Genomic DNA, 57671 nt, shown 5'->3' with positions numbered 1-57671 from the left:
ACGCGCCAGATTCGCTTTCACGCCCTGCAGCCACTCTTTGGTTTCTGCTTCACCGTGGTGAGCGATCATGGACGCGATCAAGGATAGGGTGTAAGGGTGCTTACCGCTGCGGGTACAGATTCGGCCCTTCCACTTGGGATCAACCAGTTCTTCGTAGCGAGTGATTTCACCGGGCTTAACGCGGTCTTTGGAGGCGTAGATTAAACGCGCTCGGGTGGTCAGGCCGAACCAGTTGCCGGCCTCATCACGGAATTGTGTAGGGATATTTTGCTCCAACACCTCGCTCTTCACCGGCTGGGTCAACTGCTTGTTCAGCAGGTCCATCAGGCTGCTGGTGTTGGAAGTGAGCACCAAATCTGCCGGGCTGTTACGCCCCTCGCGCTGCAGGCGCTCGTTGAGCCCCTTGCTGGCATACACCACCTTTGTCTCAATACCGGTTTTCTCCGTGAATTCCTCCAGTATCGGCTCAATTAGGAAGGGCTGGCGGTAGGAGTAAATATTCACTTGCTCCGCGGCATTGGCCCCAATGGCACCAAGCAAACCAACAGTTGCAATCGCTTTTTGAAATAGAGACCTGGTAAACATGAGATTCTTATCACCCCCGGGTTGATTTGAGAAGCATTCTCATTTGAGTGAAAGATAATGTCAACCTGAAACCTCTGTACTCAGCAAAGTCGCAAAATTCCTCCTATGCTTAGATTCAAGCTAGTCACCTGCAGAGGCTCTATGCATTACCTTATTCTGCCACTCGCTCTGGTTGTTGCCCTATCCGGCTGCGACCGCAAGGGTGAGCCACATAAGGCCCAGTCATCGGATAGTGAAGCAACCGCTGGCCAAACAGCCAGCGAGGCAATGAAGCAGCCGATTAAACAAAACGCAAACAGCACGGCGGAGGTCCCCTCCGGTCAGCTACAGGAGACCGCTTCGGGCAGTGAAACCATTTGTACACCGGGTTGGTTTACCTGGGTACAGCGACAAGTAATGGCCCAACAAGATGGAGACCTGAAAGAGATGTACCCATCAGGCCTCCCCCCCGTTGGCAGCGCGGAGTGGTTTGATGCAATCACCAAGCTAACGGGCGGTAACCTGGCCAGTGTGAAGCCCGGCAGCCCGGAGTGGTGCCTGGCAATTCAGAAACGTCTTAGTCACCCCGGTGACCAAGGCCTGTAAGGCAAGCAATAGGCCAAGCATCTTGCTAAGCAAAAGCGAGATGTAAACCTTCTATTACCCGGTCAATTTTTCAACCGGGCCCGAAAGCGAGGTAGTGAAAATGAAGTTCTTCAGCAGAATGTTGCTGGCACTAATCGCCGCAACCACGCTACAAACCGCCATCGCCGGCGAAAAACCCCCTCCTGGCGCCATGGCACTCTCTATGGTGCTCACAAAGTTAGAGCAACAGGGTTATACCCCAATTGTTGAGGTAGACCTGGAAAGAGGACAATGGAAAGTGGAGGCTTACAAGGGCGATCAAAAATACGACCTGATTGTGGATCCCAATTCGGCAGAGGTCCAATCCGAAAAACCCGATAACAGCTAATGTGTGTAACCCAGGGCTACTCCCCTTAGCCTTTATTGCCCCGGAGTAGGGACACGCCGGGGTGGGCCAGAACACTTCACAGTTTTAACAAGTGTGGTTGCAACTCACGTAACCGCAGTGATTATGTCTATCTGCTGACGTAATTGGTCAATCACCGCTGAGATGAATGAGTTAGTCTGGGGTAAGACAAACGCCCAAGGATAATAATATGACCATCCAGACCCTCACCCGGCAGGATGCAGACAAGGCGCTTCTCCATACTCAGCTAGACAGCCAGCGCCGAGCCCATCACGCCAACCCCGTTCCAAGCTATCAGCAGCGAGTACAAGACCTCAAAACCCTCGCGCGAATGCTACGTGAACAGCAGGAGGCCATTGTAGAAGCCATATGCTGCGACTACGGCAATCGCTCACGGGAGGAAACTCTGCTACTGGAGATATACCCTGCCCTTGCCGGTATTAAGGATGCGATCAAGAACGTCAAGAAGTGGATGAAACCCCGCCGGCGCCATATCGACTTCAAGGCCTATCCCCTGTCAAAAAATACGGTGGTTCCCCAACCCCTGGGGGTAGTCGGAGTAATCGTGCCTTGGAACTTCCCGATTAACCTGAGTATTTCCCCGCTGACCAATATCTTTGCCGCCGGCAATCACGCGATGGTCAAAATGTCGACCAACTCCAGCCGGCTGGCCGAGTTATTAAAAGAGATCAGCCCCAAGTATTTTCCTGAAGAAAAGCTTTCTTTTATTCCTGACTACGGCGAAATAGGCCCACTGTTTTCTAGCCTGAAATTTGACCACCTGATTTTCACCGGCTCCAGCACCACAGGTCGAGCCGTGATGCGCTCCTGTGCAGAAAATCTCACTCCAGTCACATTGGAGTTGGGTGGAAAGTCACCGGCTATCATCGCCCCAGATTTTCCTATCGAAAAAGCGGCGGAGCGTCTTATCCATTGGAAAATGGTCAATGCGGGCCAGATATGTGTCAATGTCGATTACCTATTCGTACCGGAAAACCAGCTGGACAATTTTATCGAACATGCAGGCCGGCTGATTAAAAAACACTTCCCAAACTGGCAGAGCCCTGACTATACCTCCATTATCGACAGTGCCGCCTACCAGCGCCTGTGGAAAACTCTGGATGATGCCGTCGACAAAGGGGCCAAGGTTTACGATCTAAGCGAGGGGGAGCTCAAGCGGAACGATAGCCTGCGAAAATTCCCCCCTCATCTGTTAGTCAATGTAAACAAAGATATGCTGGTGATGCAGCGGGAAATTTTTGGGCCTCTCCTACCGATTATGACCTATTCCAGGCCCGAAGAGGTTATAGACTATATCAATGCCCAGCCAAGACCGCTGGCAATCTATCCCTATACCAACGATAAGGATCTGCAAAATCGCTATATTGAGCAGATTATGTCTGGCGGTGTGTCGATAAATAACTGCGTGTTACATGTTGGCCAGCACGATATTCCATTTGGCGGCGTTGGGGAGAGTGGTATGGGACACTACCACGGCTACGAAGGGTTCCTCACCTTCTCCAAACTGAGGCCAATTTATCAACAGGGACCTATCGATCTACTGAGGTTAATGCGCCCACCCTATGGAAAGTTTTCCAATAGACTATTAAATTTTATGCTCAAGATGACTCAATAAAACTGGGCACTAACTGGGTGCGAGTAGTCAAAACCCTTTCCTGAAAAAACGATAACCCGGCGAGCCTTCTCGCCGGGTTAATTTTTAGTTTTTCCTGATATTCCGTTGAAATCACTGGCGTAATGATCATCCTCTGTCCACACTAAAAACATGGCTTGGTTGTAGTGTTGGAGCCTTGTGTGAGTTTTATCGTAACGATCATGCTCGTTAGTAATTTGACAAACCCTATTCCCCCAGGACTGGACCCCAACAAGCCAGCCCCCATCTACGATAGTCCAGACCTCTATGAGGCCACCCCTTCGGTGATCGCACTCGACCCCTCCACTATTCGCTCAAAACTCTACCATTTGGGATTTAAACCAATTACCAGCATGCGCTTTGTTGGTGGACGCTGGAAAATTCAAGCGGTTTACCTGGGAGAACTCAGAGCCCTGGAGGTGAACCCAGACAATGGAATTATTATTGCGGATCGCCCAGCTAAATAGGCAATATGAGCACGCCAATGGAGCCGATGCAAAAAGGAAAGATACTAATACTCGGGGCCGGCTCCATTGGATCTTACTTAGCCGCAAAATTTTTTCATACAAATTATCATGTAGATGTCATAGGAAGAAAGGCTGACAGGATTGGGGATCGACTTTACATCAACAACCAGACATTTGACTTTCCACTGACCTCAAGTGAGGTCAATATACAGTTAACCTATGATTTCATTTTCTTGACATGCAAGGTCTTTGATCTTAAAAAAAATCTGCATAAATTAAAGGAAAGAAGCCCAAAATCAAAAGTTATAATATTACTACAAAACTGCCTCTTTGACATTTCCGAACTTGAACGCACCTATAACCAGGACTTAACGAGCCTTCTGGTGTATGACGGCTTCAATTTAAGCGAGAACAGATTAAAGCATACTCAAGGTTCTGGATTTCTCATTGGGAGCGACAAACACACAGAAAGCTTACTTCACCTATTTAAAGACTCACACATAGAAATTAAAAAAACTGAAAATATCCAGCAGCATCGAATTGAAAAAGCCATTTATAACTGTGTGATAAATATATTCTCTGCCACCCACTCAAAAACCATCAAGGAACTATTTGCCGACGCAGAAATAATTGAACACATGCAAAATATACTCTATGAATCTCATGAAGTTCTGTCACAAGAAATGGAGATTGCACAAACTAAAGAGATAATGTGGGATAACCTAAGTCGACTCGCCAGTAATCTGGACCACCATACTTCAACCTACCAGGACGTCAGAGAAAACAAAGTTACAGAGCTTGCCTTTTTAAATGGCTTTATTATTGATTTGGGGCGCAAAGTAGGTGTAGCTACCCCCCTAAATATTGAGGCCGTGGATAAATTTAAGAGAAAATATCCCAATCTATATTGACTTTTCATGGCATCATGAAGAATCGGACAAAGCTAAGCCACATACTATAAAAAAAGATCACAGACCTTCCCTGCTATTTTTCCAACCATCTAACAGCTGACTTTAAAGTTACCCAGTATCCAGATACCCATTTGGCTATGGATATAGCTCAATCAGGCAGTTATGGAAGTCAACAGGAGACCGATTAATAGTGGATCGGGCACTGTAATTCATACAAAGAGTAGCTTAAATAGGTGATAACCTCGGCCGCCCCATATCACCTTGACGATTTATAGCAGTTACTAGAAAAAATCTAAGGATCACGCCATATTTATCAAAACGCCTGAAGTCTTCTCGGAATCCTTTGCCGTGAGCGGGTAAATCACGCTCACCCAATATAGATATTGACTACAGCACCCATGCTACAAGAGCCAACCCAAATCTGCATTGAATGCTGCTAAGAATATTCAAAGTTTAGCCCCCCTGACAGCCCTAAATCAGCTGAAGAGTTCAATGACGCTAACTGATAAAATTCATTTGCAGACAGCTGTTCATAATGGGAAAATACCGGTATCAGAATCATTAAAGTAGAAAATAGATCCAATAAAATAGATAATATGTGGAAATTTTTACTTAATTATGGCGACCTAACATTATACCTAGTATCCAATGTATCTAAATTTTGTAAATAGACTCAAACAATACTCAATGTTAGCTGTCTATCATAGGCGATAGACATTGAAACCCAGCCCCTTGTCAACAACATTATTTTGTTTTTTAGCTGAATAAGCTTACGAGAAGCAGTCCACCCCCTCAAGTTAGGCAATTTAACTCTTATTGATTTATGCGTATCTGTATCATAGAAGACGATATAAAGTTAAGCCATTACCTTTTGAAAAGCCTCACCCAAGAAGGGCATAGTGTTGAGCTTTGCCATGATGGAAAAACAGGGTTGATTCAAGCCAGCACAGAATCGTTTGATGCCATTGTACTTGATCGGATGCTTCCCGGTTTAAACGGGTTGAATTTACTAAAAGCTTTGCGAGAAATGAAAATATATACCCCAGTTTTGATGCTAAGCAATCTGGGGGAAGTAGATCATCGCGTTGAAGGATTACGTAATGGGTGTGATGATTACCTAGCCAAGCCGTTTTCATTCGCTGAGCTTCTAGCCAGAATAGAAGTAATTGGTAAGCGTCGCCCTCTGTCCAGCGCTCAAAAGTCCCTCATTGTTTCAGACCTTGAGTTAAACCTGTTAAGCAGACAAGCCCAACGCAAAGATCGAAGTATCGATTTATTAACTAGAGAGTTCAAGCTTCTAGAGTACTTGATGCTACATGAGGGGCAGGTCGTCACAAAAACTATGCTACTGGAGCAAGTCTGGGATCTACACTTCGATCCAAAAACCAACGTAGTTGAAGTGCATATTAGCAGGCTCAGAAAAAAAATTGACCACCCACTCGAAACCCCACTTATTCATACGATTAGGGGGGCTGGATATGTCCTTCACAAAAAAGATTAAACTTCTGAAGAGTTCAAACTTCAAATTAGCGACTATTACATTCAGCCTTGTCTGCCTTAGCTCTACTATATCTCTAATAGCAACTTATTTTTTAACAAAAAAATCATTGGTTGAACCTGCGCTTTCTCTAATTGAGGAAACCGCCAAAGAGTCCATCACAGAGATCGACGAGCTTGGATTTTTTCACCCTAGAATATATCCTAAATTCCAAGAAATAAAACCTAAAAACTTTATCAATAACGAAGCGTCACCGTCAAAATTCACAAAGAGCTATATAGAGTTTTTTACTAACCTTATTTCCCAAGAAAATTTAGATCAACAAGAAAAACTTGCCGCTCAGGGGCGACTATTTGCACTCGGTGAAGATATAAACCCACCACTAAAATATATACCCTCTATTCTGATTTGGCACTTGTTGAATAGCGAGTTCCCTGAAGACTTCCACGACTATATAGATAACATAACGGACGAGCGATTTAACGATTGGCCTAAATACCATAAAAAGATACAAAGTGATCAAACTTTACTTGCAAAGCACTATATCGAAGCCGAATATTTTTTAGACACCGAAGAGCTCTGTGTACAAATTTTAGACAGCAATCATAATTCTATCCTTAGCAATATCGAAAGACCTACGCCTGGAAATCTAAAATATAAGTCTGCGTACACAGTTATTTCTAACTCAGACTTCACATTTGACCAAGAAAAAAACCAAAAGGTTTGCCTTGTAAAAGCTTATCCTCTATCCGATGGAGGTTCATTATTACTGGGAAGGGAATTCACTAGGGAATACGAATTACTGGAATTGCTTAAAACTATTATTTTTATAGGATTTTTAATTACCGTACTCATAAGCCTGTTATGTGGATATCTTGTATCCCGACATGCCGTAAAAAGAATCAGTGAAATCAACCAAGTATGCCGTCAAATTATGATAGGAGATCTTAGCAAACGCGTACCAGTTAACAACACTGGCAGCGACTGTGATCAACTAGCTCTTCATATCAACTCAATGTTAGACAAAATCCAGCAGCTAATGTCTGGAGTGAAGCAAGTTTCCGACAATATTGCCCATGATCTAAAATCTCCTCTTACGCGTCTCCGAGGCCAATTAGAATTATTACTTTCTATGGAAAAACTGGAGAGAGGGACTATTGAGGCTATCATAGACGAAAACGACAGGATCATTGATTGCTTTAATGCCTTACTAAGAATTTCACAAATTGAGCAAGGCGCACGTAGATCAGCGTTTAAGAGCTTTTCATTACATCATGTCATTGACACACTCGTCGATGTCTATGAACCAACATTCCAAGATCTGGGAATACAATTATGCCTTAATTTAAATAATGAACAGCATTTTATCTATGGGGATAAAGAGCAATGGTCACAAGCTATTGCCAACCTATTGGACAATGTAATTAAGTATGCCCCCCACAGTGGAAATCTAGATATAAGCCTAACTACTTCTTTTCATAAAGATGGGAACTACCTTCATTTAGAATTGCATGATAGAGGACCTGGAATTCCAGAGGACGACCTTCAAAAGGTCTTTGAAAGGTTTTATAGACTGGAATCACACAGGCATACGAGAGGTAATGGGCTAGGGCTGAGTCTTGTAATGGCTGTTTGTAATTTACATAATGCCAAAATCAAACTCAACAATTGCAAAGGGTTACTTGTTCAGATAGATATTCCAATAAGGAAGAAATCACACTTCCAAGACTCATCTAGCTCCAAGAATATTGAAACGGCTCAACTATAATGATCTTTCAAGTAATATAGATGTAATAGGACACGTTTATACCTTAACGTTGAAGAAAAGTTAGCTGTTCCAAAGGCAGCTATCCTGAAGGATAGCTGCCTTTCTAATTACTCACTCAATTTAAACTAAGAATTACTAGGATTAACCGTTTACATCAAGATTTGGTTTAACATCAATAGTTACGTCTGAAGTTGCTGCCACAGGTAGCCATATGATTAAACTTTGAGTGCCATCTGTATCCCTGATAATACCTTTTTTTACTTCAGTTAAAATTTGACCATTATATTTTACCTGTGGGAGTTCATTTGATCCCCATTGGCGAACAACTAATGTCGGGTTCTGTAAAGGATTTGTATCACTGGCCTTTACCATCAGGGATATTTCATTTGCTGCTTTTGAAGCTGTCAGCCTATAAGCTCGCTCGTCAGTAATATAAGTGACCGTATTACTGTCAGCGCCCTTGATAGCATTCATTTTAGGCGGAGAGATCCATGATTTTGCCAAACCTTGTAGATCTGTTGGCGTACCCTGGGTAAAACCATACATCATAGATCCCGTACCATACTCAAAAGCTTCAAGATTCCCGACTGCAAAGTGAGACACTCGATCGTTGGTAACAGAAAATCGACCATCTGAAGGGATTTGTGCCACCGGCCAATGATTCCACGGCCCCGCAAAGGGGAAAACACTGCCCAAGAAGTCAATATACTCTGAGCTTTCCTCATTAGAGGAGGGGAAGAAACCTCCGCCCTGACTTACTCCGAAGACCTTCCAATTAGTTTGGCTATTCAGAACAGCAATATTACCAGGCAAAGGCGTCTGATCATTATCTGGCCTAGGATATAGGACATCAAAACTTTCACCTGTAAGACCTGAAATTGAAACCGCATTGTAATTCAAAAAGTCTTCAGCTTTTTGATCCGGACCCAGCAGCCATTGAAAGTCCTGATAAAATTCAATCCCCCCTTCATCAGCCGCAGGATGATAAAACACATCCCGGATTGCCACACCATCGGGATAAATTGTATGCACCTCATCAATATAAGCAGTATTCATTACAGGCAAATCAAATACATCTGCCGCAGCATAACGCCAGTGAACTTTAACCCGCGCCGATGTATTTTCAATCATACGAACATGGGTACGTAAGGCCGCTTTATCAGACATATGCTCGGCCAAAGAGACGATTGGATTGAAAACTGAGGCTGGTGTTTCAGGATCATCCGGGTCTGGTATTATCAGTTCAACACTCTGGTCAGACATCCACCGATTATCTGTTACGAGGTTCATACCATGAGAAGTTCCTCGCCAATAAACATAGCTAATTGGCTTATCATCGAATCGGACAACAATATCCTCGCTCTCTGTCACTCTCCACATATTATCCCAAGCATCATTAAATTCTAATTTTGTATAGATGCCACCAAATTTTTGCGGGTATTTTTCCAGATCAGGCAGTTGCCGCTTTTTGTAGCTTGAATCAGGATCACTTTTTAATGCAGATTTAAAGCCATTATAGGTATCGGTAAACTCCTTAGCGGTTAGTGCTCGATTATAAAGAGCAATTTCATCAACTGCCCCTTCAATACCAAATAGACTCGAGAAATGATTGAACTCATCAACTTCACCTTCCCGCACCCCATCGGTGGCAGGTAATGCTGATTGATTCATACCAATTATTAATGGCATATCAGGAGTTGATAGATCTATATTTAAGGCTTGACTTTTATCTTCTATCCCGTTGATAAACAGGGATACATTATTTCCCGCTGAAACGCCAACCTGAACCCATTGATTCCTTGGAATGACACTTTGAGAGACTAGTGTTTTACCATTCGCAGTAAACAACAGCTTTCCACTGGAGTTTACTCCAAAATAGAAGCCCTCTTTTCCTACTTCCTTCGACTGGTGAAGGATAGGTGCATTGTTCCAAGGATATGCCGCTAGATTGATCCAAGCTTCAATAGAAAGAGAGTTACTTAGTTTAGGAATTTCATCCTGCGCCACAACCACAGCAGACCTGTAACCATCTAAAAAAAGCGCCGAACCAGATACACCACCAATCCAATCATCACCATGACTGTCAATATATCCTGTAGCTGAGTTCAGACTATCGGTAGTACTAGTGCCCTCCCCTTCATCAAACTTCCAGTAAGCTATAGGTTGATCTGGTAGTGAACGGTTAACAATCGCTCTCTTATTAATATCTGCAGCATCTAACACCAAGGAACCAGGCTCTTCATGCACATCAACAATACCGCTTTCCGTGAGGCGCATAGTTTGAAATACAGACCCTTTACCCGCTTTCCAATCTGTAATGCTATCAGTGCCCGGGCGATATAAACGCGTGACACTGCCATCGTGAGTGATGGTAAATATCTCGTGAACCACCCCTTCGGGATCTCTTCCTTTCAATGCATCGGCTTCAGGAAAGTAGCGCCAATGAATGACAATTTTTTTATCTGTTTGCTCTAAAATACGAACAAAGGAAAAGTCATTTGATTTATCAAACCGTACATTTACTTCAGCAGGAATATCAGCCAAATGGCCAACAGGTGTCGAACCACCCGTAAAATGCCAAACAGGTCTATAACTATGTTCGCGTGAAAAAACAAATTTGCCTTTTCCATCGATGTTGACAATGACATCGGCATAGGGGCCTGAGGTTTTTTCTGGAATATCTGGTGAATTAATACGAGTATAATACGCAAAAAAACCTTTCTCTATTTGAGTGAGGCCATCTTGTGGCGCTTTTGATTCTGATGCCACACCCTGATTAGAGTTAGTCGAATCTTTACAGCCTAGCACGGCAAGACATATAGCCAGTACAAGGTTACCTTTTGGCGTTAACATATCTACTCTTCCCTCTCATTTAATGAGAGAGAGTTTAAATGAGCAGCTTAACGTCAGGCTGGATTGAACATTAAATATATTTAATATACATATATAAATAGCAATGATTACTTCAACGGGGTTATTCAGAGGCCCCTTAGTGTGTTTTTATTCCTAAAAAGCACCCTAGCAATCTCATCAGGGATTGTACCTATAGGGCTTACCAGCACATCAGTCAACTTTTCAAATTCAGCTATCGACCTATACACCCCCGATGGTTGCCACTTCCAATCTCAACAGTGTATAGCTGCACTCAGCGATCTTTGTTCCCTGCCTATTAAATTAATTACAGCTAAAACTTCACCTATCAATGACACACTCAAGAGAACAGTTGAACTTCTTACTGAACATGCTGAAGTCATAGGATTTAAGGCACAGCCAAAAATTTTAAGTGAAAATCCTTGGCCTGTTACTGAATTCATACTGCTTTGTACTGCGCACCACAATAAAAACTGGCCCTATCTTTTGCTCATATTTTTATTATTCAAAAAAAAGCCCCGCTTTTGCGGGGCTTTTTAGATAGGCTAAATGGCCGGCTTACATCATGCCGCCCATACCGCCCATACCACCCATGCCGCTCATGTCAGGAGCAGCCGGCTTGTCTTCCGGGATTTCTGCAACCATGGCTTCAGTGGTGATCATCAGGCCAGCGATAGAAGCTGCCGCTTGCAGAGCAGAGCGGGTTACTTTAGCTGGGTCCAGGATACCCATTTCCAGCATATCGCCGTACTCGCCAGTAGCTGCGTTGTAACCGAAGTTACCTTCACCTTGCTTCACTTTATCAACAACTACAGACGCTTCGTCACCGGCGTTGGCAACGATCTGACGCAGAGGCATTTCCATAGCGCGCAGGGCTGCAGCGATGCCGTGGTTCTGGTCTTCGTTGTCACCAGTTACAGTGATAGCCTGGGTAGCGCGAACCAGAGCGGTACCACCGCCAGGTACTACACCTTCCTCAACTGCAGCGCGGGTAGCGTGCAGTGCGTCTTCAACGCGGGCTTTCTTCTCTTTCATTTCTACTTCAGTAGCGGCGCCTACTTTGATTACTGCAACACCGCCAGCCAGCTTGGCTACGCGCTCTTGCAGCTTCTCTTTGTCGTAGTCGGAAGAAGACTCTTCGATCTGCGCACGGATCTGGCCAACGCGAGCTTCGATGTCTTTAACATCGCCAGCACCGTCAACGATTACAGTGTTCTCTTTGGACAGGGTTACGCGCTTAGCAGTACCCAGGTGCTCCAGAGTAGTACCTTCCAGCTCCAGACCAACTTCTTCAGAAATCACGGTGCCGCCAGTCAGGATAGCGATGTCCTGCAGCATGGCTTTACGACGGTCGCCGAAGCCAGGCGCTTTAACAGCGGCTACTTTAACGATGCCGCGCATGCTGTTTACAACCAGAGTAGCCAGTGCTTCGCCTTCTACGTCTTCAGCGATGATCAGCAGCGGCTTGGAAGCTTTAGCTACTTGCTCCAGCAGGGGCAGCAGGTCACGGATGTTGGAGATTTTCTTGTCTACCAGCAGGATGAACGGATTGTCCAGCTCGGCAGTCATGTTCTCTTGGTTGGTGATGAAGTAAGGAGACAGGTAGCCGCGGTCGAACTGCATACCTTCTACTACGTCCAGCTCGTTTTCCAGGCCGGAACCTTCTTCAACGGTGATAACACCTTCTTTGCCAACTTTTTCCATGGCTTCAGCAATGATGGTACCAACGCTCTCGTCGCTGTTAGCGGAGATAGTACCTACCTGAGCAATAGACTTGGTGTCGGCGCAAGGAGTGGACAGGCTCGCAATGTGCTCAACAGCAGCAACTACGGCTTTGTCGATACCGCGCTTCAGGTCCATTGGGTTGAAGCCAGCAGCTACGGACTTCAGGCCTTCGGTTACGATAGCCTGAGCCAGAACGGTAGCAGTGGTGGTGCCGTCACCAGCAGTGTCGGAAGCTTTGGAAGCAACTTCCTTCACCATTTGCGCACCCATGTTTTCGAACTTGTCTTTCAGTTCGATTTCTTTGGCTACGGAAACACCGTCTTTAGTTACGGTAGGAGCACCGAAGGATTTGTCCAGAACTACGTTGCGGCCTTTAGGGCCCAGGGTAGTTTTAACGGCGTCTGCCAGGATGTTTACGCCTTTCAGCATTTTCTGACGAGCGTCGTCAGCGAAAATTACGTCTTTAGCTGCCATGATTCTTATTCCTCAAATTCTTTGTGCGAGTAACGTTGGGGGCTTAAATTAGCCTTCCAACACGCCGTAGATGTCACCTTCGTTCATGATGATCAGCTCTTCGCCGTCCACCTTGAGGGTATTGCTGTCGGCGTAGCGACCGAAAACAACAGTGTCACCTACCTTGACTGACAGTGCGCGAACATCGCCATTGTCCAGCAGTTTGCCCTCACCCACGGCTACCACTTCGCCTTGGTTCGGCTTTTCCTTGGCAGCGCCCGGCAGTACGATACCGCCAGCTGACATCGCTTCTTCTTCCTTACGGCGTACTACGACGCGGTCGTGTAAAGGACGAATTTTCATGGATAAGTTCTCCATTGAGTCGTTTTTTAAGGTTTTTCAACATCGGCGGTACCAGCCCTAGGGGCCAGTAACCTCACCCCTCCCTGGTTATCAGGGGCGGGGTTTAATTCAGAGTTGCTCCCTATCTATGGGCGCGAGAATAGATTTCAACACTCTTCTGTGAAAAAACTACAAAAGTACCGGGTGAAGAGTAAAAATGTGCACTATTTAACCAAATCAGTCTTTATCGTGCTTGTGATCCACCCGCTCTCTAGACTTTCTCTCGTCTCGTGAGAACTCTCCCTCGATGATGTCTGGACCACGCTGACTGGAGTCGGATCTGTGGGGGCCACCGGGGCGGACTATGGTGACATGACGCAGCAGTCTTCCCAGTAGCAGTTGGCGCAACCCCGGTATCAGGCAGGCAAACCCGATGGCATCGGTGATAAATCCAGGGGTCAGCAGCAGCGCGCCGCCCACAGCGAGAAAAATCCCTTCGACCATCTCTTTGGCGGGAATATCACCAGTGCGCATCTTCTCCTGAGCCCGCATCAGGGTCGACAACCCCTGGCGACGCAGGAGGGTCACACCAACGATGGCTGTCAAAAATACCAGCCCAATGGTAGGCAAGGCGCCGATTTCTCTCCCTACGGTGATTAACACCCACATTTCAAGTACAGGTAGGACTATAAATAGAAGCAGCAAGGGACGCATAGAGAGAATTCCTGATCTAAAAGCCCATCCCAACTATAAGGGCGAGAAGGAGCTTGAGGTGTTGTCGATATGCTGAAGTAAATGGAGTGGCGAGGCAAATTATTCAAGGGCGCCATATTCAACCCCACAATAACCGGGAGAGAGGGAGGCTTAGATGGCAAGCGAACAGCAGGATGCCTTGGAGGCACCGACCATTGGTCGCAGCCGACATTTAGTCGATGATATTTTGGCCGAGGCCGATGTTCGAATTAATGGTGACAGACCCTGGGACATCCAGCTGCACCGGGAAGAAGCGCTGGACGAGATTGTCGCTCGTCAAAGTTTGGGGTTGGGCGAGACCTATATGCGTGGCGATTGGGATGTTCCAGCTTTAGATCAGTTTATGACCCGTGTGATCAAGGCAGACCTAGATCGTCATATGAAAACCTGGCGCAATACCTGGCGTTATCTGCGTAGCTATTGCATCAACCTGCAAAGTCGCAATCGGGCCTTCGAAGTGGGTGAACACCACTACGATCTCGGCAATGAATTTTACGCCGCCATGCTCGACAGCCGCCTTACTTACAGTTGCGGTTACTGGAAAGACGCGCAAACCCTGGATGAGGCCCAGGAGGCCAAACTGGACCTCATTTGCCGTAAACTGCAATTAGAGCCCGGTATGAAGCTGCTGGATATCGGCTGTGGCTGGGGAAGCCTGATTGGCTATGCCGCGCAAAAATACCAGGTAGAGTGTGTTGGTATCACCATATCCCGCGAACAGCGGGCTTATGCCTCGGAGCGCTATGCCAATCTGCCTATTAAGGTACACCTACAGGATTATCGTGCTCTTAATGAGCGCTTTGACCGTATTGCAAGTGTTGGCATGTTCGAGCATGTGGGCCATAAAAATCATAAAGCCTTTATGGAAGTCGGTAAGCGCTGCTTGAAGAAAGACGGTATTTTGCTCCTGCACACCATCGGTAAATCCAAGCCCACCAATACAGACCCCTGGTTCGAAAAATATATTTTCCCAAATGGCGAAATACCAACAGCAGTGCGAATATCCCAAGCTGCGCAGGGAATTTTCACCAGTGAAGATTTACACAATTTCGGGCCGGACTACGACAAAACACTCCTGGCCTGGCATGAAAATTTTGAACGCAATTGGCCCCGCTTTGCAGATCGTTACGGAAGAAAGTTTTCTCGCATGTGGCGATTTTATTTATTAACCAGCGCTGCAACATTTAGATCACGAAGGCTGCAGTTGTGGCAATGGATGTTTTCCAATAATCGCACCGGTGGGGTGGAACGTATTTGCTGAGCAAATACAACGCCTATCCATGCGAATATAAACACATTTAAAATTGAGCACGGGTGACTGGCCAAAAGACAGCCACCCAGCTCTTGCCCTCTTCATCAAGCGCCCTACCTATCCTACAGGCCAGCCTCACTGGTTAAGGATTTCCTGCAATGCATTTCTTATTTGAAACTACTAATGGCCTAAAGCTGCTGATACAAATTCACACCTTCACAGCGATTGTCCTCACCGTTCTCGCTATCCCGCTGACCATATTGATGAAGAAAGGGAGCATCTACCACCGCGCCTGCGGTATAACTTCATTGTTACTAGCCGTTATATTTTCTGGTAGCGCAATATTAATGCTTTTTAACCCATTCATTGTCCCACACCTGAAAGCAGACATTCCCAGGTATCAGATAGATACCGCCTATGTGTATAACACGCATCCGGATCTTTTATTACTAGGGCTAATTTCTATATTCTGCTATGCGATATTTTCCGCTTATCGCATCTGGCCTAGAACCAAACACTCAAAAGATGACCGTATTACTTCCAACCTTTTCGATTGGCTATTGACCCTGGTGGCTGCCTGGGTAGCCACTTTTTATTTCCAGGTGTTCTTGTATGACATTGGCCATCACCCTAGCTATGCCAATATCTTTCTTGTCCCATCAGCAATCATGTTGATTTTTGCCGCCTTCGACGTTTATACCTTTACTTTTCGCCCTCATATTTCCGGCAGGCCCTGGTGGGCTTTACATATGAGCAAGATGCTTCTCGCCTGGATCACACTGATAAAAGGTTTTTTATTCAGAGACTTTCATTTATCGCTCAACAAGACTGTTTTCCACGAAGTCATGTCCACTATTGTATGGATTGTTGTCTGCTTAATAATCTATCTAATCTTTCGCAAGAGGTTTAGCCAACTGAGTAAACAGGGAAGCCAAAAAAATAAGCCATAAGTCGGCTGTTAAATGGACTGAATTAGGCTTAGGCCAGGGAGAAATATCAGGATTGGGGAAGGAATAGGTAGAAAGGGTGAACAGTGTTCACCCTTTTAACTAGAGCTCTGGGCTACTAGATACTAGAGACGCGCGCCACCATCAACATCTAGAACACGACCAGTGATATAGTCATTTTCCAGGATAAAGGAAACGGTGGAGGCAATCTCATCCTGATCCCCGAGACGGCGCAGCGGCACCTGTTTTACCAGGCTCTCCAGGATCTCTGGACGCATCTGCGCAACCATATCGGTGCCGATAAAACCCGGGGCAATTGCGGCCACCCGTACGCCGTAGCGGGCTAGTTCGCGAGCCCAGGTTACCGTCATTGCGGCAACCCCCGCCTTACTGGCAGAGTAATTGGTTTGCCCCATATTGCCGGCACGGGAAAGACTGGAGATATTAATCATTACCCCGCCTTTGCCACTCTCCGCCATAATCCCCGCAGCCGCTCGACCACAGAGGAAAACGCCGGTCAGGTTCACATCAATTACCGATTGCCACTGAGCTAGAGACATTCGGTCGGTCACTTTGCCTTCTTTACATTTCAGCAACATGCCATCGCGCATAATACCGGCATTATTGATCAGCACCTGCAGGCCACCGAAGTCCTCGGCAATTTGCAAAAAGCCCTTGTCCACCTCTTCTTCATTGGCGACATTGATCACATAGCTACACGCCTCGGCGCCGTGCTGCTCACAGGCGGCGACACTCTGCTTGAGACCGTCCTCATTGACATCAATCAATGCCAACCGGGCTCCGCGCGCAGCCAGGTATTCCGCCATTGCACGCCCCAAACCTTGGCCCGCGCCAGTAATCGCCACTATGCTGCCGGCAATCTGCATGATGAACTCCTTATTTTTTAATATTTTATTGCGGTTGTGCCCTGGCACCTTCCCTAACAGATGGCGCCAGCAAAATCTTACCATTCATAACCGACACCCACGGTTACCTTGGTATCTTCTTTTTCGCTCTCCAGTGACGGGGTATTGTCGTATTGCCACTGATAGCCAATTTCCATTAAAACACCTTCCACCAATGGGGTACGCACCCCGACTTTGGCATTCGCCTGATAGTCATCACCGTGATCAAAGGATTGCAGTGTTTCCTGGTCGAAGTAAATTTCCGGGCCTAGGGAAAACTTATAGCGATAATTCATCGCTATGCGACCCGCAACATACTGGTCATCCTGGCCTTCGCTCAGATCCGCATCGATAAAGTCTTCCTGCAGGCTACTGACACCGCCTTCCAGGGAAAATGCTGTTTTGTCGGTATCGTAAAACAAGTAACCCAGACCGAGACCCATCGTGGTGCCCAAGTCTAAGTTTCGTGCTTCTTCGTGTTCGAGCGCTGTATTCGCCGCGGCAAACCATTTTTCCGCAAAGATCCAACGGAGGTCATAAGTAAACTGATATTTTTCCAGGTCACCGTCGGCTTCACTGTCCTGATTCTGATATAGGGCACTGAGCAAGTGATGGAAGTCTCCGTGACGCACATCCAGATTAATATTTGCATCTAGATCTTCGCGCTCACGGTTACCGGATTCAAAGACTCCGCCCGCACTGACATTGCCATGGAATACCACCGGGTTACTGACAAAGTGGGGATAGGGTTCGGCGCGCTCAACACCGGGAAAATCAATCAGCCAACCATCCCCCTCGGCGCAATAAACTTCCCATTGTTCCTGGTGATGCCCCGCCAGGGTACAAGGCTCATCGCGCCCGGCAATTTTCAAGTCGGTATCGACATCCATAGAGACGACTTTGGACTTATCGACTTTGACCTGGCCAAAAGTTTCGGACTTCCAAATTACCTGCTCGCTATCAACCAGAACCAGCTCTCCCTGGATACGATCACCATTCTCAAGGGTGAGCACACCGGCATGGAGTGACAAAGGGGCCAGGCAGAGAAGAGTTTGCGTGAAAAACTTAGACAAGCGTGTCGATAGAACCACAGGAGGACCTTAAAGTTTCTGGGTGAACCAACAGTGAAAACCGTTCTAAAAAAAACGAAACAAGCTGCAATAATGCCATAACTGTCAATAATCTGGCACGCCGTTACTACTCAACAAGCAAAAGGAAAAAACGGGCACGGCAGCTTTAGATACGCATTTATAGCCTATTCGGCACCAATTGCGGCAAACTGAGGCAAACTTCCGATAAGTGGTTAAGCAGAGAGATTTAGTGAGCGAAGAACAAACTAGCAGTGCACTTGCCAGAATATGTCGCGTTTTGGCCTCAATCCCAAGTGGCTATGTAGTCACTTATGGGGATTTGGCAGAAATGGCCGGCTTTCCCAAAGCTGCTCGACTCGCCGGCCAACAACTGAGGAAGTTACCCAAAGACACAAATCTCCCTTGGCACAGAGTCATCAACGCCCAGGGACGTATCTCCCTGCCCGAGCCCGGGGCCTCGCGCCAGCGGGAGCGACTACAGAAGGAGGGGGTTAGCTTTCTCAAAGGGCGAGTGGATATGGCTAGATATCGGTGGAAGCCCTAGGGAGCCTCTGAATAAGTCCGACGAACAAGCTAAAGAGCGATATGGCCCGCAATATCAGGCTTCTTCGCCCTCCCCCTTCCACGGGGCCACGGCAAAGAGTAACAACATCCCTGGAACCGCAAGAGCGGCGCACAGCAAGAAGAAGTTGATCCATCCCATAGACTCCACCAAATACCCCGTAGAGGCATTGGCAAAAGTCCTGGGCAGGGAGGTCAGCGCCGTAAAGAGCGCTAATTGTGTCGCGGTATGCAATTTACTCGTGGTGCGAGCAATAAAGGCAATAAACACTGCGGTTCCAAGCCCCACCCCCAAGTATTCAAAAGCAATAACCACTGCCAGTAACCAGAGGCTGGGCTTGAACCCGGGAGTACCCACCAAGCCCTCATTGGCCTGGGCCAGAATCATAAAACCAAAGATCGAAACAAGCTGAATAACCCCGAAAATCCACAGGCATTTATTAATGCCGATGCGCACGATTAACAGCCCACCGAGAAAGCCGCCAATTACTGCCGGCCAAAGCCCGGCATTTTTAGCGACAATACCAATATCCGTATTGGAGTAACCCATATCCAGGTAGTAAGGCGTCGCCAGGGCAGTAGCCATGCTATCGCCCAACTTGTACAGAAACATAAAGGCCAATACCAAAACGGCATGCCTGACGCCATTGCGACTAAAAAACTCCACAAAAGGCAAAACGATGGCCTCACGTAGTGATCTTGGTCGCGCGGCAGGGTGCTGCGGTTCGGAAACCATTAAGGTCATAAATACCGCAATCAGCATAAAGGCTGCCGTCACCCAAAACACCTGCCCCCAGGCCAGGTGATCAGAGAGAATTAAGCTGAGAGACCCCGGCACTAAGCCGGAAATGCGGTAGGCGTTGGCGTGAAAAGAGTTGCCGAGTCCCAACTCCCAGTCCGGTAGGATTTCCCGGCGAAAGGCATCCAAGACAATATCCTGGCTGGCGCTAAAAAAGGCGACACCGAAGCACAGGGCTGCGATCGTCCAAATATTAAATTGGGGATTGAACATCCCCAGTGCGCCAATAAAGACGATCAGCAGGAGCTGCATCACCAGCATCCACCCCCGCCGCCTCCCTAATACCGGGAAAGCGTAGCGCTCCATAAGCGGCGCCCAGAGAAACTTCCAGGTATAGGGCAATCCCAGTAGGGAGAAAATACCAATCGTCGCCAGGTCCACTCCCTCGGTTCTCAGCCAAGCGGGCACCAACTGTATCAATACAAACAACGGCATTCCCGAGGAAAAGCCGGTGCCGATACAGATCAGCATTCTCCGGTTAAATATCGCTTCCCTGACTGTTTCGTGGGACATAGTTTGTCGTGTTTATTCGTTAACTCTGCATTGAAAAGTGCCAATTACCGTAAACAAATCCGGTAGTCCTCATGGGGGAGGCAGCAATGACTATGCGCAGGAAAAGGAGTGGGTTTCCCCTCCATCAACATAGACACAAGCAGACGAAAATGCTCGGTGACTACCGTCACCCAATGCACAAATAGCTGGTAACCAAAAACGCTAAAGGCCACATTCAGTGGCCAAAAGGAAAATCGATAAGAGTTCGATAGGAAAAACGGAAAGTGAGGGGCACCCTATGGCCGCGATAAGCCCTTAACCCGGCTGGGGCTGTTCTTCACTCCAGCCGCGTCTCTCCCGCCGCCAAAAATAGATAGAAAGGAATATGGCCGGCAGCCCCATTAATGCCGCGTAGATAAAGAAGTGGGCGTAGCCCTGAGCATCCACCACGATACCGGAGAAGCCACTGATAAATTTACCCGGCAGTGTCATGAGTGAACTGAACAGTGCATATTGGGTGGCTGTATAGGCCTTATTGGCCAGGCTGGAAAGGTAGGCAACGAGCACAGCATTAGCCATACCACCACTGATATTGTCAGCACTAATCACCAGCGCAAGCCACGCCTTGTCCGGTCCTATCAGTGCAAGCTGAGCAAACAAGAGATTGGTACACGCTACCATCACTGCACCGAGTATTAATGGGCGCAGCACACCATAGCGAACAACTAAAACCCCGCCGAGAAAGGAACCGATAATGGTACAGAAAAACCCAAATAGTTTACTGATTTCCGCGATTTCAGTCTTGGTGAACCCCAAATCCAGATAAAACGGATTCGCCATGATGCCCATGGCAATATCGCTGAGACGGAAAATACCGATAAAAACCAATAAAACAAGGGCAAAGCGACCATTGCGCTGAAAGAATTCAACAAAAGGGCACACTACGGCTCGAATAAACCACTGTTTCAGGCGGCTGTGCTCGCCCTTCCCCAACAGGCGTTCTTCCCACTCACCTTGCAGCTTATCTGCCTCTTTGTTCACCTTGCTGTGATCAGGCTCGGAGACCACCAAGCATGTAATCACCCCCACCCCCATGAGGGCTGCCATCACAAGATAAGCACCTGACCAGCTGAAAGCATCCGCAATAAATAACGCCCCGGCTCCTGCAATCAGCATTGCGACTCGATAACCAAATACGTAATTAGCCGCCATAGCACCCTGGTAATCTTCATCCATGGCTTCTATTCGGTAGGCGTCAATTGCCACATCCTGCGAAGCTGAGCAGAAGGCAACCCATAAAGCGAGCAGGGCAACTTCCATCAGTGATTGCTGCGGGTTAACGCTGGCCATACCTACTAGCCCGATAGCAATCCCCACTTGAGATACCAACATCCAGCCACGGCGTTTACCCAACTTATCAGTGAAAAAAGGCAATCGTAGTTGGTCAATAATTGGGGCCCAAAGCACTTTTATCGAAAAGGTAATTCCCACCCAAGCGAAGAAACCAATAGCTGTACGGCTTACACCAAAATCTCTCAGCCAGGCGGTCAGGGTAGAGAACACCAATAAGAGCGGAAGGCCGGCAGAAAAGCCAAGAAAAAACATGGTGAGTACACGAGGCTTAAGGTAAGCACCGAGGGCTTGCCCCCATGTCAGTTGCTGCTGCGACATATTCAACCTTTCCCCTTAAACCCCATAATTGGCCTTGGTAAAATAGTGCGGGCAACCAGCCCGCACTTGGCCATCAATTTAGAACTGATGCGCTCAGTGGCCCCACAGAACCTCAAGTTCGGCCTCCGCCAATTTATTGGCGTTTACATTGAAGCCCACCTTGGCCGGGGAGGAATTCTCATCCAGCGGCAAAGAATCCACTTTCAGGGCATAGACCCGGAATCGATAGCGGTGATCGCCGTGACCTTTTGGAGGACAGGCACCCCCATAACCGGGGTTGCCATAATCATTGCGCCCCTGAACCGCCTCAGGTATCAAGCCGTTTTTAAGGTCACCCGCGCCCTCCGGCAAGCTGGTTACATCAGCGGGGATATTAAACATCACCCAGTGCCACCAACCGCTGCCAGTAGGCGCATCGGGATCATAGACCATCACCGCATAGCTTTTAGTTCCCTCCGGCGCGCCACTCCAGCTCAACTGGGGGGAGAGGTTCTCCCCACCACATCCGCTATACACATGGGCCAGTGGCATCTTCCCACCGGGTTTCAGTGAGCTGGAAGAGAGGGTCAGCTGCCCTGCTTGCGCAGACATTGTCGCCAGGAAAAGTGCTGATGCCAGCAGGCCTTTACTGAGTTTGCGGTAACTAAAACGGCGAAATCCTAAATTCATTTCCAATGCTCCCATGTTTATTCTTCAACACCGTCATTCTTCTACACCGGCCAACAGGTTCGAGGCCCTATCCAGGTCCATATTGCCGCCGGTGAGGACTATCGCAACATTCTTATTGCGAAAGCGCGCACCGTGCTCAAGCACCGCCGCCAGGCCAACCGCCGCAGAGGGTTCCACCAATTGCTTGGTGCGCGTCCACAACAGTTCCATTGCCCGCACGATACCATTTTCAGAAACTGTCACAATATCCCGCACCGTGCGACGAATCACGGGGTAATTCCTGCGTCCCAGTGTGGTACGCAGACCATCGGCAATGGTATTGGGCTGCTGGGTAGTGATATGCACCCCACCGCGTAAAGATCTTTGGGCATCATCAGCACCTGCAGGTTCAGCGCCAATCACCAAGACATCCGGTGCAAGAGCCGTCATGGCCAGGCCGATACCTGCCAGCAACCCCCCACCCCCTACCGGAGCCAGGATCACATCAGGAGTAAAACCCCTATCGCGACACTGCTGCATCATCTCCAACGCAACAGTGCCCTGCCCCGCGATAATGCGGCTGTCATCAAAAGGCGGAACCACATGGGCACCAGTCTCCTCTACTACCGCTTGCAATGCGGCTTCACGCTCGGTTTGACTGGAACCACAACTGATAATTTTGGCACCGTAACTCTGCACAGCCACTCGCTTGGCCTTGGGCGCCGTCTCTGGCATCACAACTATACAGGGCAGGCCGCGCTCAGCTGCCGCCCAGGCCAGGGCCGCGCCGTGATTTCCCGAGGAGTGGGTTGCCACCAGTTGTACCCCATCGGGCAGATTAGCAAGGGCGTTGGTGGCACCGCGGGCCTTGAAAGCACCCACTTTCTGCAGGTGCTCGCATTTGAACCAGAGGTTAGCGCCCCCTAATTGGTCGAGTAATTGGGAGCGAATGAGTGGTGTTCTATGAACAGAGCCAGAAATAGTTTGAGCAGCGCAAAAAACATCCGCGCTGGTGGGCAGGTCGTTACGGTCCGATGGCATGGCTTTCTTGTCTAAATAATTTTTGCTGAATGTACCAATTCACTCCCCTAAAAAACCAGTAAATTTCCCTCTTCCAGCCATAAGCTCCGGCGGCCCTACTTCTGCAACATTCTCAACAAGCTGAATTTTCGTTTATTGAAAGGGGCATAGCGCAGATTGAAATCCAAAATATTCTTGCGCTTCATTACGGCCTTGTAGTGACTGAAGGTTTTAAAACCATGCTCTCCGTGATAGCAGCCCATCCCGCTGGCTCCCACCCCGCCAAACGGCAGATCCTGAGCCAACATAAACATCATGCAGTCATTCACACAGGCGTTACCGGAGCTACAGTTTGAGACTATACGATCGGCCAAGTCATCGCTTTTGGTAAAGACATACAAAGCCAGCGGTTTTTCCCGTTGATTGACAAATGCCTCCACCTTACCGAACTCATCCAGCTCGACCACCGGCAGAATTGGCCCGAATATCTCCTCCTGCATCACAGGCGCCTCAAGATTGACACAGCGCATCAGAGTCGGTGCCATATAACACTCTTCAACATCCACATCGCCGCCATAGATAACATCTCCACCACTGAGAAGATCCGCCAGGCGCAGCGTATGCCGACTATTGACGATACGCCCATAATCAGGACTCTTCTGTGGGTTCTCGCCGAACATTACTATCAACGCCTGTTGAATAGCCGGTACCAATAAATCGGCGGTATGCTGAGTGCACACTACATAATCCGGTGCGATACAGGTCTGCCCCGCGTTGGTGAATTTACCCCAAGCGATGCGACGGGCAGCGAGCTCAATATCGGCATCGTCCGCAACGATACAGGGGCTCTTTCCCCCGAGCTCCAAAGTGACCGGCGTCAGGTGTTTGGCTGCGGCGGCCATAACAATTCTCCCGACCCTACCACCGCCGGTGTACATAATATGGTCCCAGCGCTGCTCCAGCAGCTCAGTGGTCTCGGCTACAGCGCCCTCAACACAGGCAAATGCATCGCGGTCGAGATAGCTCGGCAACAGTTCTGCGATCAATTGAGAGGTAGTGGGTGCCAGCTCTGATGGCTTAACCACGGCGCAATTTCCCGCAGCGATTGCGGGAACCAATGGCGATAGCAGCAACTGCAAAGGATAGTTCCAGGCGCCAATTATCAGAGCCACTCCGAGAGGTTCCGGACGGATATAGCTAGTTGCGGGCTGGGTCAGTAGTGGTGAGGACACTTTGCGCGGGCGAACCCAACGCTTTAAGCGCTTGAGGGTATGATCGATATCACTGTAGAGGAAAGCGATCTCAGTCAGATAGGCTTCCTGCGGAGCCTTGTGTAAGTCTTCTCCCAGGGCATGAATAAAGCGGGCTTCATTTTCGCTGAGCATTTTGCGCAACTGACTCAACTGCCGACGCCTCCAGCCCAGTTCTGCAGTGACTCCACTGCGAAAATAAGCCCTCAGGCCGGCAACCAAGGCTGCGGCATTGCCACCACTTCCCACACCGAGATCTGACAGCATTTGCGCTTCCAGTAATGAAACCTTCAACCCTATATCCTCCAATGAGTATATGTCGCCCGCAGCCAGGCCTCGGACCGGGACTCTGCAGCGGGCGCAATCTTCTTGGAAGGAGGTTATAAGTCAAGCAACTGGTAGCAATTTTTCCCTTTATAGAGAAAAAGGGGAGAATTTTGATCCAGAAAGGTGTGCATATTCACACTCAGAAAAACAGGACTACCAACGCCAGCACGGTAATCCAAAGCAACAGGGATCTGGATAGCAACGCCTGTAAGCCCTCAATTTCCGCACCACTTTGACGCTGGATATGGGAGAGGTCTGCAGTGGCACTGCACTCATTGGCGTCAATGCCGCCCAACGCGCCCTCGAGATAAGCTTCAAGCACTTGGGCAGTATCCCGCTCCCGACACATCAGGCACTGTCTCCAGGCCCGATAACAACCGGCAAAATTTCCGACAATCGCAAAGCTGAGTCCCATCACCCGCACAGGTACCCACTCCAACAGCCACAGCCAGCGCGCAGCTGTCGCCTCTCTTTCGGTTCCCCGAGCCCGTTCTGCATACAGGGCACTTAGACGAAACAACAGCGCCCCGGGAATCCCCAGTAAAATAAACCAAAACAATACGGCAAAAAGCCGCTCAAAAGCACAGTATGCCGCACCGCGAAAAACCTGTTCATGCAGGCGTCCACCCTCGGCAGCATCCTCATGAATGTCCTGTAACAGGGGGCGCGCTGCTTCAGCGGCACCTTTAAAATCACCCCGATACCAACTGCGCAGATAAGCGCTCAAAATGTCATTAAAATTTCCACGTCCCAGACAGTAGAGCAACAGGGGAACTCCCAGCAACAGCACCCCCAGAGCGCCGAAGGAAGATTCTATTAGAACCATTACCAGCGCCACTGCCAGAACCGGTAGCAGGATGCTGAACCCAAGCTGCAAACCCTCTTTTTCACGCAGCTGGGCAAGCCCCCCAACATAGGCACTCCAGCGATCGAACCAACGATCGCGGTGCAAAGGCGCACCCGATCCCCAAATTTGCACTAGGGCCAATGTAAATAAAATAATCAGCAAGGTCATAACGTTGCCGCAATAATCTGTAGAGAAATTAAATTACCGACACAATAGTGCCGAAACTCGATTGTAATGCTGCCTAAATACCACTCATGATTACCCAGAAATTTTCTGCACTTCCTCCAGGTAACGCGCCCAGTCAAAACCCGGTCCCGGATCTAACTTGCGCCCAGGAGCGATATCGGAGTGCCCGGTAATTTTATCGATCCCTATATCTGGATAGGCCTGCATAATGGCGCGTGTCACCTCTGCCAGCGCCAAATACTGGGCATCGGTATAACTATCCGTATCCAACCCCTCCAGCTCGATGCCAATAGAGAAGTCATTGCAATTACTGCGCCCCCTAAATTCCGATTTGCCCGCATGCCAGGCGCGTCGATCCAGCGGCACATATTGGGTAACGATGCCATCGCGATCGATAAGTAGGTGCGCAGAAACCTGCAAAGCGGCAATTTCCGCAAAATAAGGGTGGGCATCGATATCCAGCTGCCCCAGAAAAAACGTATCGATATAGGGGCCGCCGTACTGGCCAGGGGGGAGGCTGATACTGTGAATCACCAGCAGGTCCACAGGGCAGTCTTCTGGCCGGCTGTTGCAGTGAGGACTGGGAACCCGACGCGCTCCGGATAACCAGCCGGAATCCACTTGATATTTCAATCTGCGATCTCCGCTCCAAAAAACTACCACCCCGAATAGCTCGGGATTTCAGCAGTAACCATTTTATGGAAGCGTTGATCGATATGCCAACCTGTTTGGAGATGTCACGCGACAGAAGTAGAAACCCGGCAGCAGACCACCGGGCATAATAAATTGGCTCTTTATTCCTTAACGCTGTTCACTGCGCTTCTTGCGCACATTGCCGATTACCGACTGCAGAGCGCGCTCGAACAACATACCATCGTCTAAGGGCAACAACTGTGCCGAGCGCAAGGCATGGGCCAATTCCAAGCGCGCAAATTCCGCCACCTTGGCGCCATTGCGGTTTACAAAAATAAACTGGTCGATATCCCGGATCACCGCCGCCAAACGGCAGCGGAACTGCTCGTCTTCGGAGCGTTTCAACTCGAACCAGCTTCCCTGGGCCAAGCGGAAAGTCATCTGCCAGTGGGGATCGTCCTCAGCGAGTTGTGCCAGCCCCTGCTCCTCAGTGGCGGGAGCAACCTCTGCCTGGGCAACGGCCTGCTCTATCTCTTCCATTGGCGGTACCGCAACTTCCGCCTGGGCTTCGATGCTCTCGACCTCTACCGGATCATCAATCCGCAAGACTTCGGCTGTTTGTGACTCAACAGTAGCGATTTCATCGGGGGTTTCAGTGGGATCTTCTACAGCCGCCTCCACAGCAGTGGCTGCCTGGACTTCCCGGGCTACCTGCTCCTTAACCTGGCGCTCGCGCTCTTCCGTTAAACGTTGCGCCAGGGCAAAGCGTTCGCGGTAAATTTCCTTAAGGCCGGCAAACAGGCTGCGCGCCTCAAATGCGTTGTAGGAAAGTGCCTCAATGCCTTCGCGCAGGCGCTCCTGTAGAGAAGGCAGCAGGCTCAAAAGTTGTTTGCGTGCCTCCGGCATCGGTGCCTGCACACTCCAGACCAGATCCCGAGCCGTGCGCACATCGTGACTCCAGGCCTCGCTGTCGGTACCTTCTTTAACGCAGGTGAGGAACAATACGTTATTCCACACCTTGTTGAGCCAGTCCTGCACAACCGGCGGCAGATCCCGCTCCGCCACCAACGCATCCATCACAGCGGCAACCCGTGCCCGCGCAGCCTGGGTTTTTGCGCGACCATCGGCCTCGTCCACTACCCGGCGTTCGAGCATCTCCGCGCGCTTGCGCTCGCGGGCAATAAATTCACGTAGGGATTCCAACAGTGCGGAAAAGATATGGATATCCTGATCAAATTCATTCAGGGCGCGCTCAACAATCTGTGAAATCTCCCGGTAGAGCGGGTCGGATTCATAATTTTCAGGAGCCTGCCAACCTGTCGCCGCATCGGCGAGCTCGTTGAGCAGCTTGCGCGCGGGATGGCCTCCTTTGCTAAAGAAGGATTTGTCGGCGATAGCCACCTTCAGCAAAGGCAATTGCAGCCGACCCAACAGAGTTTTTATTGGAGTGGCGAGGCTACGGTCTTCCAAAATGAAGGAGAACAGCATCTCCACCAGTTTGATGACATCGCTATCCACTTTTGCCAACGATGCTGCCTGGTTGGCCTCCACTAAACGCTGCTGCAATAGCTCCCCCACGTTGAGAAGCTGAGCTGCACCGCCGCCTTGATAATGAACGCCGTTTTGCAGGGCCCCCAGGTGACTGAGCAGATCCCCTGCCGGCATAGGCGCCATACCCGCGGTAGCTGGTATAAGGCCCGGCGCAAAGTGGCCACTGACTGGAACCCCCTGGGCAATCTGGCCCTGACCTTCACCCGCAACTGTGCTGGCATCCGCTCGAGCCTGGGTGCCACTTGGACCGGGCGCACGGTAAACAGAACGCTGGCGCGCAGCGCGCTGCTGCTCCCTCAGGGAGGGCAATACCCCCTGCTCCACCAGCAACTGGTTGCAAAATTCGTAAAAACCCCGCAGCTGCTGCATCACAAGCTGCTCAAACTTCTTTAACAGGGTGAGGCGGGCGCGGATATGCAGGTCAAGGGGCTGGATAGCCTCCACAAAGGCATCGCAGATCACATCTGGACCCAGCGGGTTGTTCTTGTCGTAGACCTTTACCGCATAGAGAGTGTCCAGGCGCAGGCACAACTCGGTGAGAGATTCTGCAAAGTCGCGTTTGGCATTGGCCACCATGGTATCCGCGGCCACCAATTGCTCGAGGTCATCGTTGTGGACCAGCGATAGGTTATCCGAAGCGAAGCTGGCCTCGGCCTGAGCTTCCTGGCGAATCTGAAAAGCCTGTTGCACACTGTCGATAAAGCGCTCGGCGATATTGCGCCGCTCAACCCGTAGCAGGCGTAAAGCCTGGAACAAGCCATCCTGCTCCTCTTGGCCATGGGCCCGCTCAGCCATAGCGAAAAGTGAGTCATCTACTTTGCCAAATAGTGACTTAACCCGCTCAAACAGCTCAGCGCAGGCCTTCTCTTTCAACATTGAAACAGCCGACGGCAGTACCGCGGGCTTGCCTGTAAGCCCTGCCGAGCGCTCTGCACTTTTTTCTGAGAGAGAAACTACCTTGCTGGATTCACTCATTTCCAAGAGGTCCTTCAAATACCATCCGGCTTTTCAATATTCGCTGGCTTAAATCTTGTTGGCCGTGGGAGTCGCGGTAAATAACCAAGCCTTACTTTTTACCCGCACCACTTCTATCAAAGGATGACCACGGGCAGAGCAACACCTCGCCACTCTAATTAAATTTTGTCGGCATTCTGTTCGAATAAAACCAATAACTTCTTGATTTTGCTCAGATTTCGAGCTTTTTAATGCAAGCGAGTTGAATAGTGGGGACAAGGTTAGCACGCGCTTGCATCGACACCGATTCAGCGAGAATTTTACCCATGATAACCGCCCTATTGACACAGTTTGGCGACACATTTGAGACACTTGTCACAGCGAAATGTTGGGGCAGCTGCTAACAAGAAAATTGTGCGAAGTGCGGCGGCATTCGGCTTCAGGCAATCCAAATCCTATGGCTTTTGGTAAACTGCCCGCGCGTTTATTTCGAGGTTTGCCAATGCACCCTAAAGACTCCACCATCCCGAACATCATGACCGACCTGCAAAGGGCTGTGCGAACGGCACTGGAGGAGGATATTGGCAGTGGTGATATCACAGCCCAGCTGATCCCAGCCGATCGCAGTGCCCGCGCCCGCGTGATCACCCGTGAAGACTGCACTCTGAGCGGACGTGCCTGGGTTGAGGAGATCTTTCGACAGCTAGATTCCGATCTACAACTCACCTGGCATTTTGCCGATGGCGACAAAGTCGCCGCCAATAGTGTGATTTTTGAACTCGAGGGCAATGCCCGCACAATCCTCACCGGCGAGCGCACCGCACTTAACTTTCTGCAAACCCTATCGGGCACCGCCACTACCGCCGCGGAATTTGCCGCCCGCGCTGCCGGTACTGAGGTAAAAATCCTCGACACCCGCAAAACCATTCCCGGCCTGCGCAGCGCGCAAAAATATGCCGTTTTATGTGGTGGCTGCCACAATCACCGCATCGGCCTCTACGACGCTTTTCTTATCAAGGAAAACCACATCGCCGCGGCCGGCGGTATCGACAAGGCTGTAGCCCAAGCGAGAACCATCAAACCGGATGCGCTGGTAGAGGTTGAGGTGGAAACCCTCGAGGAACTGCAGCAGGCGCTCGATAGCGGTGCCGATGTGATTATGCTCGACGAATTCAACGATGCAGATACCCGCAGCGCTCTGGCATTGGCCAAAGGGCGCGCGAAAATTGAAATTTCCGGCAGTGTCGATCGGGAGCGAATCGCGCAACTGGCAGAGCTGGAAGTCGATTACATCTCCTCTGGCAGCTTGACCAAGCACCTGCGCGCTATCGACCTCTCCCTGCGTATCGACTTTTAAGCATGCACTGAAAGGGGCACGTTTAAAACGGGGCACGGCGCTATATTGTGATTGCGGTGCCCCATAAACTGCCAGGGCCATCAGTGATGATGGTGGTGACTTTCTTCCTCGGATTTCTCTTCGACAGACTCCACAGTATTCATAGCGCCGTGATTGCTGTGATCCCCGTGACCACCATGGCCGAGAGCACCCCACAAAGTCCAAAAGCCAAACAGCATAATTGCCGCGGCAAACCCCAGGCGAACCCCTGGCTTCTGCACAATATTGCGCACCTGCACGGCGGCGGCACCGGTCGCCAACATGGCCGGCAAGGTACCCAGACCAAAGGCAAGCATTGCCAAGGCCGAGCGCTCGGCACTGCCTTGGGCCAATGCGAAAGTCAGGGCGCTGTAGACTAAACCGCAGGGCAGCCAGCCCCACAGAGATCCCAAGGCAACCGCCTGACCGGCGGAGCGCACCGGCAGCAATTTAGCCGAAAGCGGCTGGACATAACGCCAGAGATAACTGCCACCCTTCTCCAGCCACACCAGGCCGCGCCAGATACCGGCTACATAGAGTGCCATTACGATCAACATAATGCCCGCGGCAAAGCGCAGGGGTGTCAGTGCCGGAATGACAGCCGCCCCCAAGGCACCGGCCAGGCCCCCCATCAATGTGTAACTGGCAATGCGCCCCAACTGATAGGAACCCAACTGCACCCAGGCGGTCTGCCTGCCGGGTACGGCCATGCCTAGCGCGCCGGAGATACCTCCACACATACCGATACAGTGACTACTGCCGAGAAAACCGATGGCGAGCGCCGCCGCCAAGAACCCCCAATCCCCCACGAGTTACCGCTCCTTCTCCCCGTTTTCTGAGGATGATTCCTGCAGATCATCCTCAAACAAAATACGTCGCCCCTCTGTTTCAAGGTCGTCGTACTGACCGTTGTTGACCGCCCAGAAGAATACTTTGATAGCGAGAGCGACAAACACCACCGCAATGGGAATCAGAAAGTAGAGGCTTTCCACACTTCACTCCTCTGTTAGTGAGCTAAACCGGGCTGTTGGGCCATTTCCCGTTCGGAAACGCCCCCTGCGGGCTTGGCTCGCGATAAACGCAGTGCGTTAATTACCACCACCAGCGAACTCAACGACATACCGATCGCGGCCGCCCAGGGGGGCACCAGACCGCATACCGCCAAGGGCAGCGCTATGACGTTATAACCCAGCGCCCAGGCCAGGTTTTGGCGCACCACCCGGCGACATTTACGCGCCAGGGCGACAGACTGCGCCAACACCCTCAGGTCGCCATTCAGCAGGATCGCATCGGCGCGGGATTGGGCCAGATCGGCGGCAGACATCATCGCTACCGAGGCGTCCGCACCTGACAGTACCGGCACATCATTGAGGCCATCGCCCACCATCAGGACTTTCTCACCCGCTTCCTGCAACTGCTTCATATGGGAGAGTTTGTCCTCCGGCGAGGCCCCCGCTTGGAAACGATCAATTCCAGCCTGGGCAGCCAGCCGCTTCACTTCGGCGGACTGGTCGCCGCTCAACAATTCAACCGACAGCCCCATGCGGCCCAGCTGTCCGACCGCCTCTTCGGCGGAGTCCCGCAATTTATCGCCAAGCGCAATCCAGGCGATGGCGCCGCGATCATCCGCCAGCAGCAGCCACTGCCCCTCCCCCTGTGGAGCCTCGACAGATTGCGTGATGGCAAAATCCGCACGCCCCAGGCGATAGCCATTTCCTTCGACCTGCCCTTCCAGGCCACGGCCAGTATGTACTTTGAGCTGACTGGCACTTAGGTTGCCGCGCCAGGCGCGAAATGCGCGCGCTAAAGGGTGATGGGTTTGCGACTCAAGGGCCGCCGCCACATCCTTAACCCGTTGCTCACTCCAGCCATCACGAAGCAATTCAATACGCAGGATGCGCGGTTCACCGCGCGTTAAAGTGCCGGTTTTATCAAACACCACCCGGCTGATACGGGGAAGAGTTTCCAAAAGACTGCCACCGGCCACCAATAACCCCAACTCCTGCAGACGCAGAGTCGCCGAGGCCAGTGCTGCAGGTGTCGCCAAAGATAAAGCGCAGGGACAGGTCACCACCAATACCGACAGAGCCACCCAAAAAGCGCGGCTCGGGTCCAACTGCCACCAGACCGCGAAAGCGCTCACAGCCGCAATCAAAACCACTCCAACAAAAATGCCGGCAACCCGATCCGCCAGCGCCACCTGCGCGGGTTTATCCAGCTGGGCGCGCTCCACAAGGCGCTCGATCGCCGACAATCGTGTAGATTTCCCCGCGGCGGTGACGCGCACGGTCAGGCTGGAATCGCCGTTGACGCTGCCCGCATACACCTGGCTGCCCAGGGTCTTTTGCTGTAGCGCGGATTCACCACTGAGCAGCGATTCATCAACGCCGCTCTCACCTTCGAGTACCTCACCATCAGCGGGAATCGTATCGCCGGGCCGCAGTAAAATCCGGTCACCGGCCGCCAGGGCTGCTACCGGTACGTGTACTAACTCATTACCGTCATAGCGGGCTGCGGTCATCGGCAACAGCTGCGCGAGTCCACCGCTAGCGAGTCCGGCGCGATGGCGCGCACGCATTTCCACCGTGCGCCCCAGCAGCAAAAAGAAGGTGAACATGGAGATGGATTCAAAATACACCTCACCGGTGCCGAATACGGTGGCATAAAAACTGGCACCGTAGGCCAGGCCAATGGCCAGGGAAACCGGTACATCCATACTCAGATGGCGGGCGCGCAGACTGCGCAGGGCGGCGCTGAAGAATGGTCGCGCGGCATAGAACACCACAGGGGTGGCCACCAACAGGGAGACCCAGCGGAAGTAGCGTTCGAACTCGCCCACATCACCGCTGCCGGCCCCAAAATAGAGGGCGATGGCGAACATCATCACCTGCATGGTGCCGAGACCGGCAACCCCGAGACGACGCAGGGCGGCGCGATGCTCGCTCTGAATCACACTTTCCCGATTGGCAGCAGTGGCCGGTGCCGGGCGGTAGCCGATGCGCTCCAGGGCCTCGAACAGGGCGCTGGGCTGAATCTGATCGGGGTTAAAGACAATTTGCGCGCGCTGGGTACTGGCGTTGACCGAGACCTTCTCGATACCCGCCAGCTGCCCCAGATGTTTCTCGATCAACCACACACAGGCGGCGCAGGTAATGCCACCGATCAGCAGGGCCGCCATTTGGCGGCCGCCGTCCCAATCGTGCACAAACTGCTGCTGCACCTCGGGAAGGTCGTAGGCTTTCCAGCGCTCTTGCGGCTGGTTCTGCTCCGGGCGGTCGCTCTGTTTTTCCCGGTAGCGGTAAAAACCGTCCAAGCCCCCGGAAACAATCGCACTCGCCACAGCCTCACAGCCCGGGCAACACATACTGCGCGGGGCACCTTCGATCACAACCGAGTGATTACTGCCCGCGGGCACCGGTAGCCCGCAGTGATAACAAGAAGAGGTCATTGACTGCCGGGATTCATGGGGGCGGCATTGCCCAGCTCAAAGTTGATTTCGCCCTTGAGACGCCATTCCGCATCCTGGTGCGCACTCGGGTCGAGTTCCGGCATCAAGCGCAGGTACCAGCGACTTTTTAAGGCGCCCGGCACTTCACCGGAATAGCGCCCCACAGAGAGCTGCGACAATACGACATGCTGATCCAGATCCTCTTCCACTGGATGGCTCAGGGTGAGCAGCAATTTTTCCGGGTAGTCGGTATTGCCATTCAACTCGACGGTAACACCGCCTTCAGCAGGCTGGAATTGCACCAGGGCAGCCAGGCCCAACGCTTTGGCACGCTGGTCCTGCTCGGCAGAGAAGTGATACATGCGACTGTCTTTGTAGTAGGTATCGCTGACCTGATCGTCGGCGAAGCGCACGGCTATGGAGACCGTAATAGAGGAGACTACAACCACCGCAATCAGCGGTGCCAGGACCATCCAGGCCCAGAATTCCCGATACCAGGGTTTCGACGTTGGTTCATTCATCGCGTTACCAAATTACCGTTTTGTGCAGAAAAGTAGAGCCCGCCAGGACGGGCCCGTACTTTGCAACGGGAACGGTGTCCCGTCTACTGCTTAGGACCAATAAATACCGTTCGATGCTTAGTGACCAACTCCTGGTCGTCGACAGCCTGAACCACGATATCGATATCGTGCTTGGTATCCTTCAGCTGAGTTTTGGGCACACTCACCCGAATCGGTACCGGATAGATTTCACCGGCCTTCAGGTAAATGCTGCGCGGCTTGCGCACCGAATAGTCATAATTCGGGTTGCCCTCAACACGAATCGTGAACTCATGGGCCGCCTGATCCATATTGTTGATCTTCACGGTGTAGACATTCTGCACCACCCCGCGGGATACCCGGAACATGCGGGCGCCACGGTCACGGGTGATCTCCGCCTCGATGGGGCTGCGAGTTGCCACCTGATGCGAAAACAATCCTACCATGGCTAGCAAAACGACTGCGTAGCCAAACAACCGCGGACGCAAAAAGTTGGTCTTGCCAGTTTGCAGCTCGTCCTCAGAGGTAAAGCGAATCAGACCGCGCTCATAACCCATCTTGTCCATCACGCTGTTGCAGGCATCGACACAGAGGCCGCAATTGATACATTCAAACTGAAGACCATCGCGAATATCGATATCTACCGGACACACCTGCACACACCAGTAGCAATCGATACAGTCGCCCATACCCTCGGCTTTATAATCCACGTTTTTCTTTCGCGGACCGCGAGTCTCACCACGCTTGGCGTCGTAGTAAACCGCCAGCGTATCCTCGTCGTACATCACCGACTGGAAGCGCGCGTAGGGGCACATGTACTTGCACACCTGCTCGCGCAGGAAGCCTGCGTTCATGTAAGTGGCGAAAGTAAAGAAGGCAACCCAGAAGACACCCTGCGGATGGGCATTGAAGGTGGCCAGGTCCACTACCAGATCGCGAATACCGTAAAAGTAACCGACAAAGGCCAGGGCCGTGGCCAGCGAGATCAACAGCCAGATAGCATGGGTACCGCCCTTACGCAGAACCTTTTCTACGCCCCAGGGCGCTTTGTCCAGCTTCATACGCTTATTGCGGTCGCCTTCGCAAACCCGCTCGGCCCACATAAACATCATGGTCCACACGGTCTGGGGGCAGGTAAAGCCACACCACACCCTTCCCATCCAGGTGGTGACAGCAAACAGGGCGAAGGCGGCAATAATCAGCAACCAGGCGAGCAGGAAGCCGTCTTGGGGGCCAAAGGTTGTCCAAAGGATATGGAATTGGCGGGTGGGGAGATCAAAAAAGACCGACTGGCGCCCGTCGATATTGATCCAGGGGATAAAAAAGAAAGCCAGTAACAGCGGCAGGCCTGTGTACTTGCGAATTCGGGTATAGATACCGCGAATATGGCGAATATAAATCTTGTCGTCCGACTCATAGAGCATGCGGTAGCGGACTTCGCCATTACCTTCCTGCTCTTCGCGGGTGGGGATCAAGTCACTCACAAAAACCTCACTCTCACACGGGCAAAATCTGCACGCGGGCACAGGTAGCCACTTATGTTGAGGCTTTTATCTCCGTCCCTGCAGCACCCGGAGTTCCTTGTATAAAAATAAGGCCCGACTAATTAGGCGGGCCTTATTCGATTACTGCTGTTCTTCGTCCTGCTTGGACAGGCTGTAGACATAGGCCGCCACCAGGCGGATCTTGTCTTCACGCAGTTTGTCCTTCTGCGCGGGCATCATATTGGAGCGCCCACCACGAATGGTGTGCTGAATCTGCTCGCGGCTGCTGCCGTAGAGCCACAGATCATCGGTCAGGTTTGGCGCACCGATAGCCTGATTGCCCTTGGCATCCATTCCGTGACAGGCCATACATACGGTGTTGAACACCTTCTGACCCTCGGCGGCCATCGCCTTGTCGTGCTCTAAGCCATTGAGAGAGAGCACGTACTCGGCGGTGTTGCGCACACCTTCTTCACCGATAACCGGCCCCTGCGGAGGCATCATGCCCTGACGACCGTTGTTCAGGGTCTCCAGGATTTTCTCCGGGGTACCGCCGTAGAGCCAGGCGTTATCGGTCAGGTTGGGGAAGCCAAAGTTACCACCGGCATCCGCACCGTGACACACAGCGCAGTTGTTGGCGAAGATTCGTCCACCCATTTTCAGGGCTTCTGGACTCTGGGCAATCTGCTCAATAGGCATTTCAAGGTATTTGCCGAAGTGCTCATCGAACTTCTCCTGGGCCTTGGCTTGGGAAGCCTCCAGTGCGCCGACAGAAGACCAGCCGCTCAGGCCCTTGAAGTTACCCATACCCGGGTAAATCACCAGGTACCCAACGGAGAACACCAGCGTGGCGATAAACAGCATGAACCACCACTTGGGCAGCGGGTTGTCATACTCCTCGATGCCATCGTATACGTGGCCGGTGGTTTTGTTTTCCGGTTCAGCCTGGTCGTCCACTGCCACTTTTCGGTTGGCGAACAGCACCCAGGTAATCAACGCCAGATTGGCGAGGGTGAGTACAATAACCCACACACTCCAGAATGTACTCATTACTTATCCTGCCCCTGTTTTCGTTCAGTCCCGGGCTTTTCCCCGGATTTGGATTCGTCCTTCTGAGCGGCTGACGCATCCTTGTCGGCTTGTTGCTCATCATCGGCAAATGGCAAATTGGCATCTTCTTCGAAGCGCTTCTTGCGCTTCGGAGAGAAAGCCCACCAGCAAATAGCCAGGAAGGCCAGTGATCCCAGAACCAGTCCGATTTCCCGCAATGTTTCGATAGTCACGAGTTTCCTTCCTCGCTATTAGCGTTTTTGGGTGACCAGAGTACCCAGCTGTTGCAAGTAAGCGACCAGAGCGTCAATTTCTTTCACCTTGCCACCTTTGAAAGGCTCAGCCGCATTGGCGATATCTTCATCGGTGTAAGGGACGCCCACCAGACGCAGTGCTTCCATCTTGCGCGCGGTGTAGTTACCGGTAACCACGTTGTCGAACAACCAGGGGTAGGCCGGCATGATGGATTCAGGTACTACGCTGCGCGGGTTGTACAGGTGAGCGCGCTGCCATTCATCGGAGTAGCGGCCGCCCACGCGGGCCAGGTCGGGACCGGTACGCTTGGAGCCCCACAGGAAGGGATGCTCGTACACGGATTCCTGCGCCATGGAGTAATGGCCGTAACGCTCCACCTCGGCGCGCAGCGGGCGCACCATCTGGGTATGGCAAACGTGGCAGCCTTCGCGAATATAGATATCGCGGCCTTCCAGCTGTAGTGCGGTCAGCGGCTTCTGACCCGGCAGCGGAGTGTAGTTCGCCTTGGTAAAGAACTGCGGGACAATCTCCACCAGGGCACCAAAGCTGATGGCGATAATGGTGAAAAAGATCATCCAGCCGATATTTTTTTCTACGATGTCATGATTCTTCACGATCTAAACTCCTATGCCGCTGGCACTGCACGAACGGTGTTATCGGCTTCGGCATCGTTTACTTTCTCAGTAATCGTGCGGTAGACGTTGTAAGCCATCAGCAGCATACCGACCAGGAACATGGCACCGCCCAACCAGCGCACCACATAGCCAGGGTGGCTCGCAACAACACTTTCTACGAAGCTGTAAGTCAGGGTGCCGTCGGCGTTGAAAGCGCGCCACATCAGACCCTGGGTAATACCGTTAACCCACATGGCAGCGATGTACAGAACGGTGCCTACAGTAGCCAGCCAGAAGTGCGCGTTGATCAGCTTGGTGCTGTACATTTCGCGACGCTTCCACAGAACCGGAACCAGGTGATACAGGGCGCCGATAGAGATCATTGCAACCCAGCCCAATGCGCCGGAGTGTACGTGGCCCACAGTCCAGTCGGTGTTGTGAGACAGAGCGTTCACAGTTTTGATGGACATCATCGGGCCTTCGAAGGTGGACATGCCGTAGAAGGACAGGGATACCACCAGGAAGCGCAGGGTCGGATCGGTGCGCAGCTTATGCCAGGCGCCAGAAAGGGTCATGATGCCGTTGATCATACCGCCCCAGGAAGGTGCCAGCAGAATCAGGGACATTACCATCGCCAGGCTCTGCGCCCAGTCGGGCAGCGCTGAGTAGTGCAGGTGGTGACCACCGGCCCATACGTACAGGGAGATCAGGGCCCAGAAGTGCACGATAGACAGCTGGTAGGAGTAAACCGGACGACCAGCCTGCTTGGGTACGAAGTAGTACATGATGCCGAGGAAGGCCGCAGTCAGGAAGAAGCCTACCGCGTTGTGGCCGTACCACCACTGGATCATCGCATCCTTGGTACCGGAGTAAATGGAGTAAGACTTGAACGGAGCAACCGGAATTTCCAAATTATTAATAATATGGAGTACGGCAATGGTGATGATGTAAGCACCGAAGAACCAGTTGGCAACGTAGATATGGGAGGTCTTACGCTTCATGATGGTGCCGAAGAACACCAGCGCGTAAGCAACCCAAACGATGGCGATCAGGATATCGATCGGCCACTCCAGCTCAGCGTATTCCTTGGTAGAGGTGAAGCCCATCGGCAGAGTAATTGCCGCGGCCACGATCACCACCTGCCATCCCCAGAAGGTGAATGGAATTAGCCAGCCACCCCAGAGACGTACCTGACAGGTGCGCTGCACCACATAGTAGGAGGTGGCAAACAGAACACTACCACCGAATGCGAAGATAACCGCATTGGTGTGCAGTGGCCGCAATCGCCCGAAGTGGGAGAAGGGCTGCCAGAAATCATTGAGCTCGGGCCAGGCCAGCTGAGCCGCGATCAATACGCCCATGCCCATACCAAAGATGCCCCAGACCACGGACATGATGGTGAACTGGCGCACGATTTTGTAGTCATAGTCCGGCACATGGCCGGTCTTTGCCACCGTTGTCGTCATGTTTTTACTTCCGTTGCTTTTAAAATTCGGATCCACTGAGCGGGCCTGGCCCACCACTGGGTCTGCGGCAGTTATGTATGAACCCGCTTATAACGTCGAAGGCATACACATAACTGTCACTGTTGGCCGGATAAGGATTTAAGCGCATCCGTCACCGGCCTTGGCTGATCTAAATCAACTAAGTCGACTAAATCAACTTTCTTCCTTTACCGGCGGCAATGCGCAGGCGCAGGGCGTTGAGCTTGATAAAGCCCTCCGCATCTTTCTGGTTGTAAGCCCCGGCATCGTCCTCGAAGGTGGCGATGCGCTCATCGAAGAGGCTGTCCGCAGAGCGGCGCCCAACAGCGCTCACACTACCCTTGTAGAGTTTCAGACGTACTTCACCATTGACCACTGCCTGAGATTCATCGATTGCGGCCTGCAACATACGGCGCTCCGGAGACCACCAGTAGCCGTTGTAAATCAAATCGGCATAGCGCGGCATCAGGGAATCTTTCATATGCGCCACTTCGCGGTCCAGGGTGATGGACTCAATAGCGCGGTGCGCTTTCATTAAAATGGTGCCGCCGGGAGTTTCGTAACAACCGCGGGACTTCATTCCCACATAGCGGTTTTCCACGATATCGAGGCGACCAATGCCGTTGGCTCCGCCCAGCTTATTCAGTTTTTCCAGCAGGGTAGCCGGGCTCAGACGCTCGCCGTCGATAGAGACCGGATCACCATTCTCAAAACCGATAGTGATATAAGTTGGCTCTTCCGGCGCAGCCTCAGGGCTCACACTCCAGCGCCACATATCTTCCTCGGCTTCCGCCCAGGGATCTTCGAGAATGCCGCCCTCGTAAGAGATATGCAGCAGGTTGGCATCCATCGAATAAGGGGACTTTTTCTTCTTGGAAGAGAAGTCCACGGGAATTTTGTGCTGCTCGCAGTACTGCATCAGCTTTTCGCGGGAATTTAGATCCCACTCACGCCAGGGCGCAATAACCTGAATCCCAGGCTTTAGCGCATAGGCACCCAGCTCGAAGCGTACCTGGTCGTTGCCTTTACCTGTGGCGCCATGGGAGATGGCATCGGCACCGGTCTCGTTGGCGATCTCAATCAGACGCTTGGCGATCAGCGGGCGCGCGATAGAAGTGCCCAGCAGGTACTCGCCCTCGTAGATGGCGTTAGCACGGAACATTGGGAAAACGAAGTCCCGCACATATTCCTCGCGCAGGTCATCGATATAAATCTCTTTAACCCCGAGCGCCTCAGCCTTGGCTCGTGCCGGCTCAACTTCTTCGCCCTGGCCAATATCCGCGGTGAAGGTCACTACTTCACAGTCGTAGGTATCCTGCAACCAGCGCACGATCACTGAAGTATCCAGTCCGCCGGAATATGCCAGTACCACCTTCTCGATTTTGCTCATTGCTGTCCTCTGCTGCCGGATTTCGCCACCACGACTTAAGTGCGGCGACCTGGATCACCTTCTGTGAAATTTGTGTTGTTCTGGGGGAGGTTATTTTTGGAGGTATGCCCAGCATCGGTATTTATGGGCACAATAAATACCCACATACTTTATCGGGGCGCGATTGTAGCGCCTCTGCTCGCAATCGACTAGCGCCAAGGTGTGAGTCTACGCAATTGATTAACTTTTAACCGGCTCGCACATCGCATTTTTACCCCGCATCGGGTAGCATGCGCGCCGCACAGAGACTCTTCAACAGCAATTGATATCCTGGAGTACCATGACGGAGCAAATCACTCTTCGCGCCCCCGACGACTGGCATATTCACCTGCGTGATGGCACCGCCCTGGAACGCACCGTTGGCGATGCCGCCCGACAATTTCGCCGCGCAATTGTGATGCCAAACCTAGTGCCACCCGTCACCACTGGTGAAGGCGCGGCCGCTTACCGCGAACGCATACTCGCGCATGTTCCGGCCGGCCTTACATTTGAGCCGCTGATGGTCATCTATCTGACCGATAAGACCGATGCCGAAGTCATCCGCCAGGCCCACGCCGCCGGCGTGATCGCGGCGAAGCTCTACCCCGCCGGTGCCACCACCAACTCCGACTCCGGCGTAACTGACATCGCCAATATTTACCCGGCTTTGGAAGAGATGCAGTCCTGCGGCATGAAGCTACTGGTGCACGGTGAAGTCACCACCAATGATATCGATATCTTCGATCGCGAACACGCTTTTATCGAGAAGACTCTGTCCCGCCTGGTTGATGATTTCCCCACGTTGAAAGTGGTATTCGAACACATCACCACTGCCCAAGCCGTCGAGTTCGTGCAGGGCGCCCGCGAAGGAGTTGCCGCAACCATTACCGCGCACCATCTGCTGTACAACCGCAACCATATGCTGGTGGGCGGTATTCGCCCGCACTTCTATTGCCTGCCAATCCTCAAGCGCGGCGACCACCAGTCCGCACTGATTGAAGCGGCTACCAGCGGCAGCCCGAAGTTTTTCCTCGGCACCGACTCGGCCCCCCACGCGCACCACAAGAAAGAGCAGGAGTGCGGCTGTGCCGGTTGCTACACCGCCTACTCCGCCATCGAGCTGTACGCCGAAGCCTTTGAGCGCGCCGGCAAGCTGGATAAGCTCGAGGGCTTCGCCAGTAATTTCGGCCCGGATTTTTACGGTCTGCCGCGCAACCAGGGCACCATTACTCTGGCGAAGCAGTCCTGGCCACTACCGGAAGAATTGGATATGGGCGGCGAAAAGCTGATCCCCCTGGCCGCCGGTGAAACCCTGAACTGGAAACTCGTATAATTCCAGCCCAAAACTTCGCGGGCCCCGGGTCCGCGAATCCCCTACCCCGCCGGGCAAAAACATCCCGGCACAACTGAGATTTACAAGGACTCAAAGTGACCCCCGCGGAAGAACCCACAGGACCCAAGAGCTCCCTCGCCCAGAGATTTCGCGGCTTCCTGCCAGTTGTGATCGACCTGGAAACCGGCGGCTTTAACGCGCGTACCGATGCCCTGCTGGAAATTTCGGCGGTAATCCTGGATATGGATGAAGAGGGGAAACTTTTCCCGCTGGAGACCCACAGCTTTCACCTGGAACCGTTCGAGGGCGCCAATGTAGAGCAATCGGCCCTGGACTTTATCGGCATCGACCTGGAGTCCCCCGAGCGCGAAGCCTGGCCCGAGGAAATCGCCCTACCGGAAATGTTCCGCAAGATCCGCAGTGCTGTGAAGAAACACAGCTGCACCCGCGCCATTATGGTCGCCCACAATGCCCACTTCGATCTGGGCTTTGTCAATGCAGCGGTGGAGCGGACCGGCATCAAGCGCAACCCCTTCCATCCGTTCTCCTGCTTTGATACCGCCACCCTCGCCGGGCTCGCCTACGGTCAAACCGTGTTGGCCAAAGCCTGCCAGGTCGCCGGTATCGAGTTCGACAACAGCTGCGCCCACTCCGCCGAATACGATGCAGAGAAAACGGCAACCCTGTTTTGCGGAATCGTCAACAAGTGGCGGGAACTGGGCGGCTGGCCGGTGGCCAGCACGGAATTCGAGGAACAGGAGGCTAACTAGCCTCCTGCGAGCACTCCCCTGTCAGTGGCCGGAACAGTCTGTTCCGCCACCCCTCTGCGCCCTTCCCCTTTAGCCACACTCGTGGCGGCAAACTGCGCACTATGGATGCCGCTTAGACAATTGGGTGCTTTTTTATGCAGTTTGCTGTATGATGACTCGCTAACCCAAAATACCGGACAGTCAACGTGGCCAAAAAAGCATCCTCCTCTTCCAGCAGTCGCAAGCAGAACACACCTCTAGAGACCAGTGAGAGTATTGAGGCGCAAGTGCAGGCCTTTTTGGCGAAGGGTGGCGAGATCGAGCAGGTCCCCAAGGGTGTCAGCGGCCAGACCAACACCTCCGGCCCCAAACATATTACCTTGGGCAAAAAGCCTCGCAGCTAACTGTTCGCAACCAGCCCGGTAATTACCTCACAGTCAAAAGCCCCGATTTCAGTATTTGCTTGTCAGCGACTGAAAAAACCGGGGGCATAAAAAAGGCCGCTAATCAGCGGCCTTTTCAATTTAGAGACTATCCCAAATTAGGGCACCTCTTCTTCCAGCTCCGCACCCTCTTTCACTGGCGGCATCAGATCCTCTTTGCTGATCTTCAATGCCATCAGCACGTTCGCGGCAACATATACAGAGGAGTAAGTACCCACAACCACGCCGACAATAAGAGCCAGGGAGAAGTTATGAATCAGCTCGCCACCAAAGAACTGCAGCGCCCACAACACTAACAAAGTAGTGAACGAGGTCATAAAGGTACGGCCGAGCGTTTGGCTGATGGAGATATTGATAATCTCCTCCGGTTCTGCCTTGCGCACTTTACGGAAATTCTCGCGGATACGGTCGGATACCACGATGGTATCGTTCAACGAGTAACCGATCACCGCCAGCACCGCCGCCAACACGGTCAGATCAAAGTCCAGCCCCATCAGAGCAAAGAAGCCCAGCACAATAATGACGTCGTGCCCTAGTGCTGCTACCGCGCCAATCGAGAACTTGTACTGGAAGCGCAAAGCAACGTACATCATCACCAGAGCCAGTGCTACCAGCATACCCAGGCCACCGTCGTCGCGCAGCTCGGCACCCACTTGCGGGCCGACCAGTTCGACACGGCGCAGGGTAACGGTGCCCTCACTGCCAGCACGCAGAACCTCAACCACCTTGTCACCAATAGGCGTGGTGGTCTCCTGATCGGTGGCACTGATACGGGTCTCTGCTTCGGCGACCTCTGGGGGCAGCTTGATCATCAGCTCGTTATCGGAACCGTAATTAACAACCGTCGCGCCCTCAAAGCCAGCATCTTGCAGCTGGGTGCGAACGTCATTAATAAACGGAGTAACTTCGTAACCCACTTCTACCTGGGTACCACCGGTAAAATCCAGACCGAATTTCAGGCCCTTAGCCGCCAGTATCCCGATCGAAGCCAGCACCAGTACAACGGATAGCACAGTGGCAAACTTGCGCCAGCGCATAAAGTCGTACACGCGCTTACCCATGTACTCGGTAATCTTTCCGCTTTCCACTTTGGTCTCACTCATGGCCAGCCTCCTTAAATCCAGAGTTTCTGTACACGGCGACCGCCGTAGAACAAGTTGATGATTGCGCGCGTGCCCATGATGGCACTAAACATGGAGGTGAGAATACCGATAGACAGAGTCACCGCGAAGCCCTGCACCGGACCGGAGCCAATCGCGTAGAGAATTACCGCCACGATCAGGGTAGTGATATTCGCATCCACAATGGTGCTGTAGGCGTTGTCGAAGCCCGCACTAATCGCCGACTGGGGTGGCATCCCATTCCTGAGCTCCTCCCGTATTCGCGAGAAGATCAGCACGTTGGCATCCACCGCCATACCCACGGTCAATACGATACCGGCGATACCCGGTAGCGTCAGGGTGGCGCCGAGAATCGACATCACCGCCACCAGCAGAATCATATTGACCGCCAGGGCAATATTGGCGGCGAGACCGAAGACCCGGTAAGAAATCAGCATACAAATAATGACTGCGAGCAGACCGATCTGTACCGATTGCACACCCACCTTGATGTTATCCGCACCCAAGGATGGACCAATCACGCGCTCTTCCACAAAGTACATGGGAGCGGCCAGCGCACCGGCGCGCAGCAGCAGGGCCAGTTCCTGGGCTTCTGCCGGGCTGTCCAGTCCGGTTACACGGAACTGTTTGCCCAGAGCGCTCTGCACGGTGGCCAAGCTGATAATCTTTTTATCTTCGGTTCTAACCTGCTCGACAATCTGATTGCCCTCGGCATCCATTTTGGTCTGCGGGGTAAAGCGAGTCTCGATAAACAGGGTGCCCATACGGCGGCCGACATTCTTCCAGGTAGCGCGGTGCATCAACTCTCCACCACGGGAATCCAAGGTGATATTCACCTGGGGAAGACCGCTCTCATCGTAGCCGACACGCGCATTGGTTACGCTGTCACCCTTGATGATGATCTTGCGCTCCAGCCAGGCGCCGCCGTACATCTGCTGTTGGCGCTCGCTGCGGTACTCGAAGTACTCCTTGTTGGTGACCAGCTCATCGGGGCGGGCCTCCATACGGTATTCCAGGTTGGCGGTCTTACCGATAATCCGCTTGGCTTCGGCAGTGTCTTGAACACCGGGCAGCTCCACCACAATACGGTTGCGCCCCTGGCGCTGTACGATCGGCTCGGCCACGCCCAGCTCATTCACCCTGTTGCGCAGGGTGGTGAGGTTCTGGGAAACCGCGTAGTCCTCAAGCTGTTTGATCTCTTGCTCGGACAAGGTGGCCCGGATTTCCAGGTTCTCGCCACTGCCGGTCTCGCGCAGTTGCAACTGCGGGAATTCCTTACGCATGGTGGAAAGGGCCAGACTGCGCAGCTCCTCGTTGCGGAAACGCGCCACAATCTCGCGATCGTCGACCAGGTTAACGCTACGGTAACGGGCCTTGGCCGCGCGCAGTTTGGTTTTCACATCCTGCACATAGCCTTCCATATTGGTTTTTACGATGGTGTTGGTATCCACCTCCATCAGGAAGTGCACACCACCGGCCAGGTCGAGACCCAGCTTCATGGGGCTGGCGCCGATATCACTGAGCCACTGGGGGGTAGTAGACGCCAGGTTTAGAGCAACCACGTAATCGCTGTGTCCCAGTGCCTCTTGAATCGCGCGCTTGGCAGGCAGCTGCTGATCGATGGATTCGAGGCGGATCAAAATCGCCTTATCACCCACCTCGCCACCGAAGTGGGCGATACCCGCGTCATCCAGGGCTTTGCGCGCCTTGGTGAGGACGTTCTCGTCCATCTCCATGGCACTGGACTGCCCGGAAATCTGCACCGCAGGGTCCGGCTTGTAGAGGTTGGGCGCGGCGTAGATCAGGCCGAAGGCCACAACCGCGAGAATCAGAAAGTACTTCCAGATCGGGTAGCGATTCATGCTGTTCTCATTGTTCTAGTGTGACCCCGAGGGCCGGTAAATCTTGGCAATCTGCCACGATATGTGGGCGCAGTACACAGATTGCAAGGTGCACAGCCGCCGACAAAAGTGGAAGCGATTATACGGGGATCGAATGAACGGACAAATGACAGGGGCACAATCGTGCGATCGACTATGCCCCAGATAGGATAAAAGTGCGACAGGATTAGGCCTGCAGTGGCGGAACCTCACGGCCCAGGCCGCGGTAGAACTCCGCGACATACGCCTCCAGCTCATTGGCGGCAATAGCATCGCGCAGCTTTTGCATCAGACGCTGGTAGTGGCGCAGATTATGAATGGTATTCAGCTGCGCACCGAGAATTTCACCACAGCGATCCAGGTGATGCAGGTAAGCGCGGGAGAAATTCTCACAGGTATAGCAATCGCACTCTTCCTCCAAGGGACCCGTATCGTGACGGTGCTTGGCGTTGCGGATTTTCACCACACCTTCGAAGGTAAACAGGTGGCCGTTGCGCGCATTGCGCGTGGGCATGACGCAGTCAAACATATCCACACCGCGGCGCACCGCCTCGACAATATCTTCCGGCTTACCCACACCCATCAAGTAGCGCGGCTTATCTTCCGGCATCTTGTGCGCCAGGTGATCCAATACCTTGATCATCTCCTCTTTCGGCTCACCCACAGACAGGCCGCCAATGGCATAGCCATCGAAACCAATCTCAGTGAGGCCGCGCAGGGACACATCGCGCAATTCCGGGTACATACCGCCCTGCACAATACCGAACAGCGCCGACGGGCTATCGCCGTGGGCCTTCTTAGAGCGTTCCGCCCAACGCAGGGACAGCTCCATAGATTTGCGCGCTTCGTCAGTGGTGGCCGGATAAGGCGTGCACTCATCAAAGATCATGACGATATCGGAACCCAGGTCCCGCTGAACCCGCATGGATTCTTCCGGGTCCAGAAATACCGGGCTGCCATCGATCGGCGAGCGGAAGGAAACCCCCTCTTCGGTAATCTTGCGCAGCTCACCCAAGCTAAACACCTGGAAACCGCCGGAGTCGGTGAGGATCGGGCCGGACCATTGAGTGAAATCGTGCAGATCGCCGTGGGCTTTAACCACTTCGGTACCCGGGCGCAGCATCAGGTGGAAAGTATTACCCAGGATAATTTGTGCACCGATCCCTTCGATATCCCTCGGCAACATGCCTTTCACCGTGCCGTAAGTGCCCACCGGCATAAACGCCGGGGTTTCCACCACACCGCGAGGGAAGCGCAAGCGGCCGCGACGGGCCTTACCATCAGTGTTATCCACTTCAAACTGCATAAAACATTCGCGGCTCACTGGGTATCTCCTTTCGCTGGTGCGACTTCTTCTTTTTTGGCATTGGGATCGCGGGTAATAAACATGGCATCGCCGTAACTAAAGAAACGATAGCGCTCCTCAACAGCGGCCTTATAAGCGGTCATCGTATGCTGGTACCCCGCGAAGGCGCTCACCAACATCAATAAGGTGGATTCCGGCAGATGGAAGTTGGTGATCAACTTATCCACAACCTGGAATTCATAGCCGGGATAAATAAAGATATCTGTCTCCCCCACCGTGGCCTGTAACTGGCCACTGCGCGCCGCACTTTCCAGCGCGCGCACGCTGGTGGTGCCCACCGCAATCACGCTGCCATTGCGAGCGCGGCAAGCGGCTACCGCATCCACCACATCCTGGGAAACATCCAGCACTTCGCTGTGCATCTGGTGCTCGTAAATATTGTCTACGCGCACCGGCTGGAAAGTACCGGCACCCACATGCAGGGTAACGAAGACAACCTCGACACCTTTATCCTGCAGCGCACCGATCATCTCATCATCAAAGTGAAGCCCCGCCGTCGGTGCCGCCACTGCACCGGCATTGCGGCCGTATACGGTTTGGTAGCGCTCGCGATCACTGGCGTCGTCTTCACGATCAATATAAGGAGGCAGCGGCATATGGCCGAGGCGATCCAGAATCGCCAGCACACCCTCTTCTTTGGGGAAGGACAATTCAAACATCGCATCCTTGCGGCCGGTCACCTCTATACGGGTGCCGTCTTCAAGGACAATGGTAGAACCGGGCTTGGGCGACTTACTGGAGCGCACATGGGCCCAGATATCCGTCTCATTGAGCACCCGCTCCACCAGGATTTCCAACTTACCGCCGGTCTCCTTCTGCGCGAACAAACGCGCCGGAATCACCCGGGTATCGTTAAAGACTATCAGGTCACCAGCTTGGACCTGGTCGAGAATATCTGGGAACTGCCGATGTGCAATGGCCCCACTGGGCCCATCCAGACACAAAAGACGGCTGCCACGGCGCTCTTCAGTAGGCGCGCGGGCGATCAGCTCATCGGGCAGATGAAAGTCAAAGTCCTGACGCTGCATGGAATCCTGGAAATCTAGAAACTATGGAGAGGTCGCGAAGGTTATAGGAAATTTTAGGAGCTGTTAACTGGGACGACAGAAAATGCGCTAAGTTATTGAAATCACTGGTTGACCCAGACCAAAGCATTGCTATAATCACGCCCTCTTCGCACCGACCCCAAGGTCGAGCAGCGAAAGTGCCAGAGTGGTGAAATTGGTAGACACAGGGGATTCAAAATCCCCCGCCCTTAAAAGCGTGCCGGTTCGAGTCCGGCCTCTGGTACCAAATCAAGATCCGAGGAAGTTCGGAATCGTTCAGAAAGCCCGGTAAATCCGGGCTTTTTGCTATCTGGAAGGTACACAGCCCTCCGCTCTGGTTCATTGTCATCCGGTGCTATCTGGTGCTACATTTGGTGCTACCTGGTTCAATTTAGAATTTGGTAGCACCAATGGCTTTAACTGACTCGAAAATCAAGCAAGCCAAACCAAGCGACAAGGATCAGTGGCTTACAGATGGGCAAGGGTTACGCCTACTGATAAAACCCACCGGCTCCAAGTATTGGCGGCTTAAGTACAGGTTCCAAGGACGGCAGAAAACGCTAGCCCTGGGAGTTTACCCTTCTGTTAGTCTCAAGCAGGCACGAAATAAAGTAATTGAGGCAAGGCAATTACTAGAGAACGGCCAAGACCCTTCAATACAAAGAAAAATTGAAAAACATCAGGTTCGAGAAAACAAAGACCGCAGCTTTGCTACTGTGGCTGAAGACTGGTGGAAACATCAAAAAGGAACCTGGACTGAAAATCATGCCCACCGCGTATGGTCTAGGTTATGTGATAACGCCTTCCCCCGAATTGGGCAAAGACCTATAGCCGATATTCATCCCCATGATGTAATTGCCATTGTTCGCGATATTGAAGAGCGGGACGCAATGGATGTTGCTCAGCGGGTTCTGCAAGATATTCGTCGGGTTTGTCGTTATGCAGTGCAAATTGGCAAACTCACTCACAACCCCGCCAGCGAATTAACTGGCATTCTACGTGGCCGTAAAAGTAATCACAGGGCCTCCCTTCCCCGCGAAGAATTACCCAGTTTTTTAAAAGAATTGGACTTTTATCAGGAGCGCGGGCGAGCACTAACCAAGCTAGCTATACAGCTATTAATCCTTACCTTTGTTCGACCTGGCGAATTGCGTTGTGCACGCTGGGAAGAATTCGACTTCGAGTCTGCTCTATGGCGTATCCCTGGCGAGCGTATGAAGATGGGAACGGATCATATAGTGCCGCTATCTACCCAAGCCTGTGCTGTCTTGGAGGAATTAAAGCCCATCAGTGGCCAATACCCTCTGCTTTTCCCCTCTGAACGCGAAAGGGCTCGGCCCATGTCCGATAACACTATGCGTAAGGCAATTTTTAAAATGGGCTGGGATGGCTCCCAAGAGGGAAAAAGTAAAGCAAATCCCCATGGTTTCCGCGCTACAGCTTCCTCAATCCTGAATGAGACCGGCTTTAACCCTGATGCCATTGAAAGGCAGCTTTCACATATGGAAAGGAATGGGGTACGGGCTGCATATACCCACCATGCTCGTTATATGGGTGAGCGAAAAGAGATGATGCAGTGGTGGGCAAATTACCTTGATGAGATGCGAGGAAGTGGAAAGGTAGTTCCTATTTTTGTGAAGCAGGGTTAACACAAAGTTAAACACTAAGAGGAACAATCGCTCTCGCCTTTATTTTTAACCCAACAGGGAAATAGATATGTCATCTTCTTTTCAGAAAGCTAGGGAAATTTTTCGAATTGATGACTATAAAAAACTAAATGAGAAAAAAGACCTTTCTCTATTTAAATTTTTGCTAGATCGATCAAATACTTGCTCATGGCTATTACATTTGACTGGGGGAAACTTTTTTAAGCGTAACTCAAACAATTCAGAACTAGCAGAGGAAATGAGATCTTGCCTCACAGCTTTTAGAGAGGATGATGCTGATTATAGGAAGCTTAAATCCTTTGATATACGTGATTACGTTTCCCTTGAACAATACGCCGAAGAACCGATTGACTCCTCAACTTGGACACCCGCTTGGCTAAGGTCACAGAAATATAGCTGTTCTTCAGTAAAACCAATGGGAGTTGGAGATGTTATTAGGATGTTTGATGATTTGGGAGATGGTGCACCAAAGGGCTTTACTGATGAAGAGTTTGCCGAGGACGTGGCTGAATCGAGGGCTCGATATCATCGTAATGAGGAGGTTTTCCCTGAATTAGAAGATATATCAATTGATCAATATTATCGTGAAGCTTATGACTATCATCATGGCCTGGCAGCATTGAATATTGATTTGATGGCAAGGGATGAGCAGATAGTTTCAGAGTTAAAAGAACTGCTACCGAAGCTACGAAAATTGTTACAGGCTGCTCCTGAAAGACTATTAGACCCAGGTTTTAAGGGTCAGCTGTTTTTGGGGCCATCATTACAAAAGCGTGATACCCGCCGGATCGATATGAACAAAGTAAGGGATTATCGTGTTCCGGCATTGATTGACCTATATATCTGGTCCGTGGTTGAGGGGGAAAGTTTATCAAATGCAGATTATTTGAGACTTGTTTTTCCTGGAGATACATTAACTGACGAACTAGTTAATGAGGATAAGATTAAGAAAGTCTGCCTGCCATATGCTTTTCGCTGCATGGAAACCGAGTTATTAACAGCTCTTCATAGGTCATTAGATTGGGAACAAAAATCTCACTGGAAAAATAGCGCTTCTTAAAATTCTGAATTTTGATGCTACCTAAAGGTCCGGCGATCGCCTTTTAAAGCTGGTTCAATCTCCTCACCGCCACAGACGTTCACTGTGGTTTGTTAAAGGAGACTGAATATGACCCTCTCAAATACTCATCCCCAAATGCCGGATGTTTTACCTAGCCCGCCGAGCGACCCTATTTTGCGCCTACCCGAGGTAGAGCGTCAGACTGGGCTCAAGAAGACTTATATCTATGCCCTGGTGAAAAAAGGCGAATTCCCCACCCCTATCAAACTTGGTGAGCGCGCCAGTGGTTGGCTCTCTTCTGAGGTCTGCCAGTGGGTGCAAGATCGAGTTGCTATTTCTCGTGCGGGAGGCAAGTAATGACTCTTCGTGCTCTATCCCTGCCATATTGCCTAGATTTGCAGCCTTGCGGTCGATACGTACTACTCAATCGAAACTACAAGCCGGTTGGCTTTAATAGCAGATCGCATGTCTGCTATGAAGAGTACCCTGTACTTTTAAACATCAGAATTACACCGAAAAAGGCAGCTGCAATCTCTTTGTATGCTGACCCTGATCCCCGACAGATTCACCTCTATAACGATGGTTGTATCCCTACCGCCAACTCGGAAACCTGGCTTTTTTATCAGGCTAAATTAGCGATCTTGGCGCAATTACATCATTACAGTGATGATGAATATCACGAACAGGACAAAGCAAAACGTATCCGTCTGGCCAACTTACGCGATGCAAAACGGTTTACGGAACCTAAGGGCGTAGCGGTTTCCCTACCGCCAAATTTATCAACACGGTAAATGAGACTATTGCCTCTATTCGGGGCGATCTTACCCCCTCTTTAAAAAAGGTGTTACAGGTGTGCAGGTGTTACAGTATGGCTGAAAGTCCCGTATTTACTGGCTTTCCGCTGTCACACCTTTCTGTTACCCCAAGAGTGTTACAGCAAAAAGGTGTAACAGGTGTGAGGCCCGCAGTTCTGTTGGAAGCCTTATGGGGCGGGGGTTAAAGCTAAAAATATAAGGAAAGCTAATGGCACGCTTTGATATTAAACGAGTGGCAGACTTCGCCCTTGATCGGGCTGATGAAGTATTGGCGCACTGGGCTCCAGATGGCTCATATCAGGGAGCTGAATATATTGCTCTTAACCCAACTCGATCTGATAGCAGCAAGGGGTCCTTCTCAGTAAATCGTAATACCGGTGCATGGGCGGATTTTGCAGCGGATGAAAAAGGTGGGGACCTCGTATCGCTGGTTGCCTATCTTGAGGGGGTAAACAATGGAGAGGCAGCACAAAGGCTTGCTGCATTTCTGGGGCTCTCTGAAGGGGAGTCTATACCGCCTAGCTCAACCTATAAGTCGAAACCCAAAAAGCCAGCCGGTAACTCCTGGGAAGCCGTATTGCCGGTACCTTTAGAAGCAGAGCAGTCTTGCCCAACAACCCATCCCCATAACGGTAAACCCTCTAAAGTTTGGGAGTACCGTGGGCAGTGCGGCTCATTGTTAATGAAGGTGATGCGTTTTGACATTCAGAAAGGCGATGCAAGATCAAAAGACTATCGCCCCTTAACCTATTGCCGGGATTCGAAGGGTCGCAATTCTTGGAGATGGAAGCAGCCGGTAAAAAAGCGGCCACTCTATAAGCTGGATCTATTGGCAAAGCGCTCTAAAGCTCCGGTATTGCTAACCGAGGGTGAAAAGGCTGCGGATGCAGCTGCTAGCCTGCTGCCGGGTTATGTTTCTATGACCTGGCCCGGTGGTAGTAAAGCGCTGGGCAAAGCAGATTTTAAGCCTCTACATGGAAGGGAAGTACTTCTCTGGCCCGACAATGATGCAGCAGGTAAAGAATGTATGCTTAAGCTGGCTGCGATGCTACACACTATGGAGTGTAAGGTTTCTATGGTGTGTTTAGAGTCCTTAGGACCTAAGTGGCCAGCTAAAGGCGATGCAGCTGATGCGGAAGCTGCCGGTATTACAAGAGAGCAGCTTGCAGCTTTGATTACAGAGGGAAAGTTTTTAACGCCCTATCAGCCTGTGGCAACGGAACATCAAGCCCAAAATAAGGGCGGAAGTAATAAAGGGGCCGAGTCTGGGCAATTTGTAGTAAATGATCGTGGGGTTTTCTTCCCGGTTCAGGGGACAGATGATGAGCCTTCACTAATGAGAATCTGTGATCGCCTGGATGTGCTTGCTTTAACTCGTGACCCGCAAGGAAGAAACTGGGGTACGTTGGTTCGCTTCCTTGACCCTGATGGCATTGTTAAAGAGTGGAATATACCCAGTGAGTACCTAGCGACTGAGGGCGGTGCAGAAGTACTCAAGCAGCTGTATAGCATGGGCCTTCGCGCTGAGGCGGGGCAACAACCAAGGCGCAGAATCGTTCAGTACTTACAAACGGCAAAAAGCTCTAATCGCTATGTCTTGGTGAATAAACTTGGCTGGCATGGCAATGCCTACTTACTACCGAATGAAACCCTGGGGACTCCTGTAGAGCCCCTGTATTTTTACTCCACCAGCCCGGATCTCAACAAGATAAAGTTTAGTGGTGAGCTTCAGCAATGGCGTGAGCATGTGGCGAGCTATTGTAAGAACAATACCCGGCTTTTATTTGCGGTTTCAGCGGCGTTTGCAGGGCCTCTACTAAATCTCATTGGTATGGAAACGACCGGCTTTCACTTTTTTGGTGATAGCTCCCAAGGAAAAACGACCTTACTTAAAGTGGCTGCCTCTGTTTATGGCGGGCCTGATTTTGTTCGTACCTGGCGAAGTACTGATAACGCGTTAGAAAGTATTGCTGCCTCCCACTCAGACGGCCTCTTAATTCTTGATGAGATCAGCCAATGCGATCCCCGTATTGTGGGAGATATTGCCTATATGCTGGGAAATGGCACTGGCAAGGCAAGGGCTAATGATCGTGGAGGCGTACGCGGGAATGCGTTTGAATGGAGGCTTGTCTTCCTATCTACAGGAGAGCGCACGCTTGATCAGCAGATGGCTGAAGTGGGCAAGAAAGCAAAAGCCGGGCAAGAGGTGCGGCTATTGGCTATTCCCGCAGATACAGGGAGCGGTGCCGGTATCTTTGATGAACTGCATGGGTTTGCCGGGGGTGCTGCGTTATCCCGCTTTATGGTTGAGAAAGGGGCCTTATTCCATGGCGTGGCCCTTTATACGTTTATCAGAGAGCTTTGCGCTAGCAACTTGGAAAAGCTGGCAAGCCAGATTCGCCGGGAGCTTGTGAACTTTGCCGCAGAGCTGTCTGATGATGTGAGTGGCCAGGTACGAAGGGCAGCAGAGAAGTTTGCTCTCGTTGGTTTTGCCGGGGAGCTAGCTTCCACTGCGGGAATTACAGATTGGCCAAAAGGCATGGCGATGGAAGCGGCCAAATCCTGTTTTAGCGCTTGGGTATCGGCCCGTGGCGGAGTTGGAAACTTGGAGGACCGGCAGACACTGGCAGCGCTGAGGCTATTCTTTGACCTCTACGGAGAGTCCCACTTTACCCGCTGGGATCGAGAAGACTTCACCGCTGATGATCACACTGTTCGTACTTTGAAGCGTTGCGGATACCGGAAAACGCTACAAGACAGTAATGCCCTTGAGGGACAGGCATGTTCTGAGACCGTTTACTACGTTTACCCGGCCACCTTCAAAGCAGAGGTTTGCAAAGGGCTAAGTGATCGAAAGGCAAAGCAACTACTGGCCGCCTGTGGTGCTTTGGAGCGTGATGGAAACGGAAAATTTTCAATACCAACGCGTTTACCAAACAGTGGGCGTAACCCTGAGCGGGTGTTAATCATTCGACCACACTTGATTCCTGTTGAAGATGATGGACAAAAGGAACTACTTAAGAAAAAGGCCGCATAGCCCATGTCGTTTACAGGTGTTGTAAACGGTGTGTAGCCGTTTACTTTCTCCAAATAAGTAGCTGGCTATGTGGTAACCAATTAGTTTGTAGGGGTGAACTCAAAGCTTGCTGGTGGCTTTAGCTGGCCAATTTTCTAGTGCACTCTATTTGCAGCGTTGCGGACCTGAACATGTGCAGTAGTGTGGTCCGACCTTTATTACCTTTACCTCATCGTACGAACACATTGTTGCTGCCAGAGTTGATGTCCTTGATTCTCAATGACAAGCATTTGGAATATCTAAGACCTGCGCCATACATTAGTTCAAGCTGAAGGCAGTAGGCACATTTCAGCTTTGAGAGGATGGCTCTAATCTCTTCCGAGCTCTAAACAACTGGAAAGTGACGGTGTTGCTTTTCTGGCTAAAACGGATATTGAAATAAAATCGCTTATAAAGACACACCAGCACATTTAGCACAATCCGCTGGGTGTTGACCGAACAATGACGATTGACAGACAGGCTGTTTAGAAACGACTTGACTTTGGCAACACCAACCTCCCGAGGGGGTCGTAGTTTATGAAAGTGGATAAAGCGCTTTAGCCAGTGAACGTATGTCTGTTCCACCCGATAGACTAGACATCACTCGCGTATATGATGTTGTACCCTGGAGATTATCTTGGTTGAGAATTTGGGAAGCCTGTGATGAATATCATCCATGATAGTACTCTTATGCTGTATTTACATGCAGTAATGGATGTGAGAATCACAGGTATCAAGCCCCGAATTATAGAGCGATGGCTTATATCCGCAGAAAGTTTCCCCTAACTTATTGATTTAATTATGGGTAAAATGTGTTCAAGAGTGAAAGGTTGAACCAGGCGACTTGAGCCGATGGCTCACTATCTCGGCTCATTATTTGAGTAAAAATTTATAACCTACTGCAAATAAAGGCTTTTTTACATAGCTTGAAGGGGCTATCTCAGAAATAGTGGCCAAATGGATAGTGAGCCACTGGTTCTTTAATAAACTGTTAAAGGTCCACCCAACATCGGAGATATAAAATGGGATTTTTAGAAACGATTATTGCAGGGCTTATCGTTGCCGGAGTTAGTGGCGCAGTTGGGTGGGCTGGTTCCAAAATAGTTTTTAGGAGAAAAATTGAAGCGTTACCGAAGAAGTGGGTAGACCAGATTGCAGCTCTTATTCAAGAAGCTCTATCAGAAGGTTCCGATAGGTGCATTATCAATGCAAAAGCCATCGTTGCCTCACGTGATGCAATGCGAAAGAGTCTAATCACCCTAAATGACTCTCTCAATTCCGAGGTGGATAAACTGGCTGAGTTGTTGGGAAACAAAATTGAGAGGGCGGAGCGTTGGGAGCAGGGACAAGAAAATAAAATAAACGTAGACGAGGTTTGGCAACAAATTCAAGTGCTGGATAAATACTGGCGAATGAAGAGTGACGAAATTGAAAGTGGGATTCGGAAAGTGCTCTCAGAGCTGGGTGTGGATAAAATCTAAACCTTTAACAAATCAATTAACTTCGCGCCTTCGGCGCCGGACAGCCTACATTTCGCTTCGCTACATTGCGGCTGCCGGTTATTGAGGCGTTATGCGATATGAGAGAGATACCGTGAAAAATTTTGAAGCAGTCAGGCTTTGGGGGTTAGCTCTGAATTTCTGGCGACTGACTCGCAATGCTTCCGATGAGCTTGTAAAAGCTGGAAATCCAGATTCAATGTTTTATAAAGGCTGGGAGGCTCCAACAGATGAAGAGTACGAAGAGCATGTCAAATGGGCTGATACCAATATTGCAGAGCCACTTCTCTTCAACTTCTACCATGGAATTGAGTTGAGTCTTAAGTCGTTGATCGCAGCTAAAGGCGTTGAGTTAAAAGCAAGCCACAAGCTCTCTCAACTTCTATCCGATTTTAACTCTCTATATCCAAATTCGGAGTTAACTGAATTTTACGAAAAGTATATTATTTTAGATAAACATCCAAGTATCTTGAAGGCCTTTTGTGTCGAGTCCGGTATTACAATGGACTATTTTTTTCAAAGTCTAAAGTACCCTAGTAGCACAAAAGGAATATCATTTAACCATTCTGCGCTAAGATCCCATAGCGAGGATGGAATCGAACTATTTCAAGATATCTCAAATGAACTCGCTAAGGTAAAGGTTCAATTTACGACGCTCATAGAAGGGGAGCGTATTTGTCAATCCGCATAACAATGCAATGCAGCCGACGTCTCACTTTGTGCACTTTTTGCATGGTCGTTGCGCTCCAATTTTCATGTAAAAAGAACACAAAGTAAGTCACGTCTGATTGTGGCGTTATACGGTGGTCCGCTGACGACCCAACGCGAACTTTCTAATTCATACTGATA

52 protein-coding genes and 1 tRNA gene (1 of these 53 only partly in view) are annotated in these 57671 nt (G+C 51.2%); 23 read left to right on the top strand and 30 right to left on the bottom strand.

Annotation, left to right across the window (positions count from 1 at the left end; genetic code table 11):
* Positions 1-585 carry the 5' portion of a Fe(3+) ABC transporter substrate-binding protein gene (locus tag ACJJID_RS02715; RefSeq protein ID WP_444921378.1) on the bottom strand. It extends 447 nt beyond the left edge of the window, so only the first 585 of its 1032 coding nucleotides appear in the window; the start codon lies at positions 583-585; its stop codon lies beyond the left edge, outside the window.
* A gap of 141 nt (positions 586-726) precedes the next feature.
* On the opposite strand from ACJJID_RS02715, the gene ACJJID_RS02710 reads away from it, so the two are divergent.
* From ACJJID_RS02710 to ACJJID_RS02680, 7 genes are all read left to right on the top strand, one after another.
* Complete coding sequence (locus ACJJID_RS02710) at positions 727-1170, top strand: hypothetical protein (protein ID WP_444921377.1); 444 nt, start codon at positions 727-729, stop codon at positions 1168-1170.
* 100 nt (positions 1171-1270) lie between these two features.
* Positions 1271-1537: a PepSY domain-containing protein gene (locus ACJJID_RS02705; RefSeq protein WP_444921376.1), complete on the top strand. Its 267-nt coding sequence runs from the start codon at positions 1271-1273 to the stop codon at positions 1535-1537.
* Between the two features lie 208 nt (positions 1538-1745).
* The gene (locus ACJJID_RS02700; RefSeq protein WP_444921375.1) at positions 1746-3191 is read left to right on the top strand and encodes a coniferyl aldehyde dehydrogenase; all 1446 of its coding nucleotides are present in this window, start codon (positions 1746-1748) and stop codon (positions 3189-3191) included.
* A gap of 179 nt (positions 3192-3370) precedes the next feature.
* Complete coding sequence (locus ACJJID_RS02695; protein WP_444921374.1) at positions 3371-3676, top strand: hypothetical protein; 306 nt, start codon at positions 3371-3373, stop codon at positions 3674-3676.
* 17 nt (positions 3677-3693) lie between these two features.
* On the top strand, positions 3694-4587 hold the full coding sequence (locus ACJJID_RS02690; protein WP_444921373.1) for a ketopantoate reductase family protein: 894 nt from the start codon (positions 3694-3696) through the stop codon (positions 4585-4587).
* 823 nt (positions 4588-5410) lie between these two features.
* A complete protein-coding gene (locus ACJJID_RS02685; RefSeq protein ID WP_444921372.1) occupies positions 5411-6088 on the top strand; it encodes a winged helix-turn-helix domain-containing protein in 678 nt (225 codons plus the stop codon).
* Positions 6066-7853 (top strand): sensor histidine kinase, encoded by a 1788-nt coding sequence (locus ACJJID_RS02680; protein ID WP_444921371.1) that lies wholly within the window; start codon positions 6066-6068, stop codon positions 7851-7853. Before ACJJID_RS02685 ends, ACJJID_RS02680 begins: the two co-directional genes overlap by 23 nt.
* A gap of 141 nt (positions 7854-7994) precedes the next feature.
* Here the strand turns inward: ACJJID_RS02680 and ACJJID_RS02675 are convergent, their stop codons facing one another.
* Positions 7995-10706, bottom strand: coding sequence for a LamG domain-containing protein (locus tag ACJJID_RS02675; RefSeq protein WP_444921370.1), 2712 nt, complete (start codon positions 10704-10706; stop codon positions 7995-7997).
* Between the two features lie 141 nt (positions 10707-10847).
* Here ACJJID_RS02675 and ACJJID_RS02670 point away from each other — a divergent pair, with 141 nt between their 5' ends.
* Positions 10848-11264: a hypothetical protein gene (locus ACJJID_RS02670; RefSeq protein WP_444921369.1), complete on the top strand. Its 417-nt coding sequence runs from the start codon at positions 10848-10850 to the stop codon at positions 11262-11264.
* A gap of 18 nt (positions 11265-11282) precedes the next feature.
* On the opposite strand, the gene groL is transcribed toward ACJJID_RS02670, so the two are convergent.
* From groL to ACJJID_RS02655, 3 genes are all read right to left on the bottom strand, one after another.
* Complete coding sequence (gene groL, locus ACJJID_RS02665) at positions 11283-12923, bottom strand: chaperonin GroEL (protein ID WP_444921368.1); 1641 nt, start codon at positions 12921-12923, stop codon at positions 11283-11285.
* A 48-nt stretch (positions 12924-12971) separates the two neighbouring features.
* Positions 12972-13265 carry a co-chaperone GroES gene (locus tag ACJJID_RS02660; RefSeq protein ID WP_444921367.1) on the bottom strand — a complete coding sequence of 98 codons (294 nt, stop codon included), beginning with the start codon at positions 13263-13265 and terminating at the stop codon, positions 12972-12974.
* Between the two features lie 216 nt (positions 13266-13481).
* On the bottom strand, positions 13482-13958 hold the full coding sequence (locus ACJJID_RS02655) for an FxsA family protein (protein ID WP_444921366.1): 477 nt from the start codon (positions 13956-13958) through the stop codon (positions 13482-13484).
* 154 nt (positions 13959-14112) lie between these two features.
* Between ACJJID_RS02655 and cfa the strand changes: the two genes are divergently transcribed.
* Positions 14113-15258, top strand: coding sequence for a cyclopropane fatty acyl phospholipid synthase (gene cfa / locus ACJJID_RS02650; RefSeq protein WP_152452200.1), 1146 nt, complete (start codon positions 14113-14115; stop codon positions 15256-15258).
* Between the two features lie 149 nt (positions 15259-15407).
* Positions 15408-16199 (top strand): hypothetical protein, encoded by a 792-nt coding sequence (locus ACJJID_RS02645; protein WP_444921365.1) that lies wholly within the window; start codon positions 15408-15410, stop codon positions 16197-16199.
* 122 nt (positions 16200-16321) lie between these two features.
* Here the strand turns inward: ACJJID_RS02645 and ACJJID_RS02640 are convergent, their stop codons facing one another.
* Together ACJJID_RS02640 and ACJJID_RS02635 are read right to left on the bottom strand one after the other, a co-directional pair.
* Positions 16322-17083 carry an SDR family oxidoreductase gene (locus ACJJID_RS02640; RefSeq protein ID WP_444921364.1) on the bottom strand — a complete coding sequence of 254 codons (762 nt, stop codon included), beginning with the start codon at positions 17081-17083 and terminating at the stop codon, positions 16322-16324.
* A 77-nt stretch (positions 17084-17160) separates the two neighbouring features.
* Entirely contained in the window at positions 17161-18174 is a 1014-nt protein-coding gene (locus ACJJID_RS02635) for a DUF481 domain-containing protein (RefSeq protein WP_444921363.1), read from the bottom strand.
* Positions 18175-18421: 247 nt separating this feature from the next.
* On the opposite strand from ACJJID_RS02635, the gene ACJJID_RS02630 reads away from it, so the two are divergent.
* Positions 18422-18736 carry an MGMT family protein gene (locus ACJJID_RS02630; protein WP_444921362.1) on the top strand — a complete coding sequence of 105 codons (315 nt, stop codon included), beginning with the start codon at positions 18422-18424 and terminating at the stop codon, positions 18734-18736.
* A 54-nt stretch (positions 18737-18790) separates the two neighbouring features.
* Here the strand turns inward: ACJJID_RS02630 and ACJJID_RS02625 are convergent, their stop codons facing one another.
* The 8 genes from ACJJID_RS02625 to ACJJID_RS02590 form a co-directional block, all read right to left on the bottom strand.
* Positions 18791-20065 carry an AmpG family muropeptide MFS transporter gene (locus ACJJID_RS02625; RefSeq protein WP_444921361.1) on the bottom strand — a complete coding sequence of 425 codons (1275 nt, stop codon included), beginning with the start codon at positions 20063-20065 and terminating at the stop codon, positions 18791-18793.
* Between the two features lie 294 nt (positions 20066-20359).
* Positions 20360-21715: an AmpG family muropeptide MFS transporter gene (locus ACJJID_RS02620; protein ID WP_444921360.1), complete on the bottom strand. Its 1356-nt coding sequence runs from the start codon at positions 21713-21715 to the stop codon at positions 20360-20362.
* A 93-nt stretch (positions 21716-21808) separates the two neighbouring features.
* Entirely contained in the window at positions 21809-22384 is a 576-nt protein-coding gene (locus tag ACJJID_RS02615; RefSeq protein WP_444921359.1) for a YbhB/YbcL family Raf kinase inhibitor-like protein, read from the bottom strand.
* A 33-nt stretch (positions 22385-22417) separates the two neighbouring features.
* A complete protein-coding gene (locus tag ACJJID_RS02610) occupies positions 22418-23404 on the bottom strand; it encodes a threonine ammonia-lyase (RefSeq protein WP_444921358.1) in 987 nt (328 codons plus the stop codon).
* Positions 23405-23499: 95 nt separating this feature from the next.
* Positions 23500-24927, bottom strand: a complete 1428-nt coding sequence (locus tag ACJJID_RS02605; RefSeq protein WP_444921357.1) for an aldehyde dehydrogenase family protein — start codon at positions 24925-24927, stop codon at positions 23500-23502.
* A 172-nt stretch (positions 24928-25099) separates the two neighbouring features.
* Positions 25100-25975, bottom strand: coding sequence for a regulatory signaling modulator protein AmpE (gene ampE, locus ACJJID_RS02600; RefSeq protein WP_444921356.1), 876 nt, complete (start codon positions 25973-25975; stop codon positions 25100-25102).
* Between the two features lie 90 nt (positions 25976-26065).
* Positions 26066-26626, bottom strand: coding sequence for a 1,6-anhydro-N-acetylmuramyl-L-alanine amidase AmpD (ampD, locus tag ACJJID_RS02595; protein ID WP_444921355.1), 561 nt, complete (start codon positions 26624-26626; stop codon positions 26066-26068).
* A gap of 168 nt (positions 26627-26794) precedes the next feature.
* The gene (locus ACJJID_RS02590; RefSeq protein WP_444921354.1) at positions 26795-29152 is read right to left on the bottom strand and encodes a DUF1631 domain-containing protein; all 2358 of its coding nucleotides are present in this window, start codon (positions 29150-29152) and stop codon (positions 26795-26797) included.
* A gap of 481 nt (positions 29153-29633) precedes the next feature.
* Between ACJJID_RS02590 and nadC the strand changes: the two genes are divergently transcribed.
* Positions 29634-30488 carry a carboxylating nicotinate-nucleotide diphosphorylase gene (nadC, locus tag ACJJID_RS02585; RefSeq protein WP_444921353.1) on the top strand — a complete coding sequence of 285 codons (855 nt, stop codon included), beginning with the start codon at positions 29634-29636 and terminating at the stop codon, positions 30486-30488.
* An 80-nt stretch (positions 30489-30568) separates the two neighbouring features.
* Here nadC and ACJJID_RS02580 read toward each other — a convergent pair whose 3' ends face one another.
* From ACJJID_RS02580 to ACJJID_RS02535, 10 genes are all read right to left on the bottom strand, one after another.
* On the bottom strand, positions 30569-31315 hold the full coding sequence (locus tag ACJJID_RS02580; RefSeq protein ID WP_152452177.1) for a sulfite exporter TauE/SafE family protein: 747 nt from the start codon (positions 31313-31315) through the stop codon (positions 30569-30571).
* Between the two features lie 3 nt (positions 31316-31318).
* Positions 31319-31498 carry a cbb3-type cytochrome oxidase assembly protein CcoS gene (gene ccoS / locus ACJJID_RS02575; protein ID WP_152452176.1) on the bottom strand — a complete coding sequence of 60 codons (180 nt, stop codon included), beginning with the start codon at positions 31496-31498 and terminating at the stop codon, positions 31319-31321.
* A gap of 14 nt (positions 31499-31512) precedes the next feature.
* A complete protein-coding gene (locus ACJJID_RS02570) occupies positions 31513-33954 on the bottom strand; it encodes a heavy metal translocating P-type ATPase (RefSeq protein WP_444921352.1) in 2442 nt (813 codons plus the stop codon).
* A complete protein-coding gene (locus tag ACJJID_RS02565; protein WP_152452174.1) occupies positions 33951-34475 on the bottom strand; it encodes a FixH family protein in 525 nt (174 codons plus the stop codon). The genes ACJJID_RS02570 and ACJJID_RS02565 overlap by 4 nt, the downstream gene beginning before the upstream one ends.
* A gap of 83 nt (positions 34476-34558) precedes the next feature.
* A complete protein-coding gene (ccoG, locus tag ACJJID_RS02560) occupies positions 34559-35977 on the bottom strand; it encodes a cytochrome c oxidase accessory protein CcoG (RefSeq protein WP_444921351.1) in 1419 nt (472 codons plus the stop codon).
* Between the two features lie 141 nt (positions 35978-36118).
* Entirely contained in the window at positions 36119-37027 is a 909-nt protein-coding gene (ccoP, locus tag ACJJID_RS02555; protein ID WP_444921350.1) for a cytochrome-c oxidase, cbb3-type subunit III, read from the bottom strand.
* Complete coding sequence (locus ACJJID_RS02550; protein WP_152452173.1) at positions 37027-37260, bottom strand: cbb3-type cytochrome oxidase subunit 3; 234 nt, start codon at positions 37258-37260, stop codon at positions 37027-37029. Before ACJJID_RS02550 ends, ccoP begins: the two co-directional genes overlap by 1 nt.
* Before the next feature lie 18 nt (positions 37261-37278).
* Positions 37279-37896: a cytochrome-c oxidase, cbb3-type subunit II gene (gene ccoO, locus ACJJID_RS02545; protein WP_152452172.1), complete on the bottom strand. Its 618-nt coding sequence runs from the start codon at positions 37894-37896 to the stop codon at positions 37279-37281.
* A gap of 11 nt (positions 37897-37907) precedes the next feature.
* Positions 37908-39362, bottom strand: a complete 1455-nt coding sequence (ccoN, locus tag ACJJID_RS02540; RefSeq protein WP_152452171.1) for a cytochrome-c oxidase, cbb3-type subunit I — start codon at positions 39360-39362, stop codon at positions 37908-37910.
* Positions 39363-39549: 187 nt separating this feature from the next.
* The gene (locus ACJJID_RS02535) at positions 39550-40770 is read right to left on the bottom strand and encodes an argininosuccinate synthase (RefSeq protein WP_152452169.1); all 1221 of its coding nucleotides are present in this window, start codon (positions 40768-40770) and stop codon (positions 39550-39552) included.
* A gap of 319 nt (positions 40771-41089) precedes the next feature.
* Here ACJJID_RS02535 and pyrC point away from each other — a divergent pair, with 319 nt between their 5' ends.
* From pyrC to ACJJID_RS02520, 3 genes are all read left to right on the top strand, one after another.
* The gene (pyrC, locus tag ACJJID_RS02530) at positions 41090-42121 is read left to right on the top strand and encodes a dihydroorotase (RefSeq protein WP_444921349.1); all 1032 of its coding nucleotides are present in this window, start codon (positions 41090-41092) and stop codon (positions 42119-42121) included.
* Positions 42122-42216: 95 nt separating this feature from the next.
* Complete coding sequence (gene rnt, locus ACJJID_RS02525; RefSeq protein ID WP_152452167.1) at positions 42217-42891, top strand: ribonuclease T; 675 nt, start codon at positions 42217-42219, stop codon at positions 42889-42891.
* A 185-nt stretch (positions 42892-43076) separates the two neighbouring features.
* On the top strand, positions 43077-43274 hold the full coding sequence (locus ACJJID_RS02520; protein ID WP_152452165.1) for a hypothetical protein: 198 nt from the start codon (positions 43077-43079) through the stop codon (positions 43272-43274).
* Between the two features lie 137 nt (positions 43275-43411).
* Here ACJJID_RS02520 and secF read toward each other — a convergent pair whose 3' ends face one another.
* From secF to queA, 4 genes are all read right to left on the bottom strand, one after another.
* On the bottom strand, positions 43412-44416 hold the full coding sequence (gene secF / locus ACJJID_RS02515; RefSeq protein ID WP_152452163.1) for a protein translocase subunit SecF: 1005 nt from the start codon (positions 44414-44416) through the stop codon (positions 43412-43414).
* 11 nt (positions 44417-44427) lie between these two features.
* The gene (secD, locus tag ACJJID_RS02510; RefSeq protein WP_444921348.1) at positions 44428-46296 is read right to left on the bottom strand and encodes a protein translocase subunit SecD; all 1869 of its coding nucleotides are present in this window, start codon (positions 46294-46296) and stop codon (positions 44428-44430) included.
* A 205-nt stretch (positions 46297-46501) separates the two neighbouring features.
* A complete protein-coding gene (tgt, locus tag ACJJID_RS02505) occupies positions 46502-47620 on the bottom strand; it encodes a tRNA guanosine(34) transglycosylase Tgt (RefSeq protein WP_444922597.1) in 1119 nt (372 codons plus the stop codon).
* 14 nt (positions 47621-47634) lie between these two features.
* A complete protein-coding gene (gene queA, locus ACJJID_RS02500) occupies positions 47635-48708 on the bottom strand; it encodes a tRNA preQ1(34) S-adenosylmethionine ribosyltransferase-isomerase QueA (protein WP_444921347.1) in 1074 nt (357 codons plus the stop codon).
* A gap of 178 nt (positions 48709-48886) precedes the next feature.
* Between queA and ACJJID_RS02495 the strand changes: the two genes are divergently transcribed.
* The 6 genes from ACJJID_RS02495 (at position 48887) to ACJJID_RS02470 (ending at position 55305) form a co-directional block, all read left to right on the top strand.
* A tRNA-Leu gene (locus tag ACJJID_RS02495) sits at positions 48887-48973 on the top strand.
* Between the two features lie 163 nt (positions 48974-49136).
* Positions 49137-50375, top strand: a complete 1239-nt coding sequence (locus tag ACJJID_RS02490) for a tyrosine-type recombinase/integrase (RefSeq protein ID WP_444921346.1) — start codon at positions 49137-49139, stop codon at positions 50373-50375.
* 67 nt (positions 50376-50442) lie between these two features.
* On the top strand, positions 50443-51453 hold the full coding sequence (locus ACJJID_RS02485) for a DUF6387 family protein (RefSeq protein ID WP_444921345.1): 1011 nt from the start codon (positions 50443-50445) through the stop codon (positions 51451-51453).
* 108 nt (positions 51454-51561) lie between these two features.
* Positions 51562-51810, top strand: a complete 249-nt coding sequence (locus tag ACJJID_RS02480; protein ID WP_444889491.1) for a helix-turn-helix transcriptional regulator — start codon at positions 51562-51564, stop codon at positions 51808-51810.
* Entirely contained in the window at positions 51810-52244 is a 435-nt protein-coding gene (locus ACJJID_RS02475) for a hypothetical protein (protein ID WP_444921344.1), read from the top strand. The genes ACJJID_RS02480 and ACJJID_RS02475 overlap by 1 nt, the downstream gene beginning before the upstream one ends.
* A 232-nt stretch (positions 52245-52476) precedes the next feature.
* Positions 52477-55305: a DUF927 domain-containing protein gene (locus tag ACJJID_RS02470; RefSeq protein WP_444921343.1), complete on the top strand. Its 2829-nt coding sequence runs from the start codon at positions 52477-52479 to the stop codon at positions 55303-55305.
* Positions 55306-55632: 327 nt separating this feature from the next.
* Here ACJJID_RS02470 and ACJJID_RS02465 read toward each other — a convergent pair whose 3' ends face one another.
* Positions 55633-55908 carry a site-specific integrase gene (locus ACJJID_RS02465; protein ID WP_444921342.1) on the bottom strand — a complete coding sequence of 92 codons (276 nt, stop codon included), beginning with the start codon at positions 55906-55908 and terminating at the stop codon, positions 55633-55635.
* Between the two features lie 437 nt (positions 55909-56345).
* Here ACJJID_RS02465 and ACJJID_RS02460 point away from each other — a divergent pair, with 437 nt between their 5' ends.
* Positions 56346-56804, top strand: a complete 459-nt coding sequence (locus tag ACJJID_RS02460) for a hypothetical protein (RefSeq protein WP_444921341.1) — start codon at positions 56346-56348, stop codon at positions 56802-56804.
* Positions 56805-56916: 112 nt separating this feature from the next.
* Positions 56917-57513 carry a hypothetical protein gene (locus ACJJID_RS02455; protein WP_444921340.1) on the top strand — a complete coding sequence of 199 codons (597 nt, stop codon included), beginning with the start codon at positions 56917-56919 and terminating at the stop codon, positions 57511-57513.
* Positions 57514-57671 lie beyond the last annotated feature (158 nt).

The organism is Microbulbifer sp. CnH-101-G (assembly GCF_052466775.1).
Note: the sequence above shows the minus strand (reverse complement) of the source record. Positions and strands in the feature narration are given on the sequence as shown.

Bases quoted from the DNA above. Each gene is read 5' to 3' on its own strand.
- ccoP (WP_444921350.1), bottom strand. From the start codon at position 37,027: ATGAGTACATTCTGGAGTGTGTGGGTTATTGTACTCACCCTCGCCAAT.
- ACJJID_RS02480 (WP_444889491.1), top strand. From the start codon at position 51,562: ATGACCCTCTCAAATACTCATCCCCAAATGCCGGATGTTTTACCTAGC.
- secF (WP_152452163.1), bottom strand. From the start codon at position 44,416: ATGAGTGAGACCAAAGTGGAAAGCGGAAAGATTACCGAGTACATGGGT.
- ACJJID_RS02710 (WP_444921377.1), top strand. From the start codon at position 727: ATGCATTACCTTATTCTGCCACTCGCTCTGGTTGTTGCCCTATCCGGC.
- ACJJID_RS02460 (WP_444921341.1), top strand. From the start codon at position 56,346: ATGGGATTTTTAGAAACGATTATTGCAGGGCTTATCGTTGCCGGAGTT.
- ccoN (WP_152452171.1), bottom strand. From the start codon at position 39,362: ATGACGACAACGGTGGCAAAGACCGGCCATGTGCCGGACTATGACTAC.
- secD (WP_444921348.1), bottom strand. From the start codon at position 46,296: ATGAATCGCTACCCGATCTGGAAGTACTTTCTGATTCTCGCGGTTGTG.
- ACJJID_RS02590 (WP_444921354.1), bottom strand. From the start codon at position 29,152: ATGAGTGAATCCAGCAAGGTAGTTTCTCTCTCAGAAAAAAGTGCAGAG.
- pyrC (WP_444921349.1), top strand. From the start codon at position 41,090: ATGACGGAGCAAATCACTCTTCGCGCCCCCGACGACTGGCATATTCAC.
- ACJJID_RS02615 (WP_444921359.1), bottom strand. From the start codon at position 22,384: ATGAATTTAGGATTTCGCCGTTTTAGTTACCGCAAACTCAGTAAAGGC.
- queA (WP_444921347.1), bottom strand. From the start codon at position 48,708: ATGCAGCGTCAGGACTTTGACTTTCATCTGCCCGATGAGCTGATCGCC.
- ACJJID_RS02470 (WP_444921343.1), top strand. From the start codon at position 52,477: ATGGCACGCTTTGATATTAAACGAGTGGCAGACTTCGCCCTTGATCGG.
- nadC (WP_444921353.1), top strand. From the start codon at position 29,634: ATGCACCCTAAAGACTCCACCATCCCGAACATCATGACCGACCTGCAA.
- ACJJID_RS02620 (WP_444921360.1), bottom strand. From the start codon at position 21,715: ATGTCGCAGCAGCAACTGACATGGGGGCAAGCCCTCGGTGCTTACCTT.
- tgt (WP_444922597.1), bottom strand. From the start codon at position 47,620: ATGCAGTTTGAAGTGGATAACACTGATGGTAAGGCCCGTCGCGGCCGC.
- groL (WP_444921368.1), bottom strand. From the start codon at position 12,923: ATGGCAGCTAAAGACGTAATTTTCGCTGACGACGCTCGTCAGAAAATG.
- ACJJID_RS02660 (WP_444921367.1), bottom strand. From the start codon at position 13,265: ATGAAAATTCGTCCTTTACACGACCGCGTCGTAGTACGCCGTAAGGAA.
- ACJJID_RS02535 (WP_152452169.1), bottom strand. From the start codon at position 40,770: ATGAGCAAAATCGAGAAGGTGGTACTGGCATATTCCGGCGGACTGGAT.
- ACJJID_RS02640 (WP_444921364.1), bottom strand. From the start codon at position 17,083: ATGCAGATTGCCGGCAGCATAGTGGCGATTACTGGCGCGGGCCAAGGT.
- ACJJID_RS02690 (WP_444921373.1), top strand. From the start codon at position 3,694: ATGGAGCCGATGCAAAAAGGAAAGATACTAATACTCGGGGCCGGCTCC.
- ACJJID_RS02685 (WP_444921372.1), top strand. From the start codon at position 5,411: ATGCGTATCTGTATCATAGAAGACGATATAAAGTTAAGCCATTACCTT.
- ACJJID_RS02475 (WP_444921344.1), top strand. From the start codon at position 51,810: ATGACTCTTCGTGCTCTATCCCTGCCATATTGCCTAGATTTGCAGCCT.
- ACJJID_RS02655 (WP_444921366.1), bottom strand. From the start codon at position 13,958: ATGCGTCCCTTGCTGCTTCTATTTATAGTCCTACCTGTACTTGAAATG.
- ACJJID_RS02625 (WP_444921361.1), bottom strand. From the start codon at position 20,065: ATGTCCCACGAAACAGTCAGGGAAGCGATATTTAACCGGAGAATGCTG.
- ACJJID_RS02645 (WP_444921365.1), top strand. From the start codon at position 15,408: ATGCATTTCTTATTTGAAACTACTAATGGCCTAAAGCTGCTGATACAA.
- ACJJID_RS02570 (WP_444921352.1), bottom strand. From the start codon at position 33,954: ATGACCTCTTCTTGTTATCACTGCGGGCTACCGGTGCCCGCGGGCAGT.
- ACJJID_RS02700 (WP_444921375.1), top strand. From the start codon at position 1,746: ATGACCATCCAGACCCTCACCCGGCAGGATGCAGACAAGGCGCTTCTC.
- ACJJID_RS02490 (WP_444921346.1), top strand. From the start codon at position 49,137: ATGGCTTTAACTGACTCGAAAATCAAGCAAGCCAAACCAAGCGACAAG.
- ACJJID_RS02705 (WP_444921376.1), top strand. From the start codon at position 1,271: ATGAAGTTCTTCAGCAGAATGTTGCTGGCACTAATCGCCGCAACCACG.
- ACJJID_RS02675 (WP_444921370.1), bottom strand. From the start codon at position 10,706: ATGTTAACGCCAAAAGGTAACCTTGTACTGGCTATATGTCTTGCCGTG.
- ACJJID_RS02485 (WP_444921345.1), top strand. From the start codon at position 50,443: ATGTCATCTTCTTTTCAGAAAGCTAGGGAAATTTTTCGAATTGATGAC.
- ACJJID_RS02680 (WP_444921371.1), top strand. From the start codon at position 6,066: ATGTCCTTCACAAAAAAGATTAAACTTCTGAAGAGTTCAAACTTCAAA.
- ACJJID_RS02565 (WP_152452174.1), bottom strand. From the start codon at position 34,475: ATGAATGAACCAACGTCGAAACCCTGGTATCGGGAATTCTGGGCCTGG.
- ACJJID_RS02610 (WP_444921358.1), bottom strand. From the start codon at position 23,404: ATGCCATCGGACCGTAACGACCTGCCCACCAGCGCGGATGTTTTTTGC.
- ampE (WP_444921356.1), bottom strand. From the start codon at position 25,975: ATGACCTTGCTGATTATTTTATTTACATTGGCCCTAGTGCAAATTTGG.
- cfa (WP_152452200.1), top strand. From the start codon at position 14,113: ATGGCAAGCGAACAGCAGGATGCCTTGGAGGCACCGACCATTGGTCGC.